This is a genomic window from Bradyrhizobium yuanmingense, from assembly GCF_025200905.1.
Classification (GTDB): Bacteria; Pseudomonadota; Alphaproteobacteria; order Rhizobiales; family Xanthobacteraceae; genus Bradyrhizobium; species Bradyrhizobium yuanmingense.
Genome location: NZ_CP104173.1, coordinates 4,320,336 through 4,375,367, shown reverse-complemented (window position 1 = coordinate 4,375,367; position 55,032 = coordinate 4,320,336). Strand labels below are relative to the sequence as shown.

Genomic DNA, 55,032 nt, shown 5'->3' with positions numbered 1-55,032 from the left:
GCCGCAATGGCGGGCTCACCACGGACATGAAGAAGATCAAGAACGGGGTCGAGCTCTGGAAGATCGTCAATCCCTGCCCGGACGAATGGTGAGCGGCTGAGACGGACCGCGATCCTCCGTCGCAGCGCAGCATATCGTCACCACGAAATTCGCATTGCCGCATGGCCGAGGGTCGGGCAATGAGGGCGGCAATGAATCATAATCAAGAAGCCCTGGCCGCCCGCGCCGCGCCGATCCTGTTCGTGCTGCTCTGGAGCACCGGATTCATCGGCACCAAATACGTCGTCAACAATGCCGATCCCTTGACCTATCTCGCCATCCGCATGGCGATCGTGGTCGGGCTGATGGCAATCATCGCGGGAATCGCCCGGCCGAAATGGCCTGATAGCGCCGGCATCGCGCACAGCGCCGTCGCCGGCATCCTCGTCCACGGCTTCTATCTCGGCGGCACCGCGATTGCGATCGCGCATTCGATTCCGGCCGGCCTGTCGGCGCTGATTCCAGGTCTGCAGCCGATCCTGACCTCGACCATCGCCAATCGCTGGCTCGGCGAACGGGTCACGCCGCTGCAATGGGCCGGGCTCGTGCTCGGCCTCGGGGGGGTGGTGCTGATCCTGCACAACCGTCCGATGACCGGCGAAGCCGGGCTCGGCTGGCTCGCCTCGGTGGTCTCGCTGGTCAGCATCACGCTCGGCACGCTCTATCAGCGCCGCTATTGCAATCACATCGACTGGCGCGCCGGCAATCTCGTACAGTACGTGGCGGTCACCATCTTCTTCGCGGTCGGCGCCTTCCTGTTCGAGGATCGCGTGGTGCACTGGACACGGGAGTTTGTGCTTGCGCTCGCCTGGCTCGCGGTCGCGCTCTCGATCGGATCGATCGGGCTGTTGTACTGGCTGATCCGCCACGCCGCGGCGACCTCGGTCGCGAGCCTGTTCTATTTGGTTCCGGCCGTCACGGCCCTGATGGCCTATCTGCTGTTCGGAGAAAAGCTGGATGCGATTGCCATTGCTGGCATGGCGCTCTGCGCCGCGGCGGTCTTTGTGGTCAATTGGCGGTCCTGACGGCACGCAGTTCGGCTCGCCGGAAACGCGGAAGTGCTTCAACGCCGAGCAAGCGGCGAGGATAGATGCGGGCTGTCTCCGGGCGCGCCCGCACCCGGAGACGTCTTCCGGTGCGATCAGCGCTTGGCCTTCTTGGCCTTCTTCTTCGACTTGCCGGCTTTCTTGGTCGCCTTTTTCGCAGACTTTTTCGCGGCCTTCTTGGACGACTTCTTTGCGGCCTTCTTCGTCGTCTTCTTCGCAGCCTTCTTGGCTTTCTTCTTGGCCGCCTTCTTCGGCGCTACTTTCTTCGCGACCTTCTTGGCGGCTTTCTTCACCTGCTTGACTGCGGTGACTGCCGCGTCCTTGGTCGTTTCCACGGCAGTGGTGATCGTCTCCATCGCCTGTTCGGTGATCGGTTTCTCGTCGTCCATATCGTCCCCCACGGTTTGCATGGAGCGATGACGATAGCGGGTTTCGAAATCGTGTCAAAGCGACGCTCAACCTTTGCGGATCTTTGCGTAGGCGGCGAGCGCGCGTTCGCGTGCCCTGGCATGATCGACGATCGGCTGCGGATAGGTCTTGCCGATCGTGATGCCCGCGCTCGCAAGCTCGATCGGCGTTGCCTGCCAGGGCCGGTGGATCAGCTTGGCGGGCAGGGCCTTCAGCTCCGGAACCCAGCGTCGAACATAGGCTCCATCAGGATCGAACTTCTCGCCCTGAAGCTGCGGATTGAACACGCGGAAATAGGGCGCAGCGTCCGCGCCGCAGCCGGCGACCCATTGCCAGTTGGCAGGATTGCTGCCGGCGTCCGCGTCGACCAGCGTGTCCCAGAACCAGGCCTCCCCCTCGCGCCAGTCGATCAGGAGGTGCTTGACCAGGAAGGAGGCCACCACCATCCGCACCCGGTTGTGCATCACGCCGGTGTGCCAGAGCTCGCGCAGGCCGGCATCGACGATGGGGTATCCGGTGCGCCCGCGCTGCCAGGCGGTGAGCGCTTCTTTGTCGGGCTGCCAAGGGAAGGCATCGAAGTTCGTCTGCAGGTTTTCGGCGGCAAGGTTGGGGTGATCGTGGAGGAGGTGGCGGCAGAATTCGCGCCAGCCGAGCTCGCTCAACAATTTTTCGACGCCTTGCCCGCGTGCCGGATCTTCCGCCGCGGCAAACCGGGCGGCGTGCCAGACCTGACGGGGGCTGATCTCGCCGAAGCGCAGATGCGGCGACAGCCGTGAGGTCCCGTCTCGGTCCGGACGGTCACGATCGCCGGAATACGTTCGAACAATGTGCTTGAGGAAGTCGCGCAGGCGCAGATGGGCGGAGGCGGCACCGGGGCTCCATGCCTCGCGCAGGCCGCCCGCCCAATCGGGCGTGGTCGGCTCGAGCTTCCAGCTCTCCAGTCCATCGCTCGCGATGCTCGGTGCAGGGCGCAGCTGCTTCGGCGCGGGCAGGGGCTTTGGCGGGTCGCCGAGGGCCAGTACGCGGCGCCAGAACGGGGTGAACACGCGCAGGCCCCGGCCGTCCTTGGTGCGGATCGCCGCGGGCGGGACCAGCAAGTCGCCCGGAAAGCTTTGCGCGTGCATGCCGAGCTTCGCAAGGGCCGCTTGGAGCTGTCGCTCAACCGCCTGATGAGGCGCCTGCGCGATCTCGTTCCAGTAGACGGCGCGGGCACCGCTCTGTCGCACCACCTCAGGGATCACCTTGGCCGCCGGTCCTCTGCGCAGGACGAGCGAGCCGCCGCGCGCGGCGATCTCGGCTCCGAGCGCCCGCAGCGACTGCGCCAGCCACCAGCGTGCCGCGCCGCCCGGCGCTCGCCCCGCCGCCTCGTCCAGTACGTAGAGGCAAAGCACCGGCGCTCCGGACTTGGCGGCGGCGTGGAGGGCGGGGTGGTCGGACAGGCGGAGATCGTCGCGAAACCAGACGATGACGGGCGGGGTCAGGGAAGGCCTCGTTTACCAATTGGAAACCGTACGGCGTGCGGCGGTGGGAACCCGTCGTTAATGCGGCTGTAAGTCAATTGCACCAATATGCAGGAATTACGGGGGTCATTCCATCCATGTCCAATCTTCTAACGGCGAAGTTCCTGCCGCGGTTTAAGCTCGGCACCAAAGCGGTCCTGTGCGCGGTGCTGCTGATCGCAATGAACACGGCGCTCGTGGTCGGCGCCGGCTATTGGTCACTGACATCCGCCTTCAACGACCGCGCCCTGCGCGACATCGAGGTCAATCTGCGCACGCTGGGGCTGGCCTTTGCGGAGACCGTTCCCGAAGCCAAGATCACGATCCGAGACGGCGCGGTGGTCCGCGCCGAGATCCCCAAAATGCCCGACTTCAGGGATCACGCCATCGTCGACCGGGCGGTGTCCTATGTCGGCGGCAACGCGACCCTGTTCGTGTTCGACGCGGCGAGCGGACAGTTCATCCGCCGCTCGACCAACGTGAAAAAGGAAAACGGCGACCGCGCCGTCGGGACCCAGCTGGCCGCCGATCATCCGGGGCAGGCCCCGCTGCGCCGTGGCGAGGCCTATAAGGGGCCGGCCACGCTGTTCGGCAAGACGTTCATGACCGCCTATTTCCCGATCGCCGATGGCACCGGCAAGGTCGCCGGCATTCTCTATGTCGGCATCCCCATGGTGCAGTTCGAGGGCATGCTGTCCCAGGCGATGGAGAGCATGGCGGCCGCTGCCGGGCTTGCCGCGCTTCTGGTGCTGGTCCTGACCCTGCTGGTCGTCCGGCGCATCACCCGGCCCCTGACCTCGGTGACGCATTCGCTCACCGCGCTTGCCAACGGTCAGAGCGACGTCGCGATCGAATGCGAGGACCGTGCCGACGAGATCGGCGAAATCGCCCGCACGGTCGCGGTGTTCAAGAGCAACTCGCAGGAACGGGCGCGCCTGCGCACTGAGCAGGCAGTGGCAACCGCTGCCGCAGCCGAGCAGCGCAAGGCCGAGCTGCGCAACTTCGTCGAGGGGTTCCGCGGCAGCGTCGGCGGCATTCTCGACAAAGTGCTGGCATCGTCCGGCGAGTTCGAGCGCGCCGCGCGACAACTCACCGACGCCGCGCGCTCCACGGCCGATCTGTCGGCGCAGTCGGCAGGAGCATCCGAAAGCGCCTCCGAGCATGTGCGTTCGGCGGCGTCCGCTTCCGACGAGCTGTCTCAATCCATCTCCGAGATCACCCGCCGGGTGCAGGAATCGAACGAGATCTCCGCCGAGGCGGTGCGGCAGGCCGAAGCGACGGACCAGCGCATCGCGCAGCTCTCGGAGGCCGGCTCGCGCATCGGCGACGTCGTCAAGCTGATCACCTCGATCGCCGAGCAGACCAATCTGCTGGCGCTGAATGCGACGATCGAGGCTGCACGCGCGGGCGATGCCGGCCGCGGCTTCGCGGTGGTGGCTCAGGAGGTCAAGACGCTCGCCGGCCAGACCGCGAAGGCGACCGACGAGATCTCGAACCAGATCGAGAGCATGCAGCTTGCGACCGAGGAATCGGTCGCAGCCATCAAGGCGATCAGCCAGACCATCGAGCGCATCAGCGGCATCGCAGGCTCGATCTCGGCGGCGGTCGAGCAACAGAAAAGCGCGACGCACAACATCGTGGCCAGCGTGCGCGCCGCGGTGTCAGGCACGGCCGATGTCGCGGTCAATGTCCGTCACGCCGCCAAGGGCGCCAGCGAGACGGGCGAAACGTCGAGCCGGATGTTTGCTTCCGCCCAGGCGCTGTCGGGCGAGAGCCTGCATCTGAAGGCCGAGGTCGAGAGCTTCCTCGACCGCGTGCACGCGGCGTGATTCTGGGTCTTCATCCCGGGATGGTCCTAAGGACCAGCCCCGGGATCTCGAGATCCCGGGTTCGATGCTGACGCATCGCCCCGGGATGACTTTTTGGGGCCGCTATCCGCGACCGCCAAAAGTCATCTGGGCTGCGGGACGATGCGGATGTAGGGCTTCGGCTCCTTCCAGCCCTGCGGATAGATCGTCTTGGCCTCGTCGTTGGAGACCGAGCCCGCGATGATGACGTCGTCGCCCTGCGACCAGTCGGCCGGGGTGGCGACGCGATGCTTGGCGGTGAGCTGGAGCGAGTCGATGACGCGCAGGATCTCCTGGAAGTTCCGGCCCGTCGTCATCGGATAGACCAGCACCAGCTTGATCTTCTTGTCCGGGCCGATGATGAAGACGTTGCGGACGGTTTGGTTGTCGGCCGGCGTGCGGGTGAGGGGATCGCCAGAGGTCGAGGCTGGCAGCATGCCGTAGAGCTTGGAGACGTTGAAATCGGTGTCGCCGATCATCGGGTAGTTCGGCGCGGCGCCTTGGGTCTCCATGATGTCTTCCGACCATTTGGCATGACGGTCGACCGGATCGACCGAGAGGCCCATCAACTTGACCCCGCGCTTGTCGAATTCCGGCTTCAGCTTGGCGAGGGCGCCGAGTTCGGTGGTGCAAACCGGCGTGAAATCCTTCGGGTGTGAGAACAAGAGGGCCCAGCTGTTGCCGATCCAGTCGTGGAATTTGATCTTCCCTTCGGTGGTTTCGGCTTCAAAGTCAGGGGCGGTGGCGCCGATCGGAAGTGTCATGATCTTACCTCATCTCATTGAATCTAATCGAGAATTCGTCTCCGGCCGTCACATCCATTATAAGGGCTTCGCCGGCCTAAGTGAACGCCAACTGAACCGGCTCAAGTAAAATGTGAATTCCTTCTTTGAAGAGCCGATTTTCTAGCAACTTATTGTTACAGCGGCAGCTGCGGCGAAACAGCTCCACCCGGGGTCACACGGTCTCGCTCGCCCCGATAATGCCTTTTATGACTTTCATCACGCTCGCCCGGCGCGTTCTAGAACCAGATTGGTCCTGATAGCGACCAATTGGCAACCATCTAGAAAAGTCGCGATCCCCGTATCGAATCGTTAACCACCCCTTTACGCCGGCATGGAAATGCTGGTCGATCAGAAGAAGTCTGGAAGTGAACTATGTCCGCCGCTGCGCCTAAGCCCACCGAGCCGTCGTCCCTCGTGCCGTCCTGCCGCGATACTGCAGCTCATGCCCTTTCCGTCGTGCGGGACGGCGTGATCACGGGCGAAGGCCCGACCACCAAGGGACGGGTGCATTTCTCCCGCTCGCTCGACGCCGATGACACCGCCTGGTGCGTGCGCATCCTCACCGCCACCGCCGTCAACGACCAGCCGGTCAGCCGCGCCGAGGCCGAAGTTCTGTTCGAGATCAACGAGGCCGCGACGGAGCGCACCGATGGCGGCCGGTTCGACGACCTGCTTGCCAAGGCGGTCGCCCATTATGCCGCGAGCGCCTCGGGCCTGAAGGTGCCGCCGCGCAGCGTCGCGCTGTCGGCCGACACCGAGATCGAGAGCTGGGCGCCGTCCTATGCCTCCAAGGTCAACAGCGAGATGCTGGAGTGGATCGCCGGCCAGATGCGTGGCAAGCGCCAGAACAACCGTCGCCTGATGGCGATGGTGGCGACCTTCCTCGGCGCCACCGCACTGCCTCTGGCGGGCCAATTGCCGAACGTGTTCGACATCGGGATGTAAGGCAAATGGGCCGCGGTCGCGGCTCGCAACTCGTGTCACGCTTGCGTCCGGGGCACGAGACTACCGTATTGTGACACCGCTGTCTCAACAGCGTCATTGCGAGCGCAGCGAAGCAATCCAGAATCTTTCCGCGGATACATTTCTGGATTGTTTCGCTGCGCTCGCAATGACGGAGCAAGTTGCGACACCGCGTCTCTCCAATTCGCGTGACTCGCAGGCACGCTGGCGCATCCTCGCGGCTCATTTCGCCCGAGCTTTGCCTGTCGTCCCACCCTCAATCGAAAGAGGGCGCAGGGAAGACCGGGTGCCGGCCGGGCACCCACGGTCCACTGTGCGAAAGGTGGCAACGAAGAATTTGCACAGCGGCATACAGGTGAAGCCAAACATCCGGCCTTCCCTGCGCAGTGGCTTTACGGCTTATGTCGTGCTCTCCCCGGGGAGCGATGCACTATTGCCCCCGTCGCCTTGCGGATGGCTGACGCGTGGGCCCGGTTGGGCAACCACATCACCGCAAGACTTGACGCACAGACCCCGGGCGTCAGGACCACACGATTTTGCCGTACGCCGATGACACCGGTCGTATGCGCGAGGTCTTTGCTCACGGCTCTCCGCCCTGCAAACCCCTTTCGCGCCAACGCCATCAGCGTCCACCGCCCCCCGGCCCGCGTTCGTGACGATCGCGATACGCCCCTCTTCCTTGGGCCGGGTTGCGCGACACATAGGCGATTTCCGAATTTCGGTAAAGCGGAATATTTTGGGCCGCGTGCGTTGACCCATAGATTGGATGTTTTGCCCGTCGGGCAACGCAAGGGATGGTGGCTGCAACCATTCAATCCGGCGCGGTCTGCGCCGTCGGTGGATTCCGTGCAAGCGCCTGCGCCGGCTTCGTCGCGGCCGGATAGAGCTCGGTCTTGGCGAGATCGCGCCGGAGCGACGATGGCGCCGCGTGCAGGGCAAAGGCGATCGCGATCTGCGTTCTGTTCTGAAGCCGGTACTTGCGCATGATGTTGCCGACATGCGCCCGCACCGTGTTCTCCGAGATGTTGAGCTCGTAGGCGATGTTCTTGTTCTGCATTCCCCGCGCGATCAGCGTCATCAGCTCCCGTTCGCGCGGCGTCGGTGCGATCAAGTCCTTCGGATCCGAGCTCATGGCTGATGCCTCCCTGGCCTTTGCGAACATCCCGGCATGCTCTCACTCCGTCTTGAGCGCCTCGATCGGGCTCAGCTTGGACGCCTTGTGGGCTGGATAGAAACCAAAGACGAGGCCGGTCGCGATCGAGAAGACGAGAGACAGGCCGATCGCCTGGCCGTCGATCGAGGTGACCCAACCGGCCATGCGGGCGACCGTCATCGAGAGCGTGATGCCGCCGGCGACGCCGATGGCGCCGCCGAGCAGGCAGAGGACGAGCGCTTCGCAGAGAAACTGCAGACGGATGTCGCGCATTCGCCCGCCGAGCGCCCCGGGCGACGGTCACACCACCGTGGTCCAGGACGAGAACGGCACCTCGGTGATCACGCAGAGCGGTGATCCGGCGGAGGCCGAGGTCACGATCGAGAAGGAGCCCGGGCGCACGACGGTCACCCGCCGCAGCGGCGGCAACACCGCGATTGTGACACAGGGCAGCGCAAGCCCGCAGGACATGCTCGACTGGCTGCGCAAGCTGCAGGGCCACTGACGCGTGAAGCCATTGAAATAAGAGAGGAATTCCGGGCGTTCTGCCGCACCTTGTTCCCGGTTATTCGCGTGCCTTAACCAATAATTAATTATACGTTTGCGGGTGGGCGACAGCCCGGCCTAGCCTCCTTTCGGGGAGCCGCTATCGCGAAGCCAAACGAGTGTGGTGCGTATCATGATTGCCAGATCATATGGGGCGTTGTTCGCCTCGCTCAGCGCAGCTGCGCTGCTGCTTAGCTCCAGTGACAGTCTTGCCGGACCCGCCGGCGCCACTGCGTCAGGCGTCGCAACTGCCGCCGCGCCGCCGGCTGCGGCACGTCCGGCGATCGGGCCGGGCGCCAGGTTCCACCGCCGCAGCGCTCCCTGGGTCTATTGGCCGGGCGGCGGCAGCTACTTCTACGACGGCGCCGGCTACAGCCAGCCCTTCGCCGATGTGAACCAATCGCTCTCCGCCGATGTGCGCTACACCTACACCTATGATGTGCCCTGGGACTGGACGCATCGCTATCCGCCGAACGTCGTGCCGTCCAATCGGCCCTACGTGCCGAGCTGCCCGACGGAGCAGGTGACGGTGCCCGGCCGTGGCGGCAGCGAGCACACCGTCAACATCATGCGCTGCTACTGAGTTAGCCCAACTCGAAGCTGGTGACGCCGAAGACGCGGTCGAGCCGCAGCGGCGCGATCTGCCCCGTATACATCCGCGCCGTCTCGAACACCGGCTCGAGGCCGAGCTCCTCGGCGAGCGCGATCGCGACGGGATTGACGGCGGGGACGTCGAGGAAGACCTCGCCGGCGCCCGCGCTTCCGAGCAGCGCCTGCACGACTTGATCCGCGGCGTCGCGGTCGTCGGCGACGAGCGGGCCGATCTTGTAGCCCGTCCGGCAGGGCCGGATCACACCCCATGCAGCGAGCCTACCCTCGCGCAGCAACGCGCGGCCGACATGACCTCGCGTGTTGATCCAGGCGCGCAGGAAGGCGCTGCGCGCGGCGGGGAATACACGGGCGTCATCGGCGTCCACCAGCGCAAACGGGACCTTGTCGAGCGCCACGACATCGGCCGGCGGCTTGACGGATCCCGCAACGGTGCCGCCATAGCGGATGTTGGCGTAGGCGAGCCGGAATCCCGACTTCTTGTAATTCTCCTGCTGCGCCACCACGCCGTCGAGGCCGATCACGCGCGCGCCTGCATGCGCAATCGCGGCATTCCAGATGCGTAGGCCATGGCCCGCGCCGCGAAAGCGCTCGCGCACGATGTAGAAGCCAAGGAAGGCGAAGCGGTCGTCGTAATTGACGCAGGAGACGGTCGCGACCGGCTCGCCGTCGATCTCGCCGACGAAGAAGCCTCGGGCATCGGGGATCGCGAAGCAGGCGGCATCCGCCAGCCCCGGATTCCAGCCCTCCGCCGCGGCCCAGTCGACGGCGAGGGCGATTTCGTCGGGGCGCAAATTGCGGATCTGCAGATCACTCATTTCAAGCGCCTCATGATGGATGCCTTCGCCATGGACCTGCCGACGGGTCTGGCTGTAGAAGGCCTCATGATAGGCCGAGCCTGCGGCTCGCCTCAACTGAAGGGATCATCGGATCATGGCAGTAGAGAAGGTTGCGCTCGTCACCGCCGGCGGCAGCGGCATGGGGGCGGGGGCTGCGCGGCGGCTGGCGGCGGACGGGTTTGGCGTCGCGATCCTGTCGTCCTCGGGCAAGGGCGAGGCGCTGGCGGCCGAGCTCGGCGGGCTCGGCGTTACCGGCTCGAACCAGTCGAACGACGACCTGAAGCGCCTCGTCGAGGCTGCGATGGCGAAGTGGGGACGGATCGACGTTCTCGTCAACAGCGCCGGGCACGGGCCGCGTGCCCCCATCACCGAGATCACCGACGAGCAGTGGCACACCGGCCTCGACACTTATCTCTTGAACGTGATCCGTCCGACCCGGCTGGTGACGCCGCTGATGCAGGCGCAGAAGGGCGGCGCCATCATCAACATCTCGACCGCCTGGGCGTTCGAGCCCAGCGCGATGTTCCCGACCTCGGCGGTGTTCCGCGCAGGGCTCGCCGCCTTCACCAAGATCTTCACCGACGCTTACGCGGCCGACAATGTCCGCATGAACAACGTGCTGCCGGGCTGGATCGACAGCCTGCCGCAACAGGACGCGCGGCGCGACAGCGTGCCGATGAAGCGCTACGGCAAGGTCGAAGAGGTCGCGGCGACAATCTCGTTCCTGGCCTCCGACGGCGCCGCCTACATCACCGGCCAGAACATCCGCGTCGACGGCGGGCTGATGCGCTCGGTCTGAGCGGCGGCCTCAATGTGAGGCGATGAGCCGCGCCAGCTCCGGCAGGATCTTGTAGCGGGCGATCTCGTGCGGATACTCGCCGCGATTGGCCAGCAGGACGATGCCGATCCGCCGCGCCGGCACCAGGCCGATATAGCCGGAGGCGTTGTTGAGTCCGCCGGGCTTGTCGACGATGGTGACGCCTGGAACGCGCACGGTCTCCCAGGCCAGGCCCTGTCCGAATCTTTCGTCGACGCGGAAGGCCTCGCGCTGCGTCAGCCGCAACGCCTCGCGCAAATGCGGGTCGATCGCGCGGCCGTCGACGCAGGCGGCCGCGAAGGCGGCAAGGTCGCGGGCGGAGGCGAACATCTGGCCCGTGCCGGGAAAATCGAAGTAGCTCTGCTGGTTGCCGATCGGCCCGATCGCCATGCCCTGGTCGGAATAGCCCTGGACCACGCGCTGCATCGCCGCCGCGTCCATGACGGCGCGATGGTCCGGACCGCGCTCGGGGAGGAAGGTGGAGCCCATGGCGAGGGGGCGGAGAATGCGGTGCTGGATCAGCGCATGGATCGGCTTGCCGTAGCAACGCTCGAGCACGAGCTGAAGCAGCACATAGCCGGCATGGGTGTAGACGCGTTGCCGGCCAGGTGCGATGCCGGGTGTCGGCGTGAAGGCGTTCAGCAGGGCGATGAACTGCTCGCGCGTAAACTCTTCGTTCGGCCAGGGCGGATGGTCGGTCGGCAGCAGCAGGCCCGACGTGTGCGTCGCCAACTGGCCCACAGTGACGTTGCGGATGTACTTGCCGCTCAGCTCGGGCAGGTATTTCGGCAGACGATCGTCGAGCCGCAGCTCGCCGCGCAGCACGCCGAGCGCCACGAGCGTGGCCTCGAACGGCTTTCGCAACGAGGCGAGGTTGAACAGCGTGTCGGGCGTCACCTTCCGTCCGGTCGCATCGTCGGCGAACCCGTAGCTGAAGAACTCGACATGGCGGCCGGCATAGAGCGCTGCGGCGAGGCCGCCCGCATGGTCCGCCGTCGCGGTCGGCGCCAGCGCGCCGGCGACGATGTCGCGCATTTGCGCAATCATATCGGAATCGGCCGAGGCGCGGCGCTGGCAAAGCGCCATCGCCATCGCAATGGACGCGGCCTGGGCGAAGACTCGCCGGGTGATCGGGGATGAGATGACAACGGGCGCCACGTGCTCTGATCGATCATGCTGATGCGCCCCCGGGATGGTTTTAGTGAGGAGGGCGCGAGGTCCCAACTCACGATTGCGCGTTGTGGGTTCCCGCCAATCCAGATCACAAAACTGAGCCGTTCGGCTAACAATTGTTGACGTCCGCGATCCTGCGTGTATAGTTAGCTTCATGGCTAACCAATTATCCAACCTCGACCAGATCTTCGCCGCGCTCGCCGATCCGACGCGGCGGGCGATCGTGATGCGGCTGTGCGCGGGCGAGGCGTCGGTCGGCGAACTCGCCGGTCCCTTCGAGATGGCGCTGCCGAGCTTCATGAAGCACATCCATGTGCTGGAGACGAGCGGGCTCGTTCAGTCCGAGAAATCGGGACGCGTGCGCACCTGCCGTCTCAGCGCGGATGCGCTGGTCGGCGCCGAGGATTGGTTCCAGCAGCAGCGCGCGGTCTGGGAAGCGCGGCTCGACCGGTTCGAGGCCTATGTGATGAAGCTCAAGAAAGAGAAGGAAAGGGCGGCCGCCAAGCGGCCGTCCCGAACAACCGAACGGAAAGGTTCCTGACAATGACGAGTTCTGCCAACCCCGCTCTGTCGCAATGGTCGCTCGACCGCGAGATCGTGATGTCGCGCGTGATCGACGCGCCGCGCGATCTGGTGTTCGAGGCATGGTCCGACCCGAAGCATCTGCCGCAATGGTTCGGCCCGAAGGGCTTCAAGGTCGAGACCTTCGAGATCGACGTGCGCGTCGGCGGCGTCTGGCGCTTCAACATGATCGGGCCCGACGGTACGGTCTATCCGAACCGGATGCGCTTCCGCCGCATCGAGCGGCCCTCGCTGATGGAGATGGATCACGGTACCGACCAGGATGACGATCCCCGCATGTTCCGCTTCACCGTCACCTTTGCCGAGCAGAGCAACGGCAAGACCGTGCTGATGATGCGGCAGCTGGCCTCGAGCACCGAGCAGCGCGATGGCATGATCGGCTTCGGCGCCGTCGAATACGGCTACCAGACGCTCGACAAGCTGGCGGCCTATGTGGCGGGCATGAAGCGGTGAAGGCAGCCTCGTCATTCCCGGGCGCCTGAGATGGCGAGCCGGGAATGATGGAGTGCGCGAACACATTTTGATCAAGCCGCCGTCGAAATGGCGGCTTGCCTTGTACAGGTCAGGTCAGCGCGTTGGTGACCGGCGGCTCCTGCATCTGCTCCACTTGCGCGGCGCTGTCGGGACGTGCGGGTCCAAGCACGGGCTCGTCGCCGAGCGGCTCGAAGGCGGGGCGGAAGCTGAATTCGCCGCGGCCGTCGAGCGACGGACCTTCGTTGTAGCGGCCTGGCTCGAGCGGCGCTCCGCTGCGCTCGGTACCCATGAACATGTAGCTGAACTCGGTCGCTTCCTTGCTCCGGTCGAAGCTGTTCGGAATCGGCAGCGCGGCATCTCCGCCCAACTCCTCGATCACGGCGAGCCATTGCTCCTGATGCATGGTGTCGCGCGCGATCAGGTAGCCGAGCATGTCCTGCATGCCCGGATCGCTCGTGGAGTTGAAGAGGCGCACCGCCAGCGTTCGGCCGGTGGCTTCGGCGGCCACGTTGCAATACATATCGGCGGCGAGATTGCCGCTGGCGTAGATGTGCGAACAATCGAACGGGACGCCGTCGGCGTTGGCCGGGAAGGCCGCCATGCCCGTCGACAGGATATGCCGATGCAGCATGCCCTCGATCACGTGTCGCGGCCGCTCGCCGCCGGACATCACCGCGCCGACGATCGGATTGCCCTGCATGCTGCTCTCCTGCATCGTCGCCGGTGCATTTTCCAGGTTCAGGGCGACCGCGGTCGAAAGCATCTCGATGTGGCTGATCTCCTCGGTTGCGGTGTTGAGCAACACGTCGCGATATTTGGCCGGACCGCGCGCGCCCCAGGCCTGGAAGAAATATTGCAGGCAGACGCGGATCTCGCCCTCCACGCCGCCGATCGCCTGCTGCAGCTGGCGGGCGAAGATCGGATCGGGCTTCTCGACCCTGACCGGGTATTGCAGTCGCTTGTCGAAATAGTACATGCGCAACTCCTTTTTGTTCTGTCGATATTGGCGCAATGAAGCCCGTGGGGTTGCGTTCCTAATCATCTGCAATCGCAGTTCAGAACTCGCCGACCGCAGAGCCGAAACGGACGCGGCCCCCGCGACCGTTCCTATGCGCGTCGATGGGAAGGCTCGGCGACCTCGTCGAACGATCCGGCGATGCCCGCGTCGACCAGCACCGCGACATCAGATGGTCATTGTCGTTTGGGTGAGGGCGCAACTTCGCGCTGTGACCACGCGCTGCTGTGAACGGCGGGGCGCAGCCGGCGTTCCCGCGGTCGAAGACCACGTTTGCGTTTGGCTATCGCAGGTTAGCGCTGGGTCCGTCGGCCGGAACAGGCAACGAAGACATGGTCTCTCCTGCGGCAATCAGCGCGGCCGTGTTAGGAACAATCGCCCGTGCTTCCCGGTTGCGCGAACGACGCCAGTCAAATGGAGAACAGGAAAATGGCCAATGCAGCCCGCGATACGTTCGTGGTGGGACTACGCAATGCGCATGCGATGGAAGTGCAGGCGCGAGAGTTGATGGAGCGCCAGTCGGAGCGGCTGGACGAATATCCCGAGGTCAAGGCGAAGATCACGGCGCACCTTCAGGAGACCAATGAGCAGCTGCGTCGCCTCGAAAAGTGCCTGGAAGCCTGTGGCGAGAGCACGTCGAGCCTGAAGGATACGGCGCAGTCGGTGATGGCCAACATGATGGCCATGGCGCATTCGGTTGCCAGCGACGAGATTCTGAAGAACACTTTCGCGAACAACGCCTTCGAGAATTTCGAGATCGCCGCCTACAAGTCGCTGCTCGCGCTGTGCGGCGCGGCCGGCATGCCGGAGGCGAAGGAGCCGCTCGAGACGTCATTGAAGGAGGAGCAGCGCATGGCGGCCTGGATCGATTCCAATGTCGAGAAGGTCACCATGGAGTACCTCACGCATCAGCGCCAGGCCGCGTAGTTCTTCGCGTTCCTCGCTGACAGCGAACCACCGGCGCGCCCCGCGGCCGGTGGTTTTTTCGCGCCGCCGGGTTCCCTGCCATCTGCGCGTGAGCCTAGGAACGATCGCTGCGATCAGGCTTTGGCAGTGATGACGCACATCATCTTCAGCGATTACCGCAATCCGGCGGCGGAGCAGGCCTACGAGATCGCCTGGGACTTTCTTACGCGAACGGGCGCCATCAGCGACGAATTCGACGCCTGCGTGTTCCTGGCGCAGCGCATCACCGTGATGGTCGAGGAGGGACACACGAATCGGATCCGCATGGCCAACCGCGCGATCTCCGAATACCAGCGCCATGCCGCGGAACGCGACGATCTCATCCGTGGCGGCGGCCGTTACGCCGAAAGGCGTTGAGCGCCGGCGAAGCGGGTTCACTCCCTGGCTTCGTCCGTGACGATGTCGCCGAGCTTCTGCCAGCGCTGGCCGTCGAACTGCACCATCTGGAACTGCTTGTTGACGCGATAGTCCGTCGGCGTGGTCGTGACCGAGATCCCCGGGAGCGTCAGGTCGAGCTCGACGTTCTTGAGGTTGGCCGCCTGTCGCATCACGTTCTCGCGGGTCAGATCGTCGCCGCATTGCTTCAGCACTTGCACCAGGAGCTGCGCGGTGATGTAGCCGTAGACGTTCAGGTTCGAATCCTTGTCGCCCTCAGGATAGTACTTGGCCATGAAGGCGAGGTAGCGCTTCATGCCCGGGTCGTCCTTCCATTCGGGATCCGCGGCATCCTTGACGTATCCGACGCTGATGATGCCCTTGGAATTGTCGAGCCCGGCGGGCTTGAGCACGGCGCTGAGCGAGGAGGCGTTGATGTCGATGATGTGCAGCGCCTTCCAGCCGATCTCGGCGACCTTCTTGATGGCCTGCGCGGCCTGCTTCGGCGTGGTCGCGCTGAACAGCACGTCGGCGCCCGCATCCTTCAACCGCAGGATCTGCGAGTCGATCGTCGGCTCGTTGATCTCGTAGGAGGTCTCGGCGACGACCATGCTCGCCTTGTTGCCGAGGCCCGTCTTGAGGCCGGCGAGATAATCCTTGCCGAGATCGTCGTTCTGGTAGAGCACGCCGATTTTGGCGTTCGGATGGTTCTTCAGGAGGTATTGCGCATAGATCCGGCCCTCGACGAGGTAAGAGGGGTTGAAGCCCATGGTCCAGGGGAAGTTCTTTGGATCGGTGAAGCGTGCGGCGCCGGTGGCGGCGAAGAGCTGCGGGATCTTCTTGGCGTTGAGATATTTCTGAACGGCGACGTTCGGGGCGGTGCCGATGATCTGGAAGGTCAAAAGCACTTCGTCGCTTTCGACGAGCTTGCGGACCTGCTCCACCGTCTTCGGCGGCGAATAGGCATCGTCATACTGGATCAGCTCGACCTTGCGGCCGTTCACGCCGCCCTGGTCGTTGATCATCCTCAGATAGGCGGCCTGGGTCTTGCCGATCACCGCGTAGGCCGAGGCCGGGCCGCTGAGCGGCACGGTCTGGCCCACCTTGATCGCGGTGTCGGACGCGCCGGGATCGTATTTCTTTTGTGCCTGCGCTGCCGCGACCGAGAGGAGAAGGGCGGAGGCTGCGATGAATTTGGTGACGACGTTTTTCATGTCGGTTTCCTCCAGCAATCCTCATTCGCCCTTGAGGCCGGCGTCGCGGATCAGCTTGGTCCATTTCTGCGTTTCGGCGTCGATGAACTTGCTGAACTCGGCGGCGGTGCCTGGGCGCACTTCGAGGCCCTGCGCGGTCAGCTTGTCCTTGATCGCAGGCTCGGCGAGCGCCCGCAGAACCTCGGCCTGGAATTTGTCCACGATGGCGCGCGGCGTCGTGGACGGCACCATGAAGCCGTACCAGCCGGCCGCAGCCACATTGGGAAAGCCCTGCTCGCGCAGCGTCGGTGCCTGCGGATACAGCGCGCTGCGCTCGGCCGAGGCGACGCCGAGCACGGTGAACTTGCCGCTCTGGATGTAGGGCAAGGCCGTCGGCAGCGCGGTCAGTGTGGCGTCGACGCGTCCGGCGAGCAGCTCGGTGTAGGAGGCCGCATCGCCCCGGAACGGGATGTTCAAACCCTTGACGCCCGCGTCGCGGAACAGGAGCTCTCCGGCAAGATGCGGCTGCGAGCCGGCGCCTGGGGAGGCGAAGGTGAGGCCGTCGGGCTTGGATTTGCCGTAGGCGATCAGGTCGGGAAGCGTCTTGAACGGCGCGTCGGCGCTGATGATGAGGAACAGCGGCGCGATCACCACCATCGCCACCGGCGCCAGATCCTTGCGCTCATAGGTCAGCTTGCCGAACAGCGCCTCGGCGGTGGCGTAGGGCGCCGCGACATAGAGGATGGTGTAGCCGTCGCCCGGCGCATGGGCGACCATGTCGTTGGCGATGCGCGTGCCGGCGCCCGGCTTGTTCTCGACAATAAACTGCTGACGCAGGCTGCGGCCGAACTCTTCGGCGAGCAGACGCAGCGAGATGTCGTTGGACCCGCCGGGCCCGTAAGGCGAGATCAGACGGACCATGCGCGAGGGCCAGGCGTCCTCGGCATGTGCCCTCATGCCTGAGCCGGCCGCGAGCCCGCCCGCGATCGTGCCCAGCAGAGCTCGCCGCGTCACCTTGAACGATGCCACTGTTGTCTTCCTCCCTGTATTTGTTTCTCTTTTATCTGCCGCTCTTACGACCTCAGATCACCTTTCGTTGGGTGAGCTGCTCGATCCTGGCGTCCGAGAGCCCGAGCCAATCCCGGTAGACCTCGTCATTGTCCTGGCCGACGTCGCCCGCGGCATGGCGCAGGCGCGCGGGATCGACGGTGAAACGCGGCACGACATTGGTCATGGCGACCGTGCCGAAATCCCGGTCGGCAACGCGCGTGATCACCTCGCGCGCCTTCACCTGCGGGTCGTCGGCGATCTGATCTATCGAATAGATCGGGGCGAGCGTTCCCTGCGCGGCGTTGAAGCTCGCGAGGACCTCGTCGAGGGGATGCGCGGCGCACCAGGCCGCGAAGATGTCGTTGAGTTCGACGGCGTGCTTGACGCGCTGCTCATTGCCGGCAAAGCGCGGATCCGCGATCAGATCGGGGCGGCCGATCGCCCGGCAGTTCGCTGCAAAGAGCGCGTTGGTCGAACCTGCGAGCGTGACCCAGTGACCGTCGCGGGTGCGAAACACCGCGGCCGGTGCTGAATAACCATTGGCGTTGCCGATGCGGCTGCGAACGGTGCCGAGCTGGTCGTGCTCGATGGCGAGGACGTCGAGCAGGCGGAAAGTGGCTTCGGTCAGCGCGAGATCGATCTCCTCGCCCGGCGCATCCGGGTCGCGCGCCCGCTTCCACAGCGCTGCCAGCACGCCGACGGCGCCGAACAGGCCGCCGATCGAATCCCCGATCGGGTATCCGGGATGGGTCGGTTCGCCGCCGCTCTCGCCGGTGATGTAAGTCAGTCCGCCCATGGCCTCGAAGATGCGGGCGAAGCCGGGGCGCTCCCGATAGGGACCATCCTGCCCGAAGGCGGTGGCGCGCAGAATCACGAGACGCGGCTGGATCGACCACAGCACCTCCTTGGGAAGCCCCCAGCGATCCAGCGTTCCCGGACGAAAATTCTCGATCAGCACGTCGAAGCGTGGAAGCAGCTGCTTGAACAGCGCAAGCCCTTCCGGCGTGCGCAGATCGAGCGTGGCAAACTTCTTGTTGCGGTTGGCGGCCTTCCACCACAGCGGCTTGCCGTTCTTGAACGGCGGAAACGACCGCACGCCGTCGCCGTGCCCGGGCATCTCGATCTTGAGCACGTCCGCGCCGTAGTCGGCCAGCAGCGTGGCGGCGAACGGCGCGGCGATGATCGTCGCGATGTCGAGAACCTTCAATCCTTCGAGCGGTCCAGCCATATCATGTTCCGGCGCTTGTGATTTTCTTGGTTTTGCGCGGCGGCGGCTTGAGCTCGGCCTGCCCGACCATGGCGCGGATGCTATCGGCGAGCGCCGCGATGCGCGGACCGATTTCGCCCTCGAGCTGCCCGGGCTGCAGCCGGAAGGCGGGGATGCCGCAATTGATCGAGAATGATTGTTTCGCTTCGCCGATATGAAACAGCGGCGCGGCGACGGCATGGATCGAGGCCATGTACTCGCCCCAGCAGGTGCAGAAGCCGCGGCTTTTGCATTGCGCGATGCCGGCGCGGTATTTGTCGCGGAGCGCCGACCACAATCCGGCATCCTCGGCGGCGAGATTGCGTTCCAGCCGGTCTGCATCGGCCGGCGGCAAGGTCGCCGCCGCGGCGCGGCCCATGGCGGTCATCACGACGGGAATGGGCATGCCGATGTCGGGCACGTGCGGGCCGACATCGCCGGAGCGCGCGGTCTCGACATAGATCATCGACGTCGCATCGAGCAGGCCGATCGACACCGTGCCGCGGACGCTGTGCGCCAGCTCCTGCATCATCGGCCGCGCCACCTGGCGGAATTGCATTCCGGCGAGCAGGGGATGCGCCATCCGCAGCGCCCGTGCACCGACGCGGTACTTCGACCGCTCGGCGTCGTAGCGGAGATAGCCGAGCTCGGCCAAGGTATGGGTCAGCCTCGCCACCGTCGGGCGCGGGATGCCGGTCAGCGTCGACAGCTCCATGTTGCCCAGCAGCGTGCTCCCGGCCTTGAACGCCTCGAGCACGACGAGCCCCTTGGCCAGAGTGGTGGCGAAAGCGGCGTCATCAGCGCTCTCGGCCAGCACGGCTGCGGCAGAGGAGAGCGGGCGCTGCGGCTTGGGTGAGTCAGTCGGAGCCATCCGGGCATATCAGACGGACGGATTTCGAATGTCCAATAGATTCGCCATCCATAAGAAAATTGTCCGATATGTGGACACTCGGCTCGCAGCGCTTCTTGCGCCTTCCGAGCACCGCTGGAACGACCGGGCACACAGATTTTTGTCGTGATTGCGTGTCGTTCTGTGACAGGATTATTACGACGACGTGTCAGATCGATAATTTTTGCGGAGCGGTTCATGTTGCAGTGGCAGGCGCGGTCAAATCCCCTGGCGTGGTGGTGGGGATCCCTCACGCTTGTGAGCAGCGCCAATATCCTCGTCTGGTTCATGCTCTATCGTGAGTTCTATCCGACGCCTTCGGCCAGCCTCGGTGGCGGCTCGGACATCGGGTTGATGTTCCTGCTGTGCGCCGGCTATGTGTTCGGCTGCGCCTTCCGTTCGGTGCTGCCGCGCGCCGACGTGCAGCGCATCTGCCTGTTCGACACCTGGCTCTCCAGCGTCGCCGTCGGCCGGACGGTGGCGACGGTGGCCGAGCTCTGCTTCGCCGCGCAATGGGCCATCATCCTGCATCAGCTCGGCAAGATGACGGGCGCGGAGACCGCGGTGAACATCGCGCTCGTGATCGTGCCGATCATCGTCATCGCGGAATGCTTCTCCTGGTACGCGGTGGTGACGACCAACTTCCTCTACAACGCGATCGAGAATTCGCTGTGGGCTGTGACCTTCTTCCTGGCCGGCATCGCGCTATGCCGTCTGATGCCGGAATTCCAGGGCGTAGTGCGCTGGGCGCTGATGTCAGGCATCGTCGGCATCGCCTGCTTCCTTGCCTTCCTCATCACCGTCGATGTGCCGATGTATCTCAGCCGCTGGCGGGCAGGGCATGAAGAGGGCAACACATTCCTCGGCTTCCTCGAAGGACTGCATGACGTCTCGACGCGCTGGGTGGTGACCCATGACATCGCGCACTGGAAGGGCGAGCTGACCTGGATGTTCCTGTATTTCAGCGCCGCGGTGTGGTCGAGCCTCGCGCTCTGCGCGCTCTACGCGATGGAAGGCTATCTGACGCGCTATCTCGCCTGACGGTCAGATTCCAACTTGACGCGTTCTCTGAAGCGAAGCGGTATCCACTTCGCTTCAGAGGCTTTATTTGCCGACCAGGCTGCATTTGCTGCGATCGAGCGGGCGGAAGGCCTGGTCGGGCGGGATCGTCGCGACCAGCTTGACGAAGTCCCACGGGCCCTTGGATTCCTCCGGTGTCTTGACCTGCACCAGATAGAGATCGTGCACCATGCGTTGGTCCTCGCGAATGCGGCCGTTGGGGGTGTAGGCGTCCGACACCGGCGTCGCCTTCATTTTGGCCATCACGACGGCGCCCTCATCGGAACCGGTGTCCTTCACGGCCTGCAGATAGTGGCGCACGGCGGAATAGACGCCGGCCTGAATCTGCGAGGGCATCGCCTTGCGGCGAGCATAGAAGGCATCGGAGAATTTCCGGGCTGCCGGCGAGACATCCTCGAAGAAGGAGGTGACGATGAGATCACCGCGCGTCGCTTTGAGCCCAACCGCCTCGATGTCGACGTTCTGGAACGACATCGGCACGATCTTCATGCCTTGGCTGGCGAGGCCGAACTCCTCGGCCTGCTTGATCGCGGTCGCGTTGTCGCCGGCAACGTTGATGGCCAGGATCTTGGCGCCCGACGACTGCGCCTGGAGCAGGAATGAGCTGTAATCGGGCGTGCCGAGCTGCGCCTTGACGCTGCCGGCGACCTTGCCGCCGAGTGCGGCGATGCGCTCGCGTGCGGTCACCTCGATCGAATGGCCGAAGGCGTAGTCGCCGGTGATGAAGAACCAGGGCTCCTTGCTGGTCTGCATGATGCCGGAGACCACGGCGGTCGCGGTGGAATAGGCGTCCTGGGTCCATTGCACGCTGGTTGGCGCGCACGCTTCATCGGTCAGCTGGTTCGCGCCGGCGCCGGAGATGAGGAATATCTTGCCGTTGCCGCGCACCAGCTCCTGCACCGCCAGCGCTGCGCCGGAGCTGCCGCCATCGGCGACGGCCTGGACGCCGTCGCTGAACCATTTTCGCGCCAGCGATGCGGCGAGATCCGGCTTGTTCTGGTGATCGGCCTGCAAGATCTCGATCGGCTTGCCGTTGATCTTGCCGCCGAACTCCTCGGCGGCCATTCGCGCCGCTTCGACCGAGCCCGGACCCATGGCGGTTGCAAACACGCCGTTCATGTCCGTGAGGACGCCGATGCGGATGGCCTCGCCCTTGATCTCGGCCCGCGCGGGGAGGGGCGCGAGCGCAAGTGCGATCAGGAGGGTGGCGACGGAGTTGGTGCGGGTCGTGCCCATGGCGTTTCCTTGATGTTATCGTTGATTGATCGGTGTTGACGGTCAGGCCTGTTCGGCGATCACCGAGTTGCGCAAGGTGCCGATGCCGGAAATCTCGACCTCGACGGTGTCGCCGGGGCGCATCCACAGCGGCGGCGTGCGCTTGGCGCCGACACCGCCCGGCGTGCCCGTGACGATGACGTCGCCGGGCACGAGCGGGCAGATGGTGGAGATGTAGGCGATCAGCTCGGGGATGGCTGTGATCAGGAGATCCGTCGTGGTGTTCTGCACGACGTTGCCGTTGAGCCTTGTCTGCAAGGTGAGCTTCGACGGATCCGGAATCTCGTCGGTCGTCACCAGCCACGGACCGAAACTGCCGCTCTCGGCAAAGGTCTTCCCGGCGAGGAATTGGCTGGTGTGGCGCTGCCAGTCGCGGATGCTGCCTTCGTTGTAGCAGGAATAGCCGGCGACGTGGTCGAGCGCGCGGCCAGGGGGGATGTGACGGCCCGCCTTGCCGATGACGAGCGCGAGCTCGCCTTCGTAGTCGAAGTCGTCGCTCACCCCAGGTTTGACGATGGGCTGGAGATGGCCAACCTGGCTACAGGCGAAGCGCGCAAACAGCGCCGGCTTTTCGGTGACGGTGCGGCCGGTCTCGGCGACGTGATCGCGATAGTTGAGGCCGACGCAGATGATCTTGCCGGGATCGGGAATCACGGGCGCGAAGTTGATCTTGTCGAGCGGATGATCAGGGGCCGCGGAGGCGGCCAGCCTTGCCGCCTCGGCGAGCTGACCGGCTTCGAGCAGCTCCCGCAGCGTGGTGCACCCCGCTATCCGCGCGCCGAGATCGACGACACCGTTGTCCTTGACGGCGCCGAAGGTGGGGCGTCCGTCGGCGAGGAAAGAAAGCAGCTTCATGAAATGTCCTTGACAGGGTTCGGTCAGGCCGCGGAGGGCGCTTGGGCTGAAGGAATTCGGGTTGGAGGCGCGATGGCGGCGATGAGGCGGTCGAGCTCGGCCTCGTAGCGGGCGGAGCCGCGGATGTAACGGTCGGGACGAACCAGTGCGGCGATGATGCCGTGCTCGCGCAGCCAGGGCCCAAGATCGTTGGCATCGTCGCTGGTCAGGATCTTGATCCCCGTCTGCGACAGCGCGAGACGCGATGAGAGTGCCGCCGCCGTCTCGACGAGCAGCACGTGGTTGTAGCCGGTCCGGTCATCGCTGCGGCTGGCGTCGGTCAACGTGAACTGCGGCGCGAGATGTCCGGCGAGCGGCAGGTCGCCGAACACTAGTCCGGGGCCGAGCAGGGGCTTCTTCACGTCCAGTTTGACCGGCGCGTTCTCGCGCGCTTCGCCGGCGGCAAGGCCGGCCTCGATCGCCTTGGTGTTGATGACACCGCCGAGGCGAATGGCGAGCTCGATGAACGCGCGCACATGCGGCAGCCGTTCGCTCTGATAGGTGTCGAGCAGATCGGGCGCGGCGCCTTCGCGGATCACGCTCGCCAGCTTCCAGGCGAGGTTGGCGGCATCGCGAATGCCGGCGCACATGCCCTGGCCGAGGAACGGCGGGGTCTGGTGCGCAGAATCGCCCGCGAGCAGCAATCGCCCGTTCCGCCATTGCTGCGCGATGACCGAATGGAACGTGTAGACCGCGGCGCGCTCGATCTCGGCATCGGCGGGCGTGATCCAGCGCGACAGCAGCTCCCAGACCTTCGCGGATTGCGCAACGTCCTGCGAATCCTCGTCCGGGAGAACCGTGATCTCCCAGCGGCGCCGCATGCCGGTGCCGCGTACATAAGTTGCCGGCCGCCTGGGATCGCAATGCTGGAGGCTGTAGTCACCGAGGTCGTCGCGCGCGCGATTGAGCAGGACGTCGATCACGAGCCAGCGCTCGTGGAAGCCGAGGTCGTCCATGCCCGAACCGATGAAGCGGCGCACTAGGGAGCGGGCGCCGTCGCAGCCGATCACGTAGGCGGTTCGGACCTCGCTGAGCCTCCCGTTGGAGAGGTCTTCGCAGCGGACGCGCACGCCGTGCTCGTCCTGATCGAGCGCGAACACCTCGCAGCGGTTGCGCAAGGTGACGTGCGGCCAGCGGGCGAGGCCGCCGATCAACACATCCTCCAGATCCGGCTGGTGGAAGCGGTAGCTGAGATGCCAGCCCATCGGGGTCAGCGTCTGCGGACGGGACCAGTCCAGCAGCATGCGGCCGGCTGCATCGAGAAACAGCATGCCGGGACTGAGAATGACGTGCGGCAGGATCGCCTCGGCAAGCCCGATGGTCTGGAACACGCGCATGCATTCATCGTCGAAATGCACCGCGCGCGGCAGATGATAGGTCCGCGCCTCGCGCTCCAGCACCAGAGTCCGCACGCCGCACAGGCCGAGCAGGTTGGCGAGCGTGGCGCCCACCGGCCCGCGGCCGACGATCACGACGTCAAACTCTTCCGGGGTGGATTTATCTTGCATGGGGTATCTCTTCCCCAAGCAGGGCCGGCGCATCAACGCCGGCGCGGCAAGTGTCCGCCCAGCGGACGGCTTCTATTCCGCAACAGGAATGGCCGACGCCGTTTCCAGCAGCTGGCTCGCAAACTGCGCGACCGCTTCCTCGATCCCCAGCGCCGAGCGGATCCAGATGATCGAGATGCAGCCGAATACGGCGCCGTCCCGCACGATGGCAACGGCAATCGAAGCCGTCTTGGGATTGTATTCGCCCTCGGTTCGGATCGCGTAACCTCGCGCCGCGGTCTCGGCGATCATGCGGTCGAGCCGGCCCTGGTCGAGGAAGGGGCGGTCGTCGGCCTCATCGATGCGGCGGAGATGATTGATGATGAGATCGCGTTCGCGCGCTGGGCAGGCGGCGAGATAGGCGCGGCCCGCAGACGTGCGCAGCATCGGCAGGCGCTTGCCGATCATGCCGCGATCGATCGAAAGGGGGCTGCGAGAGTGCGTGGTCTCCTGCACCACCATCGCCGCGTTCTCGTAAGTCGAGAGATCGACCGGCCAGACCAGCTTCTTGCTGAGATCGGCGAGAAAAGGCGCCGCCGCCTGGCAGATCACCACGCCGGGATCATAGCCGTCGCCGAGGCTTAGGGCACGCCGGGTGACCCGAAACCGGTCGTCGCTGGCGCTGCGGGCGATATAGCCGAGCTCCTCCAGGGTTTCGAGGAGGCGGTAGACGGTGGGTCGAGGCAGGTCGAGCGCGCGGGCAACGTCGCCGGCGCGGATGCCGCCGGAGCGGTTGACCTCCTGCAGCACGTCGAGTCCGCGCTTGAAGGCGCGGACGCCCTCAGACTGCCGGGGCTGGCCGTTCCGCGTCCGCTCCTTGGACACTTCCTATTTCCTCCCTTGTGGCACATCGCGGCGCGCTTATTGTCGCCTGCGAACGCGAGGCGATTGCGGAACGCCACCGTAGGATCGCGCGCGGCCGGTATCAAGCTCGCCGCAACACGGCGACCGCGATGCCTTCGGGAGGAGTTCGATGGAAATCGCAGCGCTCGGCTATATCGGAATCAGCTCATCACAGCTCGAGCAGTGGAGCCGGATGGCGACCGGGCTGCTCGGCATGCAGCAGGTCGATCGCGGCGGCAAGATGCGGGCCTTCCGCATGGACGACCGCAAGCAGCGGCTGATCGTCGACGGCGGCAGCGATGCTGGCCTTGCGGTGATGGGATGGGAAGTTCCTTCGACCGTCGAACTGGATAAGCTGGCAGGACGGCTCGAAAGCCATGGCATCAGGGTGGCGAGGGGCTCGCGCGCACTCGCTGACGAGCGGCATGTCGCCGAGCTGATCGCGTTCACTGACCCCGCCGGCAACCGGCTGGAGGCTTTTTGCAAGCCGGAGCTTGCGAGCGAGCCGTTCAGGCCGGGTCGCCCGATCTCGGGCTTCCGCACCGGCGCGCTCGGCATGGGGCATGTCGTGCTCAATGTGGAGGACGTGGAGCCGCTGTTGCCGTTCTATCGCGACGTGCTCGGCTTTCACGTCTCCGATTTCGGGCTGAAGCCTTACAGGCTTTATTTCTTCCACGTCAACGGCCGCCACCACTCCTTTGCGATGGTCGGCTCGGGGCGAAAGGCGATGCATCACTTCATGGTCGAGCTCGGCTGCCTCGATGATGTTGGGCAGGGCTACGACCTCGCGCAGATGGACGAGGGGCGCATCGCCTACACGCTGGGCCGGCACACCAATGACCACATGACCTCGTTCTACGTGAATACGCCGTCCGGCTTCTTCATCGAATATGGCTGGGGCGGACGCGTCATCGATCCCGAGACCTGGCAGCCGCACGAGACCTTTGATGGGCCCTCGCTGTGGGGCCACGAGCGGCTGCATATGCCGGAAGAGCAGCGCAAGCGGTTGCGCGAGATGCGGCTGGATGCGGCTGCCCGCGGCGTGCGCGTCGCCGATCCGCGCGTGCCGCCACTCAACTGCGCGTGGCTGGACTCGGTGGTCGCGCGTGAGTGACCTGCGGCGACGTCGCGATCAGGCTTCGCCGAGATCGACCTCGGTCAAGATGCCCTGGCGCAGCGCCAGCCGGACCAGCTCGATGTCGGAGCCGACGCCGAGCTTGTCCTTGATCAGCGAGTGCAGGTTCGCCACCGTCTTCGGGCTGACATGCAGCGTCTCGGCGATCTCCTCCGTCGTGTTCTCGGCGAGCAGCAGCCGCAGCACCTCGAATTCGCGTGGCGTCAGCACGTCGGCAGCGGAGGTTTCGCCGCTGATGCGACTGAGCGCAAGCTCGTGGTCGATGTCGGGGCTGATGGCAATCTTGCCGGCGAGCACGTCCTTGACCGCGCGCACCAAGGTCTCGGGCGGGCTGGTCTTGGTGACGTAACCCCGTGCACCGGCGCGGATCGCCTGCACGGCAAATCCGGCGTTCTCGTGCATGGTGAAAACGAGAATCCGTGCCGCCTTGTCCCACTGCCTGATCCGCCTGACGGCCTCGATGCCGCCTATGCCGGGCATGCTGAGGTCCATGATGACGAGGTCGGGCGTCTCGGATTTGTAGAGGCGATAGGCTTCCGCTCCGTCGGCCGCCTCGGCGACAACGCGCAGGCCCGGCTGCTTCTGCAGCACCGAGCGATAGCCCTCACGGACGACGGAATGGTCGTCGACCAGCAGGATGGTTGCATCCGCTGTGCTCATGCCGCATGCTCCAGGGCCTCAGAGGCGGCAGCCGGGAGCGGAATGAATACGCGCAGCGAGGAGCCCTGAAGGCCGGTCTCGAAGCTGAGCCGGCCGCGAAGCGCGGCGACGCGCTCGCGCATGCCTAGCAGGCCCATTCCGGACTTAGCGGCAGCTTCGTTCGGCCGGCCATCGTCCTCGATCGCGAGCGCGATCTCGCTGTCGGCCATGGTCAGATGCAGGCTAACCTTCGTTGCACCGGCATGCTTGGCCGCGTTGGTGAGTGCCTCCTGCACGATGCGGTACAGGTTGGCACTGACAGAGGCGGGCACGCTGTCGAAGGCGCCGTCGAACCGGATATCGAAGCGCGGCTGGCCGCGGCTGCGGCCGTTCCACCCCGAGACCAGGCCTTCGAGGCTGGCGACCAGGCCGAGCTCCTCGACATCGGGCGGCCGCAGCCGGAACAGCGCACCGCGCAGCGTCTCCATCATGCCGGTCGCGGTGCGGGCAATGCTGTCGCATTCGCCGAGCAGGTCGGGACAGTCCTGCGCCGCAGTCTGGCGGGCGGATGCGGCCAGCGCGCGGATCGCGGCGAGGGACTGGCCGAATTCGTCGTGCAGTTCGCGGGCGAGATGGCGGCGTTCCTCGTCCTGGAGCGCGATCAGCTTCCGCGTCAGCTCGTTGCGCTCGGCAAGCGCAGTGTCGAGGCTTTCGGCGAGATGGTTGAAGACGTCGCGGATGGCGGAGAGCTCGGCGAGGTCGAACGGCGGCAACCGCGTGGTGAGGTCGCCGGCGGCGATGCGTTCGAGGCCGCTGCCGATCATGCGGGTGGGACGCAGGGCGCGGGCCAGCGCGGCATAGACCAGCGCGCAGAGCAACGGCAGCGCGATCGCAAGCGCGATCATCAGGCGGCCGGCCTCATGCCAGGCCTCTACCGTCTGCACCGCCGGGTCGATCGAGACCACGGTCTCGCCGAGTTTGGTTCCGCGCACGATCACGGGCCGCGCCGCCTCGCGGCCGGGGTCGAACAGGCTGCGATAGAAGGCGGAGAAGGCTTGCGGCGGCGGGCTCGCCGGGGCAGGCGCGCCGCTACAAAAGCGCTGCAGCATGTCGCCGCTCGCGCTGCGGAAGCCGAGGCAGAGGCCGGGCGTCATCACATGGGCCGACACCGGGTCGAGGTCCGGAAAGTCCGAGCGGGGGCTCGCCGCCCACTGCACCTTGCCTTGCTGCAGCTCGAGCGTCTTGGCCACGATGGCGGCGATCCCGTCGATCCGCGCATGCGCGGCGCTATCGGCGGCGACGAGGAAATAGGTCGAGATCACGGCGAAGCAGGCAGCCGAGATCGCGGCCACGCGCAGCGTCAGACGGACCTTGAGATCGAATCTCGGGCGATTCCACATCGGCTTGCACCTGGTGCGAACGGGCTTGTCGCGCCTCATTAAAGGGCAGAACGCCGGCGGCGGGAAGCGTTCCCGACTTGCCGCACCGCAATGTCGTGAAAATTTCCCGGCATTGGTCGGGATAGTGGCGGCTGCGGGGCCTGAGGCGGCCCGTCCAGATTTTCGTTCCATCCACGAGGTTCGTTCATGCACCGCTGCCGCCTTGTTCTCTCCGCCTGTCTCCTCCTCGTCGTCTCTTGCTCGCCCCTCGCTGCGCAGGCCGCCATCGGCGTCGCCATGGACGATTTCAGCTACACCGACACTTCGGGCGAGCCGACCGACCAGACCGCGGCCCACGAGCGGCGGCTGGCGGCGTTCATGGCCGCGCTTCGAAGGGACATCGAGGCAGACCAGCGCTATCGCTTGGTGCGATCCGTCCAAGACGGAGCGGTGTTCAAGGTGGTCGGCGGCATTCAGAAGACGAGCACGCTGGTGCAATGGGCCAAGGTCGCCGTGATCGACGTCGCCGCCAAGACGCTCGTGCTGGACAAGCTCTACAGCTTTCGCGGCGACAATGACGAAGCATGGGAGCGCGCGCAGATGTTCGTGTCTCGCGAGGTCATGGCCGCGCTCGGCACGCCTGCGCCGGTCGCGCTTGCCGTGTTCGATTTCGAGCTCGAGGACATGACGGCCGCCTCAGCGGGGACGTTCGGTGCGTCGGATGCGTCATATCTCGCGGAGGTCACTGGCGGTGTGCGCGAGGCGCTCGGCCAATCCGGCCGTTACCGCATCGTCGAGGTCGGCGCAGAGGCGGGGAAGGCCGGCGCTTTGCGGGATTGCGGCGGCTGCGAGGTCTCCATTGCGCGCAAGCTCGGCGCGGACCAATCACTGATCGGCGTGGTGCGCCGCGTCAGCCGCACCGAATACACGCTCGGCTTCCAGGTGCGCGATGCCAGGACCGGCGCGGTGCTGGCGCGTGGCGACAGCGGACTACGCATGGGCGCCGACTATTCCTGGAAGCGCGGGGCCGTGCGGCTGGTCACCGACCGGCTGATCGAGGGCCAACAGGCCAACGACGCGCCTAGAAGGTAAGCTGGACCTTCATCGACTGCGCGCGGTCGCTGGCGAGCTCGAAGGCCGCGGCCGCATTCTCGAACGGCATGGTGGCCGTGATCAACGGCTTGACGTCGATCAGGCCGTCGCCCATCAGGCGCACCGCGAGCTCGAATTCGGGATCGAAGCGGAACGTGCCGCGCAGCTGCAATTCCTTAGCGACGATCGTGTTGATCGGCAGCGTCATCTCGCCGCCCAGGCCGAGTTGCACCAGCGTCGCGCCGGGCCTCAGCACGTCGAGCGCGGTGCGGAGCGCGGCCTGGTTGCCGGAGGCCTCGAACAGCGTGTCGAACACGCCCTTGCCGGCGCGCCAGGGATCGAGCGCAGTGGCATTGGTCGCGACGTTGATGGCATGCGTGGCGCCGAGCTTTTTCGCGACCGCGAGCGGGGCGTCGGCCACATCGGTGACAACGATCTCCGACGCGCCGCCGAAGCGCGAGACCAAAATCATCAGCGCGCCGATCGGACCGCAGCCGGTGATCAGCACGCGCTTGCCGAGCAGGGGACCGGCCTGCTTGCCGGCATGCAGGCACACCGCAAGCGGCTCGGCGACCGCGGCTTCCGCCAGCGACAGCTTGTCTGAGATCGGCACGGCCTGCGTCGCGTCGACCGTGATGAACTCGCGAAAGCCGCCCTGCACATGGGGAAAGCGCATCGCGCTGCCGAGGAAGCGCATGTCGAGGCACTGGTTGCGCATGCCTTCCTGGCAATGCAGGCAAGCCCCGCACGGTTTGCTCGGGTTGACCGCGACGCGCGTGCCCGGCCTGACATTGGCGACGCCGTCACCGACGTCAGCGACGACGCCGGCGATCTCGTGACCCAGGGCCATCGGTTGCTGAATCCGCACGACACCGAAGCCGCCGTGATGATAGTAGTGCAGATCGGAGCCGCAGATTCCGCCATTGGCGATCTTGACGCGGACCTCGCCAGGGCCGGCGGCGGGATCGGCATAGTTGTCGATCCGCAGGTCCTTCGGGGCGTGGATGACGACGGCGCGCATGGCTTGCTCCTTCGTAGTCTTGACGGTCACATCGCGGCGATCATGCCGCCATCGACATAGATGATCTGTCCGTTGACGTAGGTCGACGCATCCGAGGCGAGGAAGATCGCGGCGCCCACCAGCTCATCCGGCTTGCCCCAGCGCTTGGAGGGAATGCGGCCCATCAGCCAATTGTTGAAATCGGCGTTGTTGACCAGTGCCTCGTTCATGTCGGTGAGCATGTAGCCGGGGCCGATCGCATTGGCCTGGATGCCGTGCTGGGCCCATTCCACCGCCATCGATCGGGTCAGGTTCTTGATGCCGCCCTTGGCCGCGGTGTAGGGCGCAATGGTGGGGCGGGCGAGCTCGCTGCCGAGCGAGCCGATATTGATGATCTTGCCGTGCCTGCGCAGGATCATGCGCTTGGCCGCCTCGCGGCCGATCACGAAGGCGCTGGTGAGGTTAGTCTCGATCACCTTGCGCCATTCGTCGGTGGTGAACTCGACCAGCGGCTTGCGGTGCTGGATGCCGGCATTGTTGACGAGGATGTCGACGGCGAGGCCTTGTCTGTCGAACTCGTTGAAGGCGGCGACGATTGCGGGCTCATCGGTGACGTTGAAGGCGGCGCCTTCGGCCTGGTGGCCGGCGGCGCGAAACTCGGCGACGGCCTGCTCGACGCGCTTGGGATCGACGCCGTTGATGATGATCTTCGCGCCGGCCTTGGCCATGCCCTCAGCAATGGCGCGACCGAGGCCGCGGGAGGAGCCGGTGACGAGCGCGGTGCGGCCGGAGAGATCGAAGAGGGAAGTGCTCATCTCAAGAATTCCTCAGACGTTGGAGCGGCGCACGGTGAGATCGGTGCGCTCGAAGACGGCAGGCAGGAGGTCGACGCCCAGGCCGGGGCCTTCCATCGGAAAGACATAGCCGTCCTTGATGGTGGGCATCGTGGTGACGAGCTCATTGTACCAGCCCTTGTAGAAGGCGCGCACTGATTCCTGGATCAGGGTGTTGGGCTGGCTGAACGACATGTGGATGGCCGCGATGAAGCCGATCGGGCCAATACAGTCATGAGGAGCAAAAGGCCGATGATAGGTCTCGGCCATGGCCGCGATCTTGCGGCCTTCGGTGAGACCCCCGGTCCAGCACAGATCGGCCATCACCACGTGCATGGCATCGCGGTCGAGCATGTCCTTGTAAGGGAAGCGCGAGCCCAGCGTCTCGCTGGCGCAGACCCAGACGTCGGTCGAACGGGCATATTCGGCCAACGCCTGCGGCGAGTTCATCCGGATCGGGTCTTCATACCAGGTCGGCTTATAGGGCTCGAGCGCACGGGCGATCTGCTTGGCGGTCGGCAGATTCCAGAGCGAATGGAGCTCGACCATGATCTCCATCTTGTCGCCAACGGCTTTGCGGATCTTCTCGAACGGCTCGATCGCCTGCTTCATCTGTGCGGCAGTGATGTAGAGGCCCTTGTTCTCCTGCGCGGCGGGATCGAACGGCCAGATCTTCATCGCCGAGATGCCGCTTTCGAGCAGGCTTTCGGCGAGCGCATCGGCATGGTTCATGAAGCCGTCGAGATCTTCATAGGGCCCCTTGGAGGCGCCGAGATTCCAATTGGCCACCGGGCTGATATTGGTCGAGCGCACATATTGCGTGCCGGCGCAGGTGTTGTAGATGCGCTGCTTGTCGCGGCAGAGGCCGCCCAGCATCTGGTGCACCGGCTGGCCGCAGACCTTGCCGAACAGATCCCACAGCGCGATGTCGATCGCTGATGCCGCGCGGTATTCGACGCCGGTCGAGGACTGCGCCATCGGCAGGTTCAGCATGTCGCGATGGATCGCTTCGATGTGCAGGGGATTGCGGCCGAGCAGGCGGCCGGCAAAGGTGTCGTGGATCTGCGCTTCGACCGCGCCGGCGCCATAGAAGGTTTCGCCGAGACCGATCAGACCAGTGTCGGTGTGGATGCGGACCCAGATGACGTTGGAAAATTCCTCGGTGCGCAATGTCTCGATCGACGTGATCTTCACGGCAAGTATCCTCCCATCGAGCGGCGCTTCGCACCTGACGTCTCATTTTGCGCTGCAGCATGCTGCAGGTCGTGCCGACGTCTTACGCTTGCTTGTAATATATCACAACATGTTTTAAGGGTGCCACAACAAGGCGCCACCCAGCAACGAGAGCGCGGGCTGACGGGAGAGGACGGCATGGCACGGCGCAAGCGCGCACTCGCGGTGGTGAGACACGGCGACGGGGAGGGCAGGCCCTCCCGGCGCAACCGTCTCAACTTCTTCGAGCTGGCTTATCAGAGGATCGAGGAGCTGCTCGTTCATTGCGAGCTCAAGCCCGGACAATTCATGACGATGCTGGAATTGCAGCAAATCACCGGTTTCGGCCGCACGCCGGTGCATCACGCCGTCAATCGTCTCTCCGCCGACACTCTCATCGTCATCCGGCCGCGTCACGGCCTGCACATCGCGCCGATCGATCTGGCGCGCGAGCGCATGCTGCTGGCCTTACGCCGCGACATGGAGCGCTTCGTGATCCGCCTCGCGGCCGATCGTGCCAGCCTGTCGCATCGCAATCAGGCGCTGCACATCGAGCGCCTGCTGCGCGAGCGCCGCGCCAGCCTGACGCTCGACGAATTCAATCATATCGACCGCCGCATCGATGCGCTGGTGCTGGAGGCCGCCGGCGAACCTTTCCTGGTGCATACGCTGCGGCCGCTGCACACGCTGTATCGGCGCATCGGCTACATCCATCATCGCTTCATGCCGGGGCAGGCGGATCTGTCAGGCACGATCGATCATCATCTCGCCATTCTTGCAGCCGTTGCCAACCGCCGCGTCGAGGAGGCGGTGAAGGCGAGCGACGCGTTGATCGACTACATGGGCGAGATGTTTACGGGCATGGAGGCGGGGATCGATCCGCGCCTGCTCGATTGCAGCATCGAGCCGCTGCTCGGCGCGTAGGGCTTGATCCGGAAAAATGTGAGGCGGTTCTCCGAAGAGATCATGCGCAAGACAACAAGCTAAAGCGCGAGGAGATCCTGATCTCATCGCGCTTCAGAGAGTTGTGACGAAAGGAAGAAGAATGTCAACGATGGCGATGCCACAGGCGACCGCGAGCGAAGCCGCGGTCCGCTACCTCATCACGAACTACAGTCCCAAAGGCAACAAGGTCGGTTGGCTGATGATGGCCTCGATCCTGGTCGAGGCCTGGGACCTCTATTCGATCGCCTTCGTGCTGATCTTCATCAAGGAGCAGTACAATCCCGATCCGCTGATGCTCGGCCTCGCCGCCGCGGGCACGCAGGGCGGTGCCTTGATCGGCGCGCTGCTCGGCGGCTGGCTGTCCGACAAGATCGGCCGCCGCGTGATGTTCCTGGTGACGATGGTGCTGTTCATCGTACTGGCGCTGGCGCAGGCCTTCGTACCCAGCGTCGGCTGGCTTGTCGTGATCCGCTTCCTGCTCGGCATTCCGCTCGGCTCCGACATCTCGACCGGCTACACCTACATCATGGAATCCATGGCCAAGGGCGAGCGCGAGGTCATGGGCAATCGCTGGCAGTTCATGTTCGCCGTCGGTGAAGTTCTCACCATCGGCGTCATCGTGATCTTCCTGCTGGTCGACATGAACCACGAGATGCTGTGGCGCGTGACGCTCGGTCTCGGTGCGGTGCCGGCACTGATCATCCTGATCATGCGTCACGACGTGCCGGAGACGGCGGTGTGGCTGGTGCAAAAGGGGCGCTACCGCGAGGCCAAGCAGGTCGCGCGCGAGATGTTCAACGACAATCTCGATATGCTGCCGGATCGGGACGTCGAGGTTCCCAAGACCAGCACGCGCGCATTCCTCGCTGACCTCAGGAAGGATCCGATTCGCTGGCGTGCCACCCTTTATGGCTGGATCGCCTGTTTCGCCCAGGCGAGCGAGTTCTCGACCTTCGCATTCTATCTGCCGGTGCTGTTTGTGATGGTCGGCGTATCGAGCGTGCTTGGCATCAATGTGGTGACGATGGCGCTGTTCTCTTTCGCCGCCCTGTCGGGCTGGGTCGGACCCTTGCTGACGCCGAAGATCGGCCATCGTGGCATCGCCATCGCCGGCTTCGGCATCGTGCTGGTTTCGCTGCTGGTCGCGGCCTTCGCGCTCTACACCGACAACAAGATCCTGCTGCCGTTCGCCGCCGCCGGCATGCTCTGGGGCCATTATTGGGATGCGTCGAACTGCATGACGATCCCGACCATGGTCGCCCGTCCGCGATATCGGGGCACCGCAAGCGGCTTCGCCTACATGTTCGTGAAGCTGCCGTCGTTCCTGGCGATCTTCCTGTTCCCAACGGTGTTTGCCGCGATCGGGCAGGCGAACGCCACGCTGATGGTCGCGATCTTCCCGCTGGTAGGCCTGCTTGCCGCGATCTTCATCCTGCCGGAAGTCTACGGCTACGAGAACGACTGACGATGAGCGCTATCTGATCGCGGCGGCTAACGCCGCGATCAGGGCCGGCGGCGTCACCAGCAGGCCGAGCTTGAGGAACGGCCAGGCGCCGACCTCGATCTTCTCGCGGCGGAGCGCGACCAGCCAGAGGATGGTGGCGAGCGAGCCGGTGACCGACAGATTGGGGCCGAGGTCGACGCCGATCAGGATCGCGCTGAGGACGGGCACCGGCAGATGATCGCCGGCGGCAACCGAGCCGGCGACGAGGCCGACCGGAAGATTGTTGGCGATGTTGTCGGCGAGCGCGGTGGCAATGCCCACGCTCCAGGCCGCCTGCGGGACCGATTGAGCTACCGCCTGGTGCAGCAACGCATTGAGCTGCGCGATCACGCCGGTCTTGATCAACGCCTCCACCATGACGAAGAGCCCGCCGACGAGCGGCAACACGCTCCAGGACACCCCGCGCAGCACGGGCAAGGGTGATTGCCGGCTGAGCAGCAGCACGATCGCGGCCGTCACGCCGCCGCAGATAAAGGTCGGCAGGCCGAGCTGCTTGTCGAGCGCTGACGCCGTGACCAGCACGATGCCGATCGCGACGATGCCTATTGCGGTGAGCTTGCCGCCGCGGCCGAGCTTGGGATGCGGCACGCTGCGCGCGATCGTCTCTTCCTTCAGCGCGTGGTGCTGGGTCAGGCGCAGCACGATGTAGGTCAGCAGGATCGACGCCGCCGAGGGCAAGGCGAACAGGCGTAGCCATTCCGTCAGGTGCGGCATGCGCGCGCCGAACACGACGAGGTTGGCGGGGTTGGAGATCGGCAGGACGAAACTCGCGGCATTGGCGATGAAGGCGCAGACGAACAGATAAGGCAGCGGCTTCGCGCCGGCCGCGCGCGTCGCGGCATAGACGGCCGGCGTCAGCACGATCGCGGTAGCATCGTTGGAAAGCAGCACGGTCACGAGCGTGCCGACGAGATAGATCAGCAGGAACAGCCGCTGCGGCGAGCCGCGTGCGTATTCCACCGCGAGCGCGGCGAGATAATCGAACAGGCCTTCGAGCCGCGCCAGCTCGGCGATCAGCATCATGCCGATCAGGAAGAGATAGACGTCGAGGCCTTTCTCGATGCCCGTCAGCGCCTCCTGCCAGGGCAGCAAGCCTGATAGCACCAGGGCGCTCGCGCCGATCGCGGCCCAAATCGCCTCGGGCAGGCGAAACGGCCGGATGATGACGCAGGCGGTCGCGACGAAGATGATGCTCCAGGCCCAGATGGCGTCAGACGGCACGTTCAGTCCTTGAGGTTCGGTCAGTCATTCGGCATCGATAACCGATGCGGGAAGGGCTGTCTTCCCCTAGAGTCTTGCCGCGGCAACAGACTGGAATTCGTGGCTGCTTCTCGCGAATGTGACACTCACCTTGCGACTGACAGCTTCTCCATGATCGCCTTGCGCAGGATGCGCGAGAGCGACTCGACGGAATAGGGCTTCTGGATCAGCTCGAAGCCGCGATGGGCGTTTTCGGCGAGCACGTTGCTGTAGCCGGACGTGAGCACCACGGGCAGGCCCGGATAGCGCTCGCGGACGATGCCGGCGAGCTCGACCCCGTTCATGCCGGGCATGATGACGTCGGAGAACACGAGGTCGACGGCAAATTCGTTCTCGCCCAGGATCGCCAGCGCCGCGTTGGCATTGGCGACGCGGCGCACGACATAGCCGAGATCCTCCAGGAGCTCGGTGGAGAAGCGGCCGACCTCGTCGTCGTCCTCGACCACGAGCACGCGATAACCACGCCCGGTCGTGGCCGCCTCGTGGCTCACGGCCGCTGCTTCCTTCTCCGTGGTGGGGCTTTGCGCCTGCGGCAGGTAGATGGTGAAGGTGGCACCTTCACCTTGCGTGCTCGTCACCGCAATGTCGCCCTCGGACTGCTTTGCGAAGCCGAAGGCCTGGCTGAGCCCGAGGCCGGTGCCCTTGCCGACCTCCTTGGTGGTGAAGAACGGCTCGAAGATCTGTTCGAGATGTTCCGGCGCGATGCCGCTGCCGGTGTCGGTAACGGAGATCGCGACATAGTCGCCGCGGCGCGCCGATTGTGCGCGCAGGCTCGGTATTCCCGAGACCTTGCGCACGGCGATGGTGAGGCGGCCTTCGCCGTCCATGGCATCGCGGGCGTTGATGGCGAGATTGATCAGCGCGGTCTCGAACTGGGCGATGTCAGCCACCGTGAAGCAACCGGTGTCCCGAACCTCCACGGCGATCTCGATGCGGGCGCCGACCAGCGGCCGCACCAGCTGCGCCACGCCCTCGACCTGGCTGCCGACGTTGAAGATCTGCGGCTTCAGCGGTTGCCGGCGCGCGAAGGCCAGAAGCTGCGCGGTCAGCTTGGAGGCGCGCTCGACCGTGTCTGAGATGGCATCGACGTAGCGTCGGCGGCGCTCCTCCGGCAGCTCGCGGCGGCGCAGGAAATCGGTCGCAGAGCGGATGATGGTGAGAAGATTGTTGAAGTCGTGAGCGACGCCACCGGTGAGCTGGCCGATCGCCTCCATCTTCTGCGACTGCCGCAGCGCTTCCTCGCCGCGGCGCCGCTCGGTGATGTCCACCGCCTCGGGCACGGCGCCGGTGATGTTGCCCTGGCGGTCGAGCACGGGACGCATGCCGAAGTCGAAATCGCGTTCGCCGATCGGAAGGCGCAGGCGCATCTCCAGCCGCACGGGTTCGCCCTTGAGCACGGTGTCGAAGGCCTCGCGCACGGCGGCACTCATGCCCTCCGTGCCGGTGAACCAGGGTGTGTCCCAGAACGGCTTTCCGACCACGTCCGCGGAATTCGCCTTGATGCCGGCGAGCGCGGTCTTGTTGGCGTAGACCAGCTGGCCCTCGAGATTGACCAGGCCCTGATACTGATTGCTGGTCTCCAGGATCGCGCGCAGCCGCGCCTCGTTGGCTTCGAGCTCGGCGGTGCGCTCGGCGATGCGCTCTTCCAGCGTCTCGTTCAGCCGCCGGAGCTCGATCTCGGCCTGCTTGGCGACGGTGACGTCGTGGGCGACGCCGATGAAGCCGATATGCTTGCCGGTCGCATCCCAGCGCGGCTGCGATTCCGAGCGCAGCCAGCGCCATTCGCCGCTGGCGTTCTTGTAGCGCGCTTCCAGCACGAAGGGTTTGAGGGACGCTTCACCCTGGACGGATTGCTGCAGCACGTGCGGCAGGTCGTCGGGATGCAGCACCTTGCGCCAGTCGAAGTCGATGGCCTGGTCGTAGGGCAGGCCGACGAAATCGACATAGGCCTGGTTGGCGAAGGACCGCTTGCGGTCGAGCTTGGTGACCCAGATCGGCACCGGCGCGCTGTCGGCGATCAGCCGGAAGCGCTCCTCGCTTTCGCGCAGCGTCTCGCGCGCCAGCGCCTGATCGGTCATGTCAATATGAGCGCCGACGAGCCGGATGGCGCGGCCGTCCTTGTCGCGCTCGATCTTTGCGACGACACGGATCCAGCGGGTCTCGCTGTCGCTGGGGCGGATGATGCGGTATTCGGCGCTATAGTCCTCGCTCGCTCCGGCGAGCGCTTCGAAGAAATGCTTGACAGTGGCGTCGCGGTCGTCGGGATGGATACGGTTGACCCAATCCTCGTGCGACTCCTCGGCGGCTTCCGGCGGAAGGCCGTGGATCATCAGATATTCGGGCGAACGCCGGTTCTTGAAGCCTTCGCGGAAATCGACCTCGACGCCGCCGACCTTGCCGATGCGCTGGATGCGCGCCAGCTCGGCCTCGCGCTCCTGCAGCGCGCGATAGGCATTGTCGCGCTCGCGCGCGACGTCTTCGAGGTGCTGGCGCAGCCTTTCGGCGGCGATGGTCTCGGGCAAGGGTTCGTTCAAGGCATCGGCCGTTGTCATGCAGGTGCGCACGTGCCGGACCGATATTCACACAGACGGAGCGTGATGGCCATTGTTTAGAGGGCAGGTGGTGCCGGGAAATGGGGGCGCGCGCCTGAACGCAGAGAAGTACGCGGTGGTAACGTCCGGTCTGGCAATTTGTTCCGAATACTGGAACGATCGGCGGATTGAGGCGTCGTCGCGAGGTGCCAGCGCGCTCATAGGCTTTCCTTTCCCACGAGGCTAAATCTTGAAGCTCTTTATCTGCCAGGCCTGCGGCAACGTCCTCTATTTCGAGAACCGCGCCTGCGAACGCTGCGGCCATCGGATCGCCTTCCTGCCAGAGAAGGAGACGATGTCGGCGATCGAGGCCGACGGAGACGCCTGGACCATCCTCGCCGACAAGAGTGAGAGCCGGATGCTGTGCCGGAATGCCGAGTACGACGCCTGCAACTGGCTGACCGACGCAGGCGATAGCACCGGCTATTGCCGCGCCTGCCGCCACAACGGGACCGTGCCGAACCTTTCGGATCCGGCGCAGCTCGCCGGCTGGCGCGAGCTGGAGATGGCCAAGCACCGGCTGTTCTATTCCCTGATCCGCTGGAAGCTGCCGCTCCAGACCCGCCAGGACAATCCCGAACATGGCCTGATCTTCAACTTCCTCGCCGACGATCCGCACAGCGGCGAGAAGGTCATGACCGGCCATGACAACGGCCTGATCACGATCGCGCTGACCGAGGCCGACGACATTGAGCGCGAGCGGCGCCGGCTCGAGATGGGCGAGCCCTATCGGACGCTGCTCGGGCATTTCCGCCACGAGGTCGGACATTACTTCTGGGATGTGCTGGTGCGCGATGGCGGCAAGCTCGACCAGTGCCGCGCCGTCTTCGGCGACGATAGCGCCGATTACGGCCAAGCCCTGCAGCGCCATTATGCCGAGGGCGCGCCGCCGGACTGGCAGCAGAACTACGTCTCGGCCTATGCCACGACCCACCCTTGGGAGGATTTCGCCGAAACCTGGGCGCACTACCTCCACATCGTCGATGCCCTGGAAATGGCCGCCGAGTTCGGCATGGAGGTGCGTCCCAAGGTCGACCGCGACGGGGAGCTGACGGCGCGCATCCGCTTCAACCCGTACGAGGCCAGGGATGTCGAGGTGCTGGTCAACGCATGGCTGCCCTTCACCTTCGCCATGAACAGCGTCAACCGCGCCATGGGCCTGCGCGACCTCTATCCCTTCATCCTGTCGCCCGCGGTGGTCGGCAAGCTGGGCTTCATTCATGACCTGGTCCGGGACGCGGCCAAGGCCGGAAACTCCTAGGGATGCCGCACGGCAGGCGCGCCGGGCCCATTTCGGTCTTGCGCTGGTACGCCAAAGGCGGCCCGATTTAGACCGTTGCCTCCGGCCCATTTTGATGTACCACGGGAGCCACACGGCCCCTCCCAAAGGCCCCAACGGCCAGGGAAGGGTCCCGCCCAAGGTCGAGACTCAAGAAAAGCATGTTCAAACGCATTCTGATCGCCAATCGCGGCGAAATCGCCTGCCGGGTCATCAAGACTGCCCGCAAGATGGGAATTCAGACGGTCGCGGTCTATTCCGAGGCCGACCGCGATGCCCTCCACGTCGAGATGGCCGATGAGGCGGTGCTGATCGGCCCGCCGGCCGCGGCCGAGAGCTACCTGGTGATCGAGAAGATCGTGGAGGCCTGCCGGAAGACGGGTGCCGAGGCTGTGCATCCCGGCTACGGCTTCCTGTCCGAGCGCGAGGCGTTTCCGCGCGCGCTGGAAGCCGCAGGAATCGTTTTCATCGGCCCGAATCCCGGCGCGATCGCCGCAATGGGCGACAAGATCGAGTCCAAGAAGGCCGCCGCAAAAGCAAAAGTCTCGACCGTGCCGGGCTATCTCGGCGTCATCGAGGACGACAAGCACGCGGTGCGGATCGCCGACGAGATCGGCTACCCCGTCATGATCAAGGCCTCCGCCGGCGGCGGCGGCAAGGGCATGCGCATCGCCCATTCCAAAGCCGAGGTCGCCGAAGGCTTCAACCTCGCCAAGGCCGAGGCGAAGGCCTCGTTCGGCGACGACCGCGTCTTCGTCGAGAAGTTCATCGTCGATCCCCGCCACATCGAGATCCAGGTGCTCGGCGACAAGCACGGCAACGTGATCTATCTCGGCGAACGCGAATGCTCGATCCAGCGCCGCAACCAGAAGGTCATCGAGGAAGCGCCGTCGCCGCTTCTGGACGAGGCGACCCGCCGCAAGATGGGCGAGCAGGCGGTCGCGCTGGCCAAGGCCGTGAACTACGATTCCGCCGGCACGGTCGAGTTCGTCGCAGGCCAGGACAAGAGCTTCTACTTTCTGGAGATGAACACGCGCCTCCAGGTCGAGCATCCCGTCACGGAGCTCGTCACCGGCATCGATCTCGTCGAGCAGATGATCCGCGTCGCGAGCGGCGAGAAGCTCGCCATCGCGCAGAAGGACGTCACGCTGACCGGCTGGGCGGTGGAATCGCGCCTCTATGCGGAAGATCCGTTCCGCAACTTCCTGCCCTCGATCGGACGCCTCGTGAAGTATCGTCCGCCGGCGGAGGCCAGCAAGGACGGCGTCACCATCCGCAACGATACCGGCGTGCAGGAGGGCGGCGAGATCTCGATCCATTACGATCCGATGATCGCCAAGCTCGTCACCCATGCGCCCTCGCGCGCGGCGGCGATCGAGGCGCAGGCGACTGCACTGGACTCGTTCTATGTCGATGGCATCCGCCACAACATCCCGTTCCTGTCGGCCTTGATGCATCATCCGCGTTGGCGCGAGGGACGGCTCTCGACCGGCTTCATCGCCGAGGAATTCCCCAAGGGTTTTGCGGTGCGTGTGCCCGAGGGTGAGGTCGCGCGTCGCATCGCCGCGGTCGGCGCCGCGATCGATCACGTGCTCGGAGCGCGCAAGCGGCAGATTTCCGGCCAGATGGGCGGCCGCGTCGTGCAGCGCGAGCGGCGTCGCGCGGTCTGGCTCGAGCGCCAGGAGATCCTGCTCGAGGTCGCGCGCGAAGGCGAGGCGATAGCGATCCGCTTCATCGACGCCGACGGCAAGGCCGGCAACACGCATCTGTTGCAGTCGCCGTGGAAGCCGGGCGATCCGGTCTGGCAGGGCACAATCGACGGTCAGTTCGTGGCCGTGCAGGCGCGGCCGATTCCGAACGGCGTTCGTCTCGCGCATCAGGGCGTCGAGGTGCCGGTCTATGTCTGGACCGAGGCCGAGGCGGCCTCCGCGCGGCTGATGCCGGTGACCACGGCCTCCGACAGCGGCAAGAAGCTGCTCTGCCCGATGCCGGGCCTCGTCGTCTCGATCGCGGTCAGCGAGGGGCAGGAGGTCAAGGCCGGCGAGACCTTGGCGGTGGTCGAAGCCATGAAGATGCAGAACGTGCTGCGCGCCGAACAGGACGGAACCGTGAAGAAGATCCACGCCAGCGCCGGCGCGACACTCGCGGTGGACGCGCTGATCCTGGAGTTTGCGTAAGATAAAAGATGTGAGTGGGGGTCTTGCCTGGCCCCAAGCTCACCGTCATTGCGAGCGCAGCGAAGCAATCCAGACTGCCTCTGCGGAAAGACACTGGATTGCTTCGCTGCGCTCGCAATGACGGAGTACGTTGCGGCTGCGTCGCAATATTGGGAGGGCAACCATGGCCTTTCGTTCCCGCCGCGAGAAACTGCGATCGATCCTGTCGGGCGGGACGTGCGTCCATCCCGGCTCGGTCTATGACGCGATCTCGATCCGGATTGCCGAGGATCTCGGCTTTCCGCTTGGCATGTTCGGCGGATCGGTGGCTTCGCTCGCCGTGCTCGGCGATCCCGATGTCACGCTGATCACGCTCACCGAGCTTGCCGAGCAGATGCGGCGGATGTCGCGGGCCTCGGCGCTGCCTGTGCTCGTCGACGCCGATCACGGCTATGGCAATGCGCTGAACGTGCGCCGCACGGTGCAGGAGCTGGAGACGTCGGGCGCGGCCGGCCTCACCATCGAGGACACGCTGTTGCCGGCCGCATTCGGTGCGACGAAGGCGCAGCTGATCTCGCTGGAGGAGGGCGTCGGCAAGATGGAGGCGGCGCTTGGCGGTCGCGGCGATCCCTCGCTGGTCATCATGGGCCGCACCGGCGCAGCCGCGATCACCTCGATCGAGGATGCGGTGCGGCGCGCCCAGGCTTATGAGGCGGCCGGCGTCGATGCGCTGTTTTTCACCGGCATCAAGTCGCGCGCCGAGCTCGAGACCCTCGCCGCCGCCACGCGTCTGCCGATCGTGCTCGGCGGCGCGTCGGAGGAATTGAGCGGGCTCGATTATCTCGGGGGTCAGCGCGTGCGTATCGCGCTGCAGGGCCATGCGCCGATCGCCGCCGCGACGCAAGCCGTCTACGAGACGCAGAAGGCGTTGCGCGAGGGCATGGCGCCAAAAAGCCTCAAGGGCCTGGCATCGTCGGAGCTGATGGCCCGCGTGACGCGCGAGGCGGCGGTCAAGGCGCGCAGCGCCGATTGGCTGGGATCGAAGACATGAGCCGGGCGATTCTTCAGGTCATGATCCGCGGCCGCGTGCAGGGCGTCGGTTATCGAGCCTGGGTGGAGTCGCAGGCCATCGCGTATGGCCTCGAAGGCTGGGTCCGCAACCGCCGCGACGGCAGCGTGGAAGCGCTGTTCGCTGGCGCGCCGACGCACGTTGCCGACATGGTCGCACTGTGCCGCCACGGCCCGCCGTCCTCGCGCGTCGACGCTGTCACCAGCGAGACGGCAAGCGCGGATGAGCTGAATTTGCGCAGGGCAGGGGAAGCGTTTTCGGTGCTGCCGACGGTGTGATGTGCATCGACTCCCGCGCCCGCACGCGGGGAGAGGCGAAGAGAAGCCGTCACTTCGGCAATTTCGCGATTGCCTCGCTCAGCTCGTGGATCTCGTAGGGCTTGCGCAGGATCGGGAAATCACCGCGCACGCCGGCGGCGACCTCGCTGTAGCCGGTGGCGAGCAGGATCGGCAGGCCGGGACGGATCTGACGCAGGTGATGGGCGAGGCTGAGGCCGTCCATCTTGCCGGGCATGACGATGTCCGAGAACACGAAGTCGACGCCGTCGCTCTCGATCTCGCGCAATGCCGCTTCGGCATCGGCGACACGGCGCACCTGATAGCCGAGCTGCTCCAGAAGACCGATGCTGACCAGCGCGACGTCGGGATTGTCCTCGACCAGCAGCACCGTGCCGCTGCCGCGGAACGTCGCTCCCGGCGTCTCCCGCGACGGCATATCTGTGCCGCGCGGCAGGACGATGGTGAATGTCGTGCCCTTGCCGAGCTCGCTCGCGACCTTCACCGTGCCGCCGGCCTGGTGGGCGAAGCCGTGCACCTGCGAAAGGCCGAGGCCGGTGCCTTTTCCGATCGGCTTGGTCGTGAAGAACGGCTCGAAGATCTTATCGAGGACGTCGGAAGGAATTCCGAGCCCGGTATCGCGGACGTCGATTGCGACGAAATCGCCGACGAGGGGCGTCTCGTTCAGCACGACGTTGCGTGCGCCGATCGTCACCGTGCCGCCGTCCGGCATCGCGTCGCGGGCATTGATGACGAGGTTGAGCAGCGCGGTCTCGAGCTCGGAGACGTCGGCCCTGATCGGCCAGGTGTCGGAGTGGATGTCGAAAGCGAGGCGCACGGAGCTGCCGACGCCCGCGTCGAGCACCTCGCGGATCGCCGCGATACGGTCGGCAAAATCGATCGCCTGCGGGTTGACGCTTTGCCGACGCGCGAAGGTGAGAAGCTGGTTGGTCAGCGCTGCGCCGCGCTTGGTCGCGGTGTCGATCGCCGAGATGGCGCGCTCGAGCTTGGGGTCGTCGGCGGCGCCTTTCTTCAGGATGTGAAGGCTGCCGCTGATGATCATCAGAAGATTGTTGAAGTCGTGGGCGACACCGCCGGTGAGCTGCCCCAGCGCATCGAATTTCTGCGACTCGGCCAACTGCTTCTGCATCGCCTCGAGCTTGAGCTGCGCATTGCGGCGCTCTGTGATGTCGCGTGTGATCTTGGCGAAGCCGATCAGCCTGCCGTCCTCGTAGATCGGGTCGATCACGACGCTCGCCCAGAAGAACGTGCCGTCCTTGCGGACACGCCAGCCTTCCTCCTCGTATCGGCCTTTTTCCCGCGCGATGCCGAGCGCCCGGGCTGGCTTGCCATTGGCGCGGTCGGTCTCGGTGTAGAAACGGGAAAAATGCTGGCCGAGGATCTCCTCTGGGGGGTAGCCCTTGATGCGTTCGCCGCCGATGTTCCAGCTGGTGATGATCCCGTTGGGGTCGAGCATGTACAGCGCGTAGTCGGCAACCCCCTCAACCAACAGCCGGAAACTGCGCTCGCTCTCGAACAGGTCTCTCTGTTGACTGAACTTTTCGACCATTCCCGGACCCCGCCTCGACGGGAACAAACGCGGCATCCGCGAGATGGTTCCCGCCCTGTGGGACATTTCTAGGCAAGCTTTACGGACCGTATGCAAGGCGGGTCCTTGACAAGAAAGCAAGTTCGTCAGATATTTCTGTCATGACAGAAATAACCGGAAAAAAGAAACTCCCCGCCGCCGTCGAGCGCTTCATCCTGCACTGGGGCGACATGGGCGACGAGTGGGGCGTGAACCGCTCGGTAAGCCAGATTCACGGGCTGCTTTATCTCGCCGAGGCGCCGATGACCGCCGAGGACATCGCCGACACGCTCGGCATGGCGCGGTCCAACGTCTCCAACTCGCTGAAGGAGCTGCTCGCCTGGAACCTGATCCGGCGGGTCCCGATCCTGGGCGATCGCCGCGACCATTACGAGGCCGAGACCGACATCTGGGAGATCGCCGCGAGGATCGCGGCGCGGCGCAAGGAGCGGGAGATCGACCCGGCGATCGCGGCCCTTCGCGCCTGCGTGTCCGATGCCACGGACGATCCCGGCATCAGTCCCGTCGCAGCCAAGCGCCTGAAGGAGATGCTGGCGTTCACCGAGCTCGCCGACCACTGGTTCATGCAGATGCTGAAAGTGCCGCGGCCGCGTCTGGTCGCCTTGATGCGGCTTGGCGAGAAGATCGCCAACCTGCTGCCGATCGGCAAGGTCAAATAGCATCGAGGAGGTTGCGATGACGTCGGCAAGACTATCGGGCTCCAACGCATCGACCTCCGCTCACGTAAGACTGCTCGACGACCGGCGTTTCCGCGCGCTGCTGTCGGACGAGGATTGGGGCCGCCTGCCGCTCGCGACATGGCGGCGCTTCTCGAAACGCGTCGCCGACGGCGACAGTATCGTCTATGTCGGCGTGGTCGACGAGATCGCCTTCAGCGATTTCGGCTGGTGGTTTGCGCAGGCCGCACGCCTGATCGGCGGACCATTGCCGACCGGCCGCGACATCGGCGTGCCCATGATCGTCACGGTCACCGAGGACGGCGCGACCGGCGGCCAGACCTGGACGCGCATCTGCGCGCGCAAGCGCGGTTTTCCGCAGGTGATCCATTCCGCCAAGCGTTTTGCCGGTCCGACCGGGCTCGAGGAATATGTCGGCTTCGGCGTGTCGATGGCGCTGCGCATCGCGGTCGAGGATCATGTGCTGACCTTTCGCAGCGCCGGCTACGGCCTCCAGCTTGGACGGCTGTGGCTTCCGCTGCCGGGCTGGCTGACGCCGGGCGAGCTCACCGTGACGCACCGAGATCTCGGCGAGGGCGCTTTCCGCTTCACCCTCGATGTCACTCACCCGCGTCGCGGCGCGCTGATCCATCAATCCGTCCTGTTCAGGGAGGCCGTATCATGACGCCGCTGTTGTGGACGCTCATCGCCATCCAGATCGTGATGGGCGTGTTCGACACCTTATATCACCACGAATTCACCGAGCGCCTGGCCTGGCGACCGTCGCAGCGCTTCGAGCTGAAGCTGCACGGCATCCGCAAGATGCTCTATGCGCTGCTGTTCCTGGTGCTCGGCTGGCTCGAGGTTCACGGCGTGCTGGCGCTGTTGATCGTCGCGGTGCTGGTCGCCGAGATCGTCATCACCTTGATGGATTTCATCGAGGAGGACCTCAGCCGCAAGCTGCCGCCGAGCGAGCGCATCAATCACACGCTGCTTGCGATCAATTACGGCGCCATTCTGGTGCTGTTGATACCCGTGCTAATCGCCTGGGCGATGCAGCCCGTCAGCGTGATCGTCGTCTATCAGGGCCTGCTCAGCATCGCCGCGACCGCCTGCGCATTTGGCGCGGCACTGTGCGGCCTCAGGGATTTCGCGGCGGTGCGGCGGCTCGGTCGCATGAAGAGCGTGCCCGCAGCCGGGCTTGTCGAGAAGCTACCCGGCCGCAAGACCGTGCTAGTCACTGGCGCCACCGGCTTCATCGGCAGCCGGCTTGCGGCAGGCCTTAGCGGGGCAGGGCATCACGTCATCGCGCTGATCCGCAATCCCGCGAAAGCCGAGATGCTGCCGCCGCCGGTGACGCTGATCACCAGCCTCGACCAGCTCGCCGCGGACACGCCAATCGACGCCATCGTCAATCTCGCGGGTGAGCCGATCGGCAACGGCCTCTGGACCGAAGCGAAGCGTGCGAAGATCATCGGCTCACGCATCGACACGACCGGCGAGGTCGTCAAGCTGATCGCGCGGCTCGCGCGCAAGCCAGAGGTGCTGATCAGCGGCTCGGCGATCGGCTGGTACGGCCTTTGGGCCGACCAGGTGCTGACGGAATCGGCAAAGTCGCATGCCTGCTTCAGCCACGAGCTGTGCGCGGCCTGGGAGACAGCGGCGCGGCCGGCGGAGGAGCTCGGCGTGCGCGTGGTTTATTTGCGCATCGGCCTCGTGCTCGGCACCGAAGGCGGCTTCGTCACGCGCATGCTGACGCCGTTCGAGTTCGGCCTCGGCGGCCCGCTCGGCACCGGGCGACAATGGATGTCCTGGATCGAGCGCGACGATCTGATCCGCCTGATCGCCTATGTGATCGCGACGCCGGACCTGTCGGGTCCCGTCAACGCCACCGCACCGATCCCGGTCACCAATGCAAAGTTCACGGAAGAGCTCGGCCGCCGCCTGCACCGGCCCGTCCTGTTCCGCATTCCCGGCCGCCTGCTCCGCCGGATCGGCGGCGGCTTTGCCGACGAGCTCCTGCTCGGCGGCCAGCGCGTGCTGCCGAACAAGGCGCTGAGCCGCGGTTTTGTCTTTCGGCACGAGACGCTGCGCAGCGCGTTCGAGGCGATCTTGTGAGACTTCAGGCGGCCGCCACGCTCCGGAACGTCGCGGCCACCGCACGCAGCGCGGCGAGTTTCGCGGGATCGCTGACCTTCGAATGCAGCATTACCTTCGAGCTGCCGAGCTTCGGCAGCTTGTGCGCAGGACCGATGTCCATCAGCCCGGGCGGCGCGATACGCCGCGCCAGCGGCGCGATCGCAAGCCCCGCTAGCGCGGCCGCGACCACCGCGGTGACGCCGCCGCCGACGAAGCGCTCGCGCCAGGAGATGCCGGCCTTGTCGAGCGCGCGCACGGCGACGGCGCGGACGCCACAGGGCGGGGCGAGCGTTGCGAGCGGCAACGGCTCCCCTTTCGGCAGGGTGAAGCGGCGTGCGGCGAACCAGCCGAACTCGTCCTCGGCCAATTTTTCGCCGCCGCGGCGGCTGCCTTCCTGGCGCACGATCACCGCATCGAGCTCGCCCGCATCGTAGGCATCCTGCATCTCGCGCGAGAAGCCGATGGTGACGGCGAGGGTGAGGTTGGACGACATGGCGTGCAGGCGCTCAAGTAGCGGCACCAATTCGGGGCCAGCGGCGTGATCGGAGATGCCGAGCGAGAGCGACTGCGCGGCCGGCGCGTCGCCCGACAGCGCGAGATCGTGTGCCGTCATCAACGCGCGGGCGCGATCGAGGAACGCGGCGCCATCGGCGGTAAGGCGGACTGCGCGCGGCGAGCGCTCGACGAGGCGCTTGTCCAGCAATGTCTCCAGCCGCTGCAGCTTGAGACTGACGGCGGCCTGCGTCGTGCCGAGCGCTTCGGCGGCGCGGGTGAAGCTCTGAAGGTCGGCGACCAGAAGGAAGGCCTGGACGGTGGCGATGTCGAGTGTGGCTGTCATTACAAATCGTTATCATTGGTATCAGTCGTGATAAGATACCAAAATGATGGCGGCAGGTCTAGTTTCTTACCGACGCCGCACACATTGCGCGGCATATCGAGGAGAACGACGATGCCCCTGATCACCGTGTCCTACACCACGTCTCGCCAGTCCCCCTCGCTGAAGGCCGATATCGCGAGCGCGGTGTCCGAGCTGACCGCAAGTATCCTGCACAAGGACCCCAAGGTCACCGCCATCATCGTGAAGTCCTTGGATGCGGGCGACTGGTTCGCCGGCGGCGAGTCGCTCGCCGAGCAGAAGCTCGCCAGCTACTGGATCGACATCCACGTCACCGAGGGCACGAACACCAAGGACGAGAAGGCGGCCTATCTCGCCGCCATGTTCAAGCGCATGGCCGAGATCCTGGGGCCGCTGCATCCCGAGACCTACCTGCATGTCGACGAGGTCAAGGGCGATGCCTACGGCTTTGGCGGCCTGTCTCAGGAGCGGCGCTACATCGCCGGCAAGCTCGAGGTCTCGCTGCAGGCGGCGTGATGCGAGAGGCCGCGGGTGAGCCATCTCACCCGCGGCCCGAAGCCATCAGCTCGCTGCGCGGAACTGCACTTCGGCGTTGTTGATGAAGCATGTCTTGTCGAACAGCTTCAGGTCCAGCGGGTTCGGCAAGCGGACATCGCTGAGATCGGGGCAGGGCTTGGCTGCGGGATCATAGGATCGATCGATCTGCGAGATGAAGACGACGATCAGCCCCGTGTCGCGCGCGAACGATTTCAGCGCGCGCACCTGCACCGTCAGGTCGGGGTTTTCCCGCCTCTGATCGAGCAACTGCAGGTAGTCGATCACGACGAAGGTGCCGCGCGGCGCCGCTGCCATCTGCTTGACGACGTAATCGGCGCTGATCCCGTCGGAGCAATCCACCTCGAACAGCTTGTCGAACTGTGCCGGCTCCACGCCGATGACCCGCAGACGCTCCAGCACATCCTTCTCGGTATATTCGAGCGAGAAGAATGCGGCGCGATGGCCGGACTTCATGGCTTCGACGGCAAGTCCGAGGCTCATCAACGTCTTGCCCTGGCCGGGACGCGCCCCGACCAGCACCAAATCGCCCGGACGGAATTGCGCGAACAGTTTGCTCGCGGGACTCAGTGCGGCTGCTTTGGCCGCAAGCATGCTCCAGGCGGAAAACCCTTCCCTCGCAGCGACGCGGTCAAGCGCGTCGTGGAGCGGAAGGCCGGCCTCGCGAGACAGGCGCCTGGCCTTGCGCTTCAGATGGTAGATGGGCGCAGACAGTTTCATCGTCAAAACGTCCCATTGCGAGCATGGATCGCAACCCCTCCTTATGCCTGGCGCTCGAACAGTCGGCCGATGATCAACTCGCCCGGCATGAAGTCTGCTTTCCCGGCGGAGGGGGGAGGCGTGGGCGGCACCGAAATGAAGCGTAGCTGATTCCGCGACGGGCGGAGAGCGGCGCGGTCGGCTCAAACAGAAAAAGTATTAGACTGCCGCTTCCGGCAGCAGTGCGCGGGTCGGCCCGAACAGCTCCTCGAACGCCTGCCGGAGCGCAATATCGACATCGGCCATGGTCACGAGCTGGCCGAGATCGACCAGCGAGGTGACGCCGTAGCGGGGATCGACGACACCGCAGGGCACGATGCCGGCGAAATGCGACAGCTCCGGCTCGACATTGATGGCGATGCCGTGAAACGAGACCCAGCGCTTCAGCCGGACGCCGATCGCCGCGATCTTGTCTTCGTGCTCGGGTCCCTTGTCGGGCCGCCTGACCCAGACGCCGACCCGGTCCTCGCGCCGCTCGCCGCGGACGTTGAAGGCGGCGAGCGTCTTCAGGATCAGCTCCTCCAGGCTCGCGACATAGGCCCGCACGTCCGGCCGGCGGCGCTTGAGATCCAGCATGATGTAGGCCACGCGCTGGCCGGGCCCGTGATAGGTGAGCTGCCCGCCGCGCCCCGTCGCGAAGGTCGGGAATCGGGAATCGAGCAGGTCCGATTCCTTGCCCGAGGTGCCGGAGGTGTAGAGCGGGGGATGTTCCAGCAGCCAGACCAGTTCAGGGGCCTCGCCCGCGGCGATCGCCGCGACACGCGCCTCCATGGCGGCCACGGCCTCCGGATAGGGCACCGGGGCATCCGAAATCCGCCATTCGACGACTTCGCCGCCTGCGGCGGAAAACGACGTCAAATCGAGGTCTTGGCGGTGGCTTTCAGGGGAATTAACCATTGGCTAACCATAACGTGGTGATCATCTCTGGAGCAAATGAAGAGTCCCAAGTCTCAAGTTGCGGCGGTCCTGACAGTGCCCACTCTCGACAAAGTCACCGTGGATCTCATGGTCGTCCTCGGGACGACCACGATGCCGATCCATCAAGTATTACGTCTTTCCCGCGGCGCCATCATCGAGCTGGACGCAACTGAGGCCGACGAAGTCAAGGTGCTCGCCAATAATCTGCCGGTCGCCTCCGGCGTTGTGCTGGTCGACCGCAACAGAATCGCGGTCGAGGTCAAGCAGATGCTGCCGCGCTCGCCGGGGACGCGGTAGGCTCCCGGTCACACGGGACCGGGCAAGCGGTAGCGGCCTGGGTATCCTATAAGGCCGATCTCCTGGAGGAGGGCGGCGTTTTTCCTGCCAAGCTTGTGGAATTCAGGGCTTTTGCAGGCTTGTATCCCCCTGATGGATTTGTTAGATCGGCGCCGCTGATCCGGCCGCCCGAACGACCTCAGGCCGGCATCTCCTAGCGCTCGTGGCGGAACTGGTAGACGCGCTGCCTTGAGGTGGCAGTGGGTAACACCGTGGGGGTTCGAGTCCCTCCGAGCGCACCACAATTTGCAAATCGCTGGCGGGTTGCCCACCGTGGCGGTGAATACGAGTGTGCAAGAGCCGTCGAAAGTGAACGCAAGCTCACTGTGTGGCTTGCTCGTTGCCCTCAAGATTTCACCCCCCATCCTAAGTAATGATGAGTTTCAGCGGAGAGCCGGCCGCAATGATCCCACGCCTGTCGGGCACGTTGCGGACGATTGGGGGCGGGGTAATCCGGGAAAATGCCTGGCATGCTCAGTTGCCGACGCTGCTGTTGAGCTCGCCAAACAAAGCGGCGGATCGCGTCCACGTTCTTCGTCATCGAGTAGAGGTTGCACACGTTCAGGTCTCGGGAGGTGCCTGGCGAGGACGGTTGTCAGTTGCGGGTTTGGCATGCGCCAGCTCGCGGGTCGGTCAGACATACCCAGCTAGAACATAATGGGAACGAAAGAGGCGATACGGTCGCTCGTTATCGTTCTCCTCGCCCGTTGGGCATCGATGAAGCGGTCCTACACTAACGGGGATCCAGAAGAGCGCTTGCAATTCCATGCTGGCCTTCAACTCCAGGGAGCATAGTCGTCACAATTGCCCCTGAACTGCGGATGCCTTGCGTGCGATGTCTCATGCTCGGCGGCCTCGGGCGCGCGATGCCGACGATGATCGTCGTCTTTGTCCCGAGCGCCGTGCTTCCGCCCTTCTTACTCTCTCGCGGAGCCGCCTCAATTGGGCCAGCAGGCTGACGAGCTCGATTCTTGTGTCACGCAGAACAGCCAGGCTGGAAATCCCACTACTCACTACAACACCCCCAAACAGGCCTTTGCCGAATTCGTGCTCGGATTTGTGGCGACGTGCCAACAACGTCTAAGCGATGGCCACCGGGGGCGTCGGTTCGTTTTACGACAATGCGCGAAAATATTCTAAATGGTTGCAATGCATTGCAACAGCAACGCGCTATCGGAAGGGGAATATCAACACACTCTCCGAAGCGCGCGCGTCATTTGCATCAGCACGTTGGCGCTGTACGAGCTACCTCTACTGTTCTGACGATCGGCTCCTCGACCCAGGCCTCGCGGGCAAACCAGTTGTGATTGGCCCGACAGTCCGGACAAAGAGTATTGCCGAAAAACACGATGCTTCGCAGGAAAGTCTCACGATCGGATTTGATGCCGGTCGGAATCGCGCGGCCGGATTGCGGACACTTGACCATGATCATGCCCATACGAGCCTCCCTGAAACACGTATTTGTCGAGAAAAAGGGCCGGCCGGCTGGAGTGCGCTCTCGTCGGTGCGGGTGACTTGGGGGGCATCGCACCTGGGGTCGTTGTTCGAGCAAAAGGGCAGCTTGCTCGTGACGACGCTTCTCCAACCGACCGGATTCCTGCTTGGCGAATTCTTGGGATAGCTGCGGGCTTTCGCCGCAACTCTGAATAATGTCCGACCTCAACCGAACGCTTCTGGGAGGCGCCTAATAACCGTCATGTCGAAATACCCGCGACTTCGTGCCGAACGTTCCCCCTGCGACAAAACCATCAATTTCCTCTCGACGGACAGATCAGCCAACCGCATCACTGGTGTCACTCCCCTCGGTGCAGTCCATTAACTATTCTCTTTTTTATTATTTGTGCAAATTAAAACTCGCCTTGTCGGTCTGATTTACGACTCTCGGCTGATTTATTTTTTTGCGCGGCGCGATGCATTACCGAAAAACGTCAGTCCCTTTTCTCGTAGGCTTCTGCAGGCCACCATTCTCAAGTCGGTTCGGCACGTGGTTGCGCTTTGTCACGGTATTGAATGCTCGCCCGAGGTTCAAATATGAAACAAATTTTGATTATAAGCAAAATCTGCAAATCTCGTTGGTTAATTGCTGCCGATCACGTAAGGTACACTCGTCCAGGTTTCTTCGGCTGGAGGAGACAATGTGGGAATTAATTCTTAACGAGTACAACCTCACCTCGGAGACGCTGCAGCTGGCTCAGATGCGCGCAGAATTGGTCAGCATTGGCGAGAAGGAACGCATTCTAAGAGAACGGAGTGCCGATCGCGAAGCTTATCGGTACCTATTGGATGCTCATCGGTCGATCGCCAGGCCGAGCCTCATGGGAGAGCAGGGGTTGAACATCTCTCCTCAAGACGGGGGCAAGGACGGTCAGCTCGCGGCATGACCAGCCGGATTGACATGTCCAAACGAGCCGGACCGGTGGCGTGTGTTCGGGTGAACGAAATCGCAGGCGCCGCAGACCGGGCTAGATTGAGTCTCGCAGGTGGCGGCGGGTCCGCTTGTCCGGTGCCGCGACAACATCGCATCCCGGAGGCTGTCGCCGCCTCGCCGGTACAGGCGAGGCAGAATGGTTCACATTGGTGGAAGCCGTGCTGGAAAGATCGTCGGCAGAGATAGTATTGAGACCGGCTCCGGATGCAGTATTCGCGCTGTTGGATGGTCGACCAATGATCTTCAGCGAAGCGGGGCAGAAGATTTTTGAACTCGACCGAGTAGGGGCATTCATCTGGTGCAAGTTAGGGGAAGGCTCCTCGCTTGGAGACATTTATCGGGGGCTTGCGGCGCAAGGCATTGACGAGCACACGGCACGCCAGTTCACGCGACAGGTCGTAGATGTCTGGGTCGATCGAGCGTTGCTCGAAGTCGATTGGCGAATGCCGACCGATTGCGCCTTCTCAGCTCATTTGGGTCGCCACAGAATAGACATCCGGGCTGCAAATCCGGACCTCTTGAGGCGGCTGCTGTCGCCATTCAGTGTGTCGGACCAGAGTGCCGGCGGCGACGGCGACATCGCGATCGAGGCAATGATGCTGGATGAACAAGTGTTCTTGCGCGCAGAAGATTCCAGCATTTCCAGATGCGAAGTCGATGCACTAGCCCCTACGATCAAAGCTCACGTCACCGAGCGGCTTATTCGAAACATTCGCTGGGTGTTCTCCCTTCATGCCGCTTCTCTCGTGAACGACGGCATGGGCCTGTTGTTATGCGGCCATCCGGGAGCAGGAAAGTCTACCCTCACATTGCAGCTGGTGGACGCCGGATTTCGGTACGCTGGCGATGACGTCGCGCTGGTTGGCGGTGACGGAACGATCTGCGGAGTACCGTTTGCGCTCACCCTCAAGGAAGGATCGTGGGACTTGCTCTCGCGACTACATGGCGACCGCTACGATGCGACGCATTGCCGCTCCGACGGCGTTCGGGTGCGGTACGTACCCATTCCTGATGCGCAGAACGAAAGCTTCTCCGCAGGCTGGATCATCTTCTTGAACCGGGTCGCGAGCGGTCCGACCGAACTAACCGAAATAGATCGTCTGGCTTCGATGAAGCGGCTCATCGAGCACGCATTCGCCAGCGATGGTAGACTGTCGCAGACTGGCTTTCTTGCTTTAAGGCGCATTGTCGCGGGTGCGCAATCGCTTCAACTCACCTACTGCGAGGCCGGAGAGGCTCGGCGCCTGCTTGTGG

At 64.8% G+C, this 55,032-nt stretch carries 55 protein-coding genes and 1 tRNA gene (2 of these 56 running past the window's edge); 28 read left to right on the top strand and 28 right to left on the bottom strand.

Annotated features, from left to right (window positions below):
• On the top strand, window positions 1–92 hold the end of the coding sequence (locus tag N2605_RS20520) for a hypothetical protein (protein WP_036011182.1). 355 nt of this gene lie to the left of the window's left edge; only the last 92 of its 447 coding nucleotides appear in the window; its start codon lies beyond the left edge, outside the window; it ends in the stop codon at window positions 90–92.
• Window positions 93–191: 99 nt separating this feature from the next.
• The gene (locus tag N2605_RS20515; protein WP_225139888.1) at window positions 192–1,064 is read left to right on the top strand and encodes a DMT family transporter; all 873 of its coding nucleotides are present in this window, start codon (window positions 192–194) and stop codon (window positions 1,062–1,064) included.
• Window positions 1,065–1,180: 116 nt separating this feature from the next.
• On the opposite strand, the gene N2605_RS20510 is transcribed toward N2605_RS20515, so the two are convergent.
• Window positions 1,181–1,474 carry a hypothetical protein gene (locus N2605_RS20510; RefSeq protein WP_036011186.1) on the bottom strand — a complete coding sequence of 98 codons (294 nt, stop codon included), beginning with the start codon at window positions 1,472–1,474 and terminating at the stop codon, window positions 1,181–1,183.
• A gap of 66 nt (window positions 1,475–1,540) precedes the next feature.
• Window positions 1,541–2,932: a cryptochrome/photolyase family protein gene (locus N2605_RS20505; protein WP_249786497.1), complete on the bottom strand. Its 1,392-nt coding sequence runs from the start codon at window positions 2,930–2,932 to the stop codon at window positions 1,541–1,543.
• Between the two features lie 158 nt (window positions 2,933–3,090).
• On the opposite strand from N2605_RS20505, the gene N2605_RS20500 reads away from it, so the two are divergent.
• On the top strand, window positions 3,091–4,821 hold the full coding sequence (locus N2605_RS20500) for a methyl-accepting chemotaxis protein (RefSeq protein ID WP_260342456.1): 1,731 nt from the start codon (window positions 3,091–3,093) through the stop codon (window positions 4,819–4,821).
• Between the two features lie 122 nt (window positions 4,822–4,943).
• On the opposite strand, the gene N2605_RS20495 is transcribed toward N2605_RS20500, so the two are convergent.
• Window positions 4,944–5,603 carry a peroxiredoxin gene (locus N2605_RS20495; protein ID WP_036011192.1) on the bottom strand — a complete coding sequence of 220 codons (660 nt, stop codon included), beginning with the start codon at window positions 5,601–5,603 and terminating at the stop codon, window positions 4,944–4,946.
• A 393-nt stretch (window positions 5,604–5,996) separates the two neighbouring features.
• Here N2605_RS20495 and N2605_RS20490 point away from each other — a divergent pair, with 393 nt between their 5' ends.
• Window positions 5,997–6,569: a hypothetical protein gene (locus N2605_RS20490; protein WP_036011195.1), complete on the top strand. Its 573-nt coding sequence runs from the start codon at window positions 5,997–5,999 to the stop codon at window positions 6,567–6,569.
• 829 nt (window positions 6,570–7,398) lie between these two features.
• On the opposite strand, the gene N2605_RS20485 is transcribed toward N2605_RS20490, so the two are convergent.
• Window positions 7,399–7,719, bottom strand: a complete 321-nt coding sequence (locus tag N2605_RS20485) for a response regulator transcription factor (protein ID WP_260342451.1) — start codon at window positions 7,717–7,719, stop codon at window positions 7,399–7,401.
• 42 nt (window positions 7,720–7,761) lie between these two features.
• Window positions 7,762–8,013 carry an ABC transporter permease gene (locus N2605_RS20480; RefSeq protein ID WP_036013470.1) on the bottom strand — a complete coding sequence of 84 codons (252 nt, stop codon included), beginning with the start codon at window positions 8,011–8,013 and terminating at the stop codon, window positions 7,762–7,764.
• Between N2605_RS20480 and N2605_RS20475 the strand changes: the two genes are divergently transcribed.
• On the top strand, window positions 8,003–8,245 hold the full coding sequence (locus tag N2605_RS20475) for a hypothetical protein (protein ID WP_225114985.1): 243 nt from the start codon (window positions 8,003–8,005) through the stop codon (window positions 8,243–8,245). The genes N2605_RS20480 and N2605_RS20475 overlap by 11 nt on opposite strands.
• Window positions 8,246–8,419: 174 nt before the next feature.
• On the top strand, window positions 8,420–8,869 hold the full coding sequence (locus N2605_RS20470) for a hypothetical protein (protein ID WP_225114984.1): 450 nt from the start codon (window positions 8,420–8,422) through the stop codon (window positions 8,867–8,869).
• A gap of 1 nt (window position 8,870) precedes the next feature.
• Here N2605_RS20470 and N2605_RS20465 read toward each other — a convergent pair whose 3' ends face one another.
• Window positions 8,871–9,713, bottom strand: coding sequence for a GNAT family N-acetyltransferase (locus tag N2605_RS20465; protein WP_225114983.1), 843 nt, complete (start codon window positions 9,711–9,713; stop codon window positions 8,871–8,873).
• Between the two features lie 115 nt (window positions 9,714–9,828).
• On the opposite strand from N2605_RS20465, the gene N2605_RS20460 reads away from it, so the two are divergent.
• Window positions 9,829–10,533, top strand: a complete 705-nt coding sequence (locus N2605_RS20460; protein WP_036013481.1) for an SDR family oxidoreductase — start codon at window positions 9,829–9,831, stop codon at window positions 10,531–10,533.
• A gap of 9 nt (window positions 10,534–10,542) precedes the next feature.
• Here the strand turns inward: N2605_RS20460 and N2605_RS20455 are convergent, their stop codons facing one another.
• Window positions 10,543–11,709 carry a serine hydrolase gene (locus N2605_RS20455; protein ID WP_482151217.1) on the bottom strand — a complete coding sequence of 389 codons (1,167 nt, stop codon included), beginning with the start codon at window positions 11,707–11,709 and terminating at the stop codon, window positions 10,543–10,545.
• 169 nt (window positions 11,710–11,878) lie between these two features.
• Here N2605_RS20455 and N2605_RS20450 point away from each other — a divergent pair, with 169 nt between their 5' ends.
• Together N2605_RS20450 and N2605_RS20445 are read left to right on the top strand one after the other, a co-directional pair.
• Window positions 11,879–12,265 carry an ArsR/SmtB family transcription factor gene (locus tag N2605_RS20450; RefSeq protein WP_260342446.1) on the top strand — a complete coding sequence of 129 codons (387 nt, stop codon included), beginning with the start codon at window positions 11,879–11,881 and terminating at the stop codon, window positions 12,263–12,265.
• A gap of 2 nt (window positions 12,266–12,267) precedes the next feature.
• A complete protein-coding gene (locus N2605_RS20445) occupies window positions 12,268–12,759 on the top strand; it encodes an SRPBCC family protein (protein WP_128266320.1) in 492 nt (163 codons plus the stop codon).
• A 109-nt stretch (window positions 12,760–12,868) separates the two neighbouring features.
• Here the strand turns inward: N2605_RS20445 and N2605_RS20440 are convergent, their stop codons facing one another.
• Complete coding sequence (locus N2605_RS20440) at window positions 12,869–13,756, bottom strand: manganese catalase family protein (protein ID WP_260342432.1); 888 nt, start codon at window positions 13,754–13,756, stop codon at window positions 12,869–12,871.
• Window positions 13,757–14,224: 468 nt separating this feature from the next.
• Between N2605_RS20440 and N2605_RS20435 the strand changes: the two genes are divergently transcribed.
• Complete coding sequence (locus N2605_RS20435) at window positions 14,225–14,722, top strand: ferritin-like domain-containing protein (protein WP_260342430.1); 498 nt, start codon at window positions 14,225–14,227, stop codon at window positions 14,720–14,722.
• A 129-nt stretch (window positions 14,723–14,851) separates the two neighbouring features.
• Window positions 14,852–15,118: a hypothetical protein gene (locus N2605_RS20430; RefSeq protein WP_081493004.1), complete on the top strand. Its 267-nt coding sequence runs from the start codon at window positions 14,852–14,854 to the stop codon at window positions 15,116–15,118.
• Window positions 15,119–15,135: 17 nt separating this feature from the next.
• Here the strand turns inward: N2605_RS20430 and N2605_RS20425 are convergent, their stop codons facing one another.
• The 4 genes from N2605_RS20425 to N2605_RS20410 are packed head-to-tail and all read right to left on the bottom strand — an operon-like array spanning window position 15,136 to window position 19,496.
• The gene (locus N2605_RS20425) at window positions 15,136–16,350 is read right to left on the bottom strand and encodes an ABC transporter substrate-binding protein (protein WP_260342428.1); all 1,215 of its coding nucleotides are present in this window, start codon (window positions 16,348–16,350) and stop codon (window positions 15,136–15,138) included.
• Between the two features lie 21 nt (window positions 16,351–16,371).
• Window positions 16,372–17,358: a Bug family tripartite tricarboxylate transporter substrate binding protein gene (locus tag N2605_RS20420; protein WP_036013495.1), complete on the bottom strand. Its 987-nt coding sequence runs from the start codon at window positions 17,356–17,358 to the stop codon at window positions 16,372–16,374.
• Between the two features lie 52 nt (window positions 17,359–17,410).
• On the bottom strand, window positions 17,411–18,607 hold the full coding sequence (locus tag N2605_RS20415; RefSeq protein WP_225147645.1) for a CaiB/BaiF CoA transferase family protein: 1,197 nt from the start codon (window positions 18,605–18,607) through the stop codon (window positions 17,411–17,413).
• A 1-nt stretch (window position 18,608) separates the two neighbouring features.
• Window positions 18,609–19,496 carry an IclR family transcriptional regulator gene (locus tag N2605_RS20410; protein WP_036029094.1) on the bottom strand — a complete coding sequence of 296 codons (888 nt, stop codon included), beginning with the start codon at window positions 19,494–19,496 and terminating at the stop codon, window positions 18,609–18,611.
• 216 nt (window positions 19,497–19,712) lie between these two features.
• Here N2605_RS20410 and N2605_RS20405 point away from each other — a divergent pair, with 216 nt between their 5' ends.
• Window positions 19,713–20,555, top strand: coding sequence for a hypothetical protein (locus N2605_RS20405; RefSeq protein WP_260342422.1), 843 nt, complete (start codon window positions 19,713–19,715; stop codon window positions 20,553–20,555).
• Between the two features lie 63 nt (window positions 20,556–20,618).
• Here N2605_RS20405 and N2605_RS20400 read toward each other — a convergent pair whose 3' ends face one another.
• From N2605_RS20400 to N2605_RS20385, 4 genes are all read right to left on the bottom strand, one after another.
• Entirely contained in the window at window positions 20,619–21,830 is a 1,212-nt protein-coding gene (locus N2605_RS20400) for an ABC transporter substrate-binding protein (protein ID WP_036029100.1), read from the bottom strand.
• A gap of 42 nt (window positions 21,831–21,872) precedes the next feature.
• Entirely contained in the window at window positions 21,873–22,724 is an 852-nt protein-coding gene (locus N2605_RS20395; protein ID WP_260342420.1) for a fumarylacetoacetate hydrolase family protein, read from the bottom strand.
• 23 nt (window positions 22,725–22,747) lie between these two features.
• A complete protein-coding gene (mhpA, locus tag N2605_RS20390; RefSeq protein ID WP_260342419.1) occupies window positions 22,748–24,271 on the bottom strand; it encodes a bifunctional 3-(3-hydroxy-phenyl)propionate/3-hydroxycinnamic acid hydroxylase MhpA in 1,524 nt (507 codons plus the stop codon).
• 72 nt (window positions 24,272–24,343) lie between these two features.
• A complete protein-coding gene (locus N2605_RS20385; RefSeq protein ID WP_260342417.1) occupies window positions 24,344–25,135 on the bottom strand; it encodes a DNA-binding transcriptional regulator in 792 nt (263 codons plus the stop codon).
• 148 nt (window positions 25,136–25,283) lie between these two features.
• Between N2605_RS20385 and N2605_RS20380 the strand changes: the two genes are divergently transcribed.
• A complete protein-coding gene (locus N2605_RS20380) occupies window positions 25,284–26,267 on the top strand; it encodes a VOC family protein (RefSeq protein ID WP_260342416.1) in 984 nt (327 codons plus the stop codon).
• 18 nt (window positions 26,268–26,285) lie between these two features.
• Here N2605_RS20380 and N2605_RS20375 read toward each other — a convergent pair whose 3' ends face one another.
• Together N2605_RS20375 and N2605_RS20370 are read right to left on the bottom strand one after the other, a co-directional pair.
• On the bottom strand, window positions 26,286–26,948 hold the full coding sequence (locus tag N2605_RS20375; RefSeq protein ID WP_260342414.1) for a response regulator: 663 nt from the start codon (window positions 26,946–26,948) through the stop codon (window positions 26,286–26,288).
• Window positions 26,945–28,327 carry a sensor histidine kinase gene (locus N2605_RS20370; RefSeq protein WP_260342413.1) on the bottom strand — a complete coding sequence of 461 codons (1,383 nt, stop codon included), beginning with the start codon at window positions 28,325–28,327 and terminating at the stop codon, window positions 26,945–26,947. The genes N2605_RS20375 and N2605_RS20370 overlap by 4 nt, the downstream gene beginning before the upstream one ends.
• Window positions 28,328–28,513: 186 nt before the next feature.
• Here N2605_RS20370 and N2605_RS20365 point away from each other — a divergent pair, with 186 nt between their 5' ends.
• A complete protein-coding gene (locus N2605_RS20365) occupies window positions 28,514–29,398 on the top strand; it encodes a DUF3280 domain-containing protein (protein WP_260342411.1) in 885 nt (294 codons plus the stop codon).
• Here N2605_RS20365 and N2605_RS20360 read toward each other — a convergent pair.
• The 3 genes from N2605_RS20360 to N2605_RS20350 are packed head-to-tail and all read right to left on the bottom strand — an operon-like array spanning window position 29,388 to window position 32,425.
• Window positions 29,388–30,419, bottom strand: a complete 1,032-nt coding sequence (locus tag N2605_RS20360; RefSeq protein WP_225142865.1) for an L-idonate 5-dehydrogenase — start codon at window positions 30,417–30,419, stop codon at window positions 29,388–29,390. The two genes, N2605_RS20365 and N2605_RS20360, sit on opposite strands and share 11 nt — an antisense overlap.
• 26 nt (window positions 30,420–30,445) lie before the next feature.
• Window positions 30,446–31,213, bottom strand: a complete 768-nt coding sequence (locus tag N2605_RS20355; RefSeq protein WP_260342407.1) for an SDR family oxidoreductase — start codon at window positions 31,211–31,213, stop codon at window positions 30,446–30,448.
• Between the two features lie 12 nt (window positions 31,214–31,225).
• The gene (locus N2605_RS20350) at window positions 31,226–32,425 is read right to left on the bottom strand and encodes a mandelate racemase/muconate lactonizing enzyme family protein (protein WP_225114304.1); all 1,200 of its coding nucleotides are present in this window, start codon (window positions 32,423–32,425) and stop codon (window positions 31,226–31,228) included.
• Window positions 32,426–32,602: 177 nt separating this feature from the next.
• Here N2605_RS20350 and N2605_RS20345 point away from each other — a divergent pair, with 177 nt between their 5' ends.
• Together N2605_RS20345 and N2605_RS20340 are read left to right on the top strand one after the other, a co-directional pair.
• A complete protein-coding gene (locus N2605_RS20345) occupies window positions 32,603–33,367 on the top strand; it encodes a GntR family transcriptional regulator (RefSeq protein ID WP_036013530.1) in 765 nt (254 codons plus the stop codon).
• 121 nt (window positions 33,368–33,488) lie between these two features.
• Window positions 33,489–34,853: an MFS transporter gene (locus N2605_RS20340; RefSeq protein WP_057029694.1), complete on the top strand. Its 1,365-nt coding sequence runs from the start codon at window positions 33,489–33,491 to the stop codon at window positions 34,851–34,853.
• Window positions 34,854–34,862: 9 nt separating this feature from the next.
• Here the strand turns inward: N2605_RS20340 and N2605_RS20335 are convergent, their stop codons facing one another.
• Both N2605_RS20335 and N2605_RS20330 read right to left on the bottom strand, forming a co-directional pair.
• Window positions 34,863–36,113 carry an arsenic transporter gene (locus N2605_RS20335; RefSeq protein ID WP_036029122.1) on the bottom strand — a complete coding sequence of 417 codons (1,251 nt, stop codon included), beginning with the start codon at window positions 36,111–36,113 and terminating at the stop codon, window positions 34,863–34,865.
• Window positions 36,114–36,238: 125 nt separating this feature from the next.
• Window positions 36,239–38,716 carry a hybrid sensor histidine kinase/response regulator gene (locus N2605_RS20330; protein WP_260342398.1) on the bottom strand — a complete coding sequence of 826 codons (2,478 nt, stop codon included), beginning with the start codon at window positions 38,714–38,716 and terminating at the stop codon, window positions 36,239–36,241.
• Between the two features lie 217 nt (window positions 38,717–38,933).
• On the opposite strand from N2605_RS20330, the gene N2605_RS20325 reads away from it, so the two are divergent.
• The 4 genes from N2605_RS20325 (at window position 38,934) to N2605_RS20310 (ending at window position 43,525) form a co-directional block, all read left to right on the top strand.
• The gene (locus tag N2605_RS20325; protein ID WP_260342395.1) at window positions 38,934–40,004 is read left to right on the top strand and encodes a zinc-binding metallopeptidase family protein; all 1,071 of its coding nucleotides are present in this window, start codon (window positions 38,934–38,936) and stop codon (window positions 40,002–40,004) included.
• Between the two features lie 179 nt (window positions 40,005–40,183).
• A complete protein-coding gene (locus N2605_RS20320; RefSeq protein WP_260342393.1) occupies window positions 40,184–42,199 on the top strand; it encodes an acetyl-CoA carboxylase biotin carboxylase subunit in 2,016 nt (671 codons plus the stop codon).
• Between the two features lie 163 nt (window positions 42,200–42,362).
• Window positions 42,363–43,229 carry an isocitrate lyase/PEP mutase family protein gene (locus N2605_RS20315; protein WP_260342391.1) on the top strand — a complete coding sequence of 289 codons (867 nt, stop codon included), beginning with the start codon at window positions 42,363–42,365 and terminating at the stop codon, window positions 43,227–43,229.
• Window positions 43,226–43,525, top strand: a complete 300-nt coding sequence (locus N2605_RS20310) for an acylphosphatase (RefSeq protein ID WP_260342389.1) — start codon at window positions 43,226–43,228, stop codon at window positions 43,523–43,525. The genes N2605_RS20315 and N2605_RS20310 overlap by 4 nt, the downstream gene beginning before the upstream one ends.
• Before the next feature lie 49 nt (window positions 43,526–43,574).
• Here the strand turns inward: N2605_RS20310 and N2605_RS20305 are convergent, their stop codons facing one another.
• Window positions 43,575–45,092, bottom strand: coding sequence for a PAS domain-containing sensor histidine kinase (locus N2605_RS20305; RefSeq protein WP_260342387.1), 1,518 nt, complete (start codon window positions 45,090–45,092; stop codon window positions 43,575–43,577).
• A gap of 140 nt (window positions 45,093–45,232) precedes the next feature.
• Here N2605_RS20305 and N2605_RS20300 point away from each other — a divergent pair, with 140 nt between their 5' ends.
• The 3 genes from N2605_RS20300 to N2605_RS20290 are packed head-to-tail and all read left to right on the top strand — an operon-like array spanning window position 45,233 to window position 47,905.
• Window positions 45,233–45,790 carry a GbsR/MarR family transcriptional regulator gene (locus tag N2605_RS20300; protein WP_036029135.1) on the top strand — a complete coding sequence of 186 codons (558 nt, stop codon included), beginning with the start codon at window positions 45,233–45,235 and terminating at the stop codon, window positions 45,788–45,790.
• Window positions 45,791–45,806: 16 nt separating this feature from the next.
• The gene (locus N2605_RS20295; RefSeq protein WP_260342384.1) at window positions 45,807–46,472 is read left to right on the top strand and encodes a DUF4166 domain-containing protein; all 666 of its coding nucleotides are present in this window, start codon (window positions 45,807–45,809) and stop codon (window positions 46,470–46,472) included.
• Window positions 46,469–47,905 (top strand): TIGR01777 family oxidoreductase, encoded by a 1,437-nt coding sequence (locus N2605_RS20290; RefSeq protein WP_260342382.1) that lies wholly within the window; start codon window positions 46,469–46,471, stop codon window positions 47,903–47,905. Before N2605_RS20295 ends, N2605_RS20290 begins: the two co-directional genes overlap by 4 nt.
• Before the next feature lie 4 nt (window positions 47,906–47,909).
• Here N2605_RS20290 and N2605_RS20285 read toward each other — a convergent pair whose 3' ends face one another.
• Window positions 47,910–48,764, bottom strand: coding sequence for a LysR family transcriptional regulator (locus tag N2605_RS20285; RefSeq protein ID WP_260342380.1), 855 nt, complete (start codon window positions 48,762–48,764; stop codon window positions 47,910–47,912).
• Between the two features lie 111 nt (window positions 48,765–48,875).
• On the opposite strand from N2605_RS20285, the gene N2605_RS20280 reads away from it, so the two are divergent.
• Window positions 48,876–49,298: a tautomerase family protein gene (locus N2605_RS20280; protein WP_225139917.1), complete on the top strand. Its 423-nt coding sequence runs from the start codon at window positions 48,876–48,878 to the stop codon at window positions 49,296–49,298.
• A gap of 45 nt (window positions 49,299–49,343) precedes the next feature.
• Here N2605_RS20280 and N2605_RS20275 read toward each other — a convergent pair whose 3' ends face one another.
• A complete protein-coding gene (locus N2605_RS20275; RefSeq protein ID WP_225139918.1) occupies window positions 49,344–50,057 on the bottom strand; it encodes a DNA helicase in 714 nt (237 codons plus the stop codon).
• 198 nt (window positions 50,058–50,255) lie between these two features.
• The gene (gene lipB / locus N2605_RS20270) at window positions 50,256–50,993 is read right to left on the bottom strand and encodes a lipoyl(octanoyl) transferase LipB (RefSeq protein ID WP_225139919.1); all 738 of its coding nucleotides are present in this window, start codon (window positions 50,991–50,993) and stop codon (window positions 50,256–50,258) included.
• Window positions 50,994–51,068: 75 nt separating this feature from the next.
• On the opposite strand from lipB, the gene N2605_RS20265 reads away from it, so the two are divergent.
• Window positions 51,069–51,311 carry a FliM/FliN family flagellar motor switch protein gene (locus N2605_RS20265; RefSeq protein ID WP_018647371.1) on the top strand — a complete coding sequence of 81 codons (243 nt, stop codon included), beginning with the start codon at window positions 51,069–51,071 and terminating at the stop codon, window positions 51,309–51,311.
• Between the two features lie 196 nt (window positions 51,312–51,507).
• Window positions 51,508–51,592: transfer RNA gene (locus N2605_RS20260), tRNA-Leu, on the top strand.
• A 980-nt stretch (window positions 51,593–52,572) separates the two neighbouring features.
• Here N2605_RS20260 and N2605_RS20255 read toward each other — a convergent pair.
• Complete coding sequence (locus tag N2605_RS20255) at window positions 52,573–52,788, bottom strand: hypothetical protein (protein WP_074448160.1); 216 nt, start codon at window positions 52,786–52,788, stop codon at window positions 52,573–52,575.
• Window positions 52,789–53,485: 697 nt separating this feature from the next.
• Here N2605_RS20255 and N2605_RS20250 point away from each other — a divergent pair.
• Both N2605_RS20250 and N2605_RS20245 read left to right on the top strand, forming a co-directional pair.
• Entirely contained in the window at window positions 53,486–53,731 is a 246-nt protein-coding gene (locus N2605_RS20250; protein WP_036013565.1) for a hypothetical protein, read from the top strand.
• A gap of 283 nt (window positions 53,732–54,014) precedes the next feature.
• On the top strand, window positions 54,015–55,032 hold the 5' portion of the coding sequence (locus tag N2605_RS20245; protein WP_225124994.1) for a PqqD family peptide modification chaperone. The gene runs 23 nt beyond the window's last position; the window shows 1,018 of its 1,041 coding nt (coding positions 1–1,018); it begins with the start codon at window positions 54,015–54,017; the stop codon falls past the right edge of the window.

Excerpts from the sequence above, each read along its gene's own strand:
- N2605_RS20515 (WP_225139888.1), top strand. The coding sequence starts at position 192 with ATGAATCATAATCAAGAAGCCCTGGCCGCCCGCGCCGCGCCGATCCTG.
- N2605_RS20510 (WP_036011186.1), bottom strand. The coding sequence starts at position 1,474 with ATGGACGACGAGAAACCGATCACCGAACAGGCGATGGAGACGATCACC.
- N2605_RS20500 (WP_260342456.1), top strand. The coding sequence starts at position 3,091 with ATGTCCAATCTTCTAACGGCGAAGTTCCTGCCGCGGTTTAAGCTCGGC.
- N2605_RS20495 (WP_036011192.1), bottom strand. The coding sequence starts at position 5,603 with ATGACACTTCCGATCGGCGCCACCGCCCCTGACTTTGAAGCCGAAACC.
- N2605_RS20490 (WP_036011195.1), top strand. The coding sequence starts at position 5,997 with ATGTCCGCCGCTGCGCCTAAGCCCACCGAGCCGTCGTCCCTCGTGCCG.
- N2605_RS20485 (WP_260342451.1), bottom strand. The coding sequence starts at position 7,719 with ATGAGCTCGGATCCGAAGGACTTGATCGCACCGACGCCGCGCGAACGG.
- N2605_RS20475 (WP_225114985.1), top strand. The coding sequence starts at position 8,003 with ATGTCGCGCATTCGCCCGCCGAGCGCCCCGGGCGACGGTCACACCACC.
- N2605_RS20480 (WP_036013470.1), bottom strand. The coding sequence starts at position 8,013 with ATGCGCGACATCCGTCTGCAGTTTCTCTGCGAAGCGCTCGTCCTCTGC.
- N2605_RS20470 (WP_225114984.1), top strand. The coding sequence starts at position 8,420 with ATGATTGCCAGATCATATGGGGCGTTGTTCGCCTCGCTCAGCGCAGCT.
- N2605_RS20465 (WP_225114983.1), bottom strand. The coding sequence starts at position 9,713 with ATGAGTGATCTGCAGATCCGCAATTTGCGCCCCGACGAAATCGCCCTC.
- N2605_RS20460 (WP_036013481.1), top strand. The coding sequence starts at position 9,829 with ATGGCAGTAGAGAAGGTTGCGCTCGTCACCGCCGGCGGCAGCGGCATG.
- N2605_RS20450 (WP_260342446.1), top strand. The coding sequence starts at position 11,879 with ATGGCTAACCAATTATCCAACCTCGACCAGATCTTCGCCGCGCTCGCC.
- N2605_RS20445 (WP_128266320.1), top strand. The coding sequence starts at position 12,268 with ATGACGAGTTCTGCCAACCCCGCTCTGTCGCAATGGTCGCTCGACCGC.
- N2605_RS20440 (WP_260342432.1), bottom strand. The coding sequence starts at position 13,756 with ATGTACTATTTCGACAAGCGACTGCAATACCCGGTCAGGGTCGAGAAG.
- N2605_RS20435 (WP_260342430.1), top strand. The coding sequence starts at position 14,225 with ATGGCCAATGCAGCCCGCGATACGTTCGTGGTGGGACTACGCAATGCG.
- N2605_RS20430 (WP_081493004.1), top strand. The coding sequence starts at position 14,852 with ATGACGCACATCATCTTCAGCGATTACCGCAATCCGGCGGCGGAGCAG.
- N2605_RS20425 (WP_260342428.1), bottom strand. The coding sequence starts at position 16,350 with ATGAAAAACGTCGTCACCAAATTCATCGCAGCCTCCGCCCTTCTCCTC.
- N2605_RS20415 (WP_225147645.1), bottom strand. The coding sequence starts at position 18,607 with ATGGCTGGACCGCTCGAAGGATTGAAGGTTCTCGACATCGCGACGATC.
- N2605_RS20410 (WP_036029094.1), bottom strand. The coding sequence starts at position 19,496 with ATGGCTCCGACTGACTCACCCAAGCCGCAGCGCCCGCTCTCCTCTGCC.
- N2605_RS20405 (WP_260342422.1), top strand. The coding sequence starts at position 19,713 with ATGTTGCAGTGGCAGGCGCGGTCAAATCCCCTGGCGTGGTGGTGGGGA.
- N2605_RS20400 (WP_036029100.1), bottom strand. The coding sequence starts at position 21,830 with ATGGGCACGACCCGCACCAACTCCGTCGCCACCCTCCTGATCGCACTT.
- N2605_RS20395 (WP_260342420.1), bottom strand. The coding sequence starts at position 22,724 with ATGAAGCTGCTTTCTTTCCTCGCCGACGGACGCCCCACCTTCGGCGCC.
- mhpA (WP_260342419.1), bottom strand. The coding sequence starts at position 24,271 with ATGCAAGATAAATCCACCCCGGAAGAGTTTGACGTCGTGATCGTCGGC.
- N2605_RS20380 (WP_260342416.1), top strand. The coding sequence starts at position 25,284 with ATGGAAATCGCAGCGCTCGGCTATATCGGAATCAGCTCATCACAGCTC.
- N2605_RS20375 (WP_260342414.1), bottom strand. The coding sequence starts at position 26,948 with ATGAGCACAGCGGATGCAACCATCCTGCTGGTCGACGACCATTCCGTC.
- N2605_RS20370 (WP_260342413.1), bottom strand. The coding sequence starts at position 28,327 with ATGTGGAATCGCCCGAGATTCGATCTCAAGGTCCGTCTGACGCTGCGC.
- N2605_RS20365 (WP_260342411.1), top strand. The coding sequence starts at position 28,514 with ATGCACCGCTGCCGCCTTGTTCTCTCCGCCTGTCTCCTCCTCGTCGTC.
- N2605_RS20360 (WP_225142865.1), bottom strand. The coding sequence starts at position 30,419 with ATGCGCGCCGTCGTCATCCACGCCCCGAAGGACCTGCGGATCGACAAC.
- N2605_RS20355 (WP_260342407.1), bottom strand. The coding sequence starts at position 31,213 with ATGAGCACTTCCCTCTTCGATCTCTCCGGCCGCACCGCGCTCGTCACC.
- N2605_RS20345 (WP_036013530.1), top strand. The coding sequence starts at position 32,603 with ATGGCACGGCGCAAGCGCGCACTCGCGGTGGTGAGACACGGCGACGGG.
- N2605_RS20340 (WP_057029694.1), top strand. The coding sequence starts at position 33,489 with ATGTCAACGATGGCGATGCCACAGGCGACCGCGAGCGAAGCCGCGGTC.
- N2605_RS20320 (WP_260342393.1), top strand. The coding sequence starts at position 40,184 with ATGTTCAAACGCATTCTGATCGCCAATCGCGGCGAAATCGCCTGCCGG.
- N2605_RS20315 (WP_260342391.1), top strand. The coding sequence starts at position 42,363 with ATGGCCTTTCGTTCCCGCCGCGAGAAACTGCGATCGATCCTGTCGGGC.
- N2605_RS20310 (WP_260342389.1), top strand. The coding sequence starts at position 43,226 with ATGAGCCGGGCGATTCTTCAGGTCATGATCCGCGGCCGCGTGCAGGGC.
- N2605_RS20305 (WP_260342387.1), bottom strand. The coding sequence starts at position 45,092 with ATGGTCGAAAAGTTCAGTCAACAGAGAGACCTGTTCGAGAGCGAGCGC.
- N2605_RS20300 (WP_036029135.1), top strand. The coding sequence starts at position 45,233 with ATGACAGAAATAACCGGAAAAAAGAAACTCCCCGCCGCCGTCGAGCGC.
- N2605_RS20295 (WP_260342384.1), top strand. The coding sequence starts at position 45,807 with ATGACGTCGGCAAGACTATCGGGCTCCAACGCATCGACCTCCGCTCAC.
- N2605_RS20290 (WP_260342382.1), top strand. The coding sequence starts at position 46,469 with ATGACGCCGCTGTTGTGGACGCTCATCGCCATCCAGATCGTGATGGGC.
- N2605_RS20285 (WP_260342380.1), bottom strand. The coding sequence starts at position 48,764 with ATGACAGCCACACTCGACATCGCCACCGTCCAGGCCTTCCTTCTGGTC.
- N2605_RS20280 (WP_225139917.1), top strand. The coding sequence starts at position 48,876 with ATGCCCCTGATCACCGTGTCCTACACCACGTCTCGCCAGTCCCCCTCG.
- N2605_RS20275 (WP_225139918.1), bottom strand. The coding sequence starts at position 50,057 with ATGAAACTGTCTGCGCCCATCTACCATCTGAAGCGCAAGGCCAGGCGC.
- lipB (WP_225139919.1), bottom strand. The coding sequence starts at position 50,993 with ATGGTTAATTCCCCTGAAAGCCACCGCCAAGACCTCGATTTGACGTCG.
- N2605_RS20255 (WP_074448160.1), bottom strand. The coding sequence starts at position 52,788 with ATGGGCATGATCATGGTCAAGTGTCCGCAATCCGGCCGCGCGATTCCG.
- N2605_RS20250 (WP_036013565.1), top strand. The coding sequence starts at position 53,486 with ATGTGGGAATTAATTCTTAACGAGTACAACCTCACCTCGGAGACGCTG.